This window comes from Vibrio sp. L3-7 (assembly GCF_963898195.1).
GTDB lineage: Bacteria > Pseudomonadota > Gammaproteobacteria > Enterobacterales > Vibrionaceae > Vibrio > Vibrio echinoideorum.
The window spans coordinates 1-57671 of record NZ_CAWQUW010000013.1 but is presented as its reverse complement, the minus strand read 5'-3'; the positions used below and the strand labels follow the sequence as shown (position 1 = coordinate 57671).

57 protein-coding genes and 1 pseudogene are annotated in these 57671 nt (G+C 42.5%); 42 read left to right on the top strand and 16 right to left on the bottom strand.

What is annotated here, in order from left to right; genetic code table 11:
- Nucleotides 1–133 precede the first annotated feature (133 nt).
- Both AACW75_RS12000 and AACW75_RS11995 read left to right on the top strand, forming a co-directional pair.
- The gene (locus tag AACW75_RS12000) at nt 134–682 is read left to right on the top strand and encodes a YcbK family protein (RefSeq protein WP_145565762.1); all 549 of its coding nucleotides are present in this window, start codon (nt 134–136) and stop codon (nt 680–682) included.
- 235 nt (nt 683–917) lie between these two features.
- Entirely contained in the window at nt 918–1571 is a 654-nt protein-coding gene (locus AACW75_RS11995; protein ID WP_102456686.1) for an MBL fold metallo-hydrolase, read from the top strand.
- Between the two features lie 153 nt (nt 1572–1724).
- Here the strand turns inward: AACW75_RS11995 and AACW75_RS11990 are convergent, their stop codons facing one another.
- On the bottom strand, nt 1725–2525 hold the full coding sequence (locus AACW75_RS11990) for a DUF2982 domain-containing protein (protein WP_145571215.1): 801 nt from the start codon (nt 2523–2525) through the stop codon (nt 1725–1727).
- 220 nt (nt 2526–2745) lie between these two features.
- Here AACW75_RS11990 and AACW75_RS11985 point away from each other — a divergent pair, with 220 nt between their 5' ends.
- The 9 genes from AACW75_RS11985 to AACW75_RS11945 all read left to right on the top strand — a co-directional run bounded on the left by AACW75_RS11985 (nt 2746) and on the right by AACW75_RS11945 (nt 14794).
- The gene (locus AACW75_RS11985; protein WP_145571213.1) at nt 2746–3138 is read left to right on the top strand and encodes a MarR family transcriptional regulator; all 393 of its coding nucleotides are present in this window, start codon (nt 2746–2748) and stop codon (nt 3136–3138) included.
- A gap of 593 nt (nt 3139–3731) precedes the next feature.
- Nucleotides 3732–4826 carry a TRAP transporter substrate-binding protein gene (locus AACW75_RS11980; RefSeq protein ID WP_102553391.1) on the top strand — a complete coding sequence of 365 codons (1095 nt, stop codon included), beginning with the start codon at nt 3732–3734 and terminating at the stop codon, nt 4824–4826.
- A 244-nt stretch (nt 4827–5070) separates the two neighbouring features.
- Nucleotides 5071–5616 carry a TRAP transporter small permease subunit gene (locus tag AACW75_RS11975; RefSeq protein ID WP_145571211.1) on the top strand — a complete coding sequence of 182 codons (546 nt, stop codon included), beginning with the start codon at nt 5071–5073 and terminating at the stop codon, nt 5614–5616.
- Nucleotides 5617–5625: 9 nt separating this feature from the next.
- On the top strand, nt 5626–6909 hold the full coding sequence (locus AACW75_RS11970; RefSeq protein ID WP_102553389.1) for a TRAP transporter large permease: 1284 nt from the start codon (nt 5626–5628) through the stop codon (nt 6907–6909).
- Between the two features lie 104 nt (nt 6910–7013).
- A complete protein-coding gene (locus AACW75_RS11965; protein WP_102553388.1) occupies nt 7014–8369 on the top strand; it encodes a cache domain-containing protein in 1356 nt (451 codons plus the stop codon).
- Nucleotides 8362–9000 carry a response regulator transcription factor gene (locus AACW75_RS11960; protein ID WP_102553387.1) on the top strand — a complete coding sequence of 213 codons (639 nt, stop codon included), beginning with the start codon at nt 8362–8364 and terminating at the stop codon, nt 8998–9000. The genes AACW75_RS11965 and AACW75_RS11960 overlap by 8 nt, the downstream gene beginning before the upstream one ends.
- A gap of 169 nt (nt 9001–9169) precedes the next feature.
- Nucleotides 9170–10768, top strand: a complete 1599-nt coding sequence (locus tag AACW75_RS11955; RefSeq protein ID WP_102553386.1) for a BCCT family transporter — start codon at nt 9170–9172, stop codon at nt 10766–10768.
- A 272-nt stretch (nt 10769–11040) separates the two neighbouring features.
- Nucleotides 11041–12612 carry a BCCT family transporter gene (locus AACW75_RS11950; protein ID WP_004733395.1) on the top strand — a complete coding sequence of 524 codons (1572 nt, stop codon included), beginning with the start codon at nt 11041–11043 and terminating at the stop codon, nt 12610–12612.
- Between the two features lie 298 nt (nt 12613–12910).
- The gene (locus AACW75_RS11945) at nt 12911–14794 is read left to right on the top strand and encodes a methyl-accepting chemotaxis protein (RefSeq protein WP_102553385.1); all 1884 of its coding nucleotides are present in this window, start codon (nt 12911–12913) and stop codon (nt 14792–14794) included.
- 82 nt (nt 14795–14876) lie between these two features.
- On the opposite strand, the gene AACW75_RS11940 is transcribed toward AACW75_RS11945, so the two are convergent.
- The 8 genes from AACW75_RS11940 to AACW75_RS11905 form a co-directional block, all read right to left on the bottom strand.
- Nucleotides 14877–16283 carry a hypothetical protein gene (locus tag AACW75_RS11940; RefSeq protein WP_145571209.1) on the bottom strand — a complete coding sequence of 469 codons (1407 nt, stop codon included), beginning with the start codon at nt 16281–16283 and terminating at the stop codon, nt 14877–14879.
- Between the two features lie 235 nt (nt 16284–16518).
- A complete protein-coding gene (gene cydC / locus AACW75_RS11935) occupies nt 16519–18240 on the bottom strand; it encodes a heme ABC transporter ATP-binding protein/permease CydC (RefSeq protein ID WP_145571207.1) in 1722 nt (573 codons plus the stop codon).
- Nucleotides 18233–20017: a heme ABC transporter permease/ATP-binding protein CydD gene (gene cydD / locus AACW75_RS11930; RefSeq protein ID WP_004733399.1), complete on the bottom strand. Its 1785-nt coding sequence runs from the start codon at nt 20015–20017 to the stop codon at nt 18233–18235. Before cydD ends, cydC begins: the two co-directional genes overlap by 8 nt.
- A 182-nt stretch (nt 20018–20199) precedes the next feature.
- Nucleotides 20200–21159 (bottom strand): thioredoxin-disulfide reductase, encoded by a 960-nt coding sequence (trxB, locus tag AACW75_RS11925; protein ID WP_145571205.1) that lies wholly within the window; start codon nt 21157–21159, stop codon nt 20200–20202.
- 422 nt (nt 21160–21581) lie between these two features.
- A complete protein-coding gene (locus AACW75_RS11920) occupies nt 21582–21944 on the bottom strand; it encodes a hypothetical protein (RefSeq protein ID WP_132960245.1) in 363 nt (120 codons plus the stop codon).
- Entirely contained in the window at nt 21919–22548 is a 630-nt protein-coding gene (locus AACW75_RS11915; protein WP_054542729.1) for a DUF6036 family nucleotidyltransferase, read from the bottom strand. Before AACW75_RS11915 ends, AACW75_RS11920 begins: the two co-directional genes overlap by 26 nt.
- A gap of 130 nt (nt 22549–22678) precedes the next feature.
- Nucleotides 22679–24112, bottom strand: a complete 1434-nt coding sequence (locus tag AACW75_RS11910; protein ID WP_132960247.1) for an XRE family transcriptional regulator — start codon at nt 24110–24112, stop codon at nt 22679–22681.
- A complete protein-coding gene (locus tag AACW75_RS11905; RefSeq protein WP_048664751.1) occupies nt 24109–24552 on the bottom strand; it encodes a DUF6932 family protein in 444 nt (147 codons plus the stop codon). The genes AACW75_RS11910 and AACW75_RS11905 overlap by 4 nt, the downstream gene beginning before the upstream one ends.
- A 429-nt stretch (nt 24553–24981) precedes the next feature.
- Here AACW75_RS11905 and AACW75_RS11900 point away from each other — a divergent pair, with 429 nt between their 5' ends.
- The 7 genes from AACW75_RS11900 (at nt 24982) to AACW75_RS11870 (ending at nt 33906) form a co-directional block, all read left to right on the top strand.
- Complete coding sequence (locus AACW75_RS11900; protein ID WP_237297809.1) at nt 24982–26325, top strand: DUF4062 domain-containing protein; 1344 nt, start codon at nt 24982–24984, stop codon at nt 26323–26325.
- A gap of 241 nt (nt 26326–26566) precedes the next feature.
- Nucleotides 26567–28171, top strand: coding sequence for a GapS1 family protein (gene gapS1, locus AACW75_RS11895; protein ID WP_237297808.1), 1605 nt, complete (start codon nt 26567–26569; stop codon nt 28169–28171).
- A 463-nt stretch (nt 28172–28634) separates the two neighbouring features.
- Nucleotides 28635–29639, top strand: coding sequence for a nucleotidyltransferase domain-containing protein (locus AACW75_RS11890; RefSeq protein WP_237297807.1), 1005 nt, complete (start codon nt 28635–28637; stop codon nt 29637–29639).
- Complete coding sequence (locus AACW75_RS11885; RefSeq protein WP_237297806.1) at nt 29636–31339, top strand: ThiF family adenylyltransferase; 1704 nt, start codon at nt 29636–29638, stop codon at nt 31337–31339. The genes AACW75_RS11890 and AACW75_RS11885 overlap by 4 nt, the downstream gene beginning before the upstream one ends.
- Complete coding sequence (locus tag AACW75_RS11880) at nt 31332–31832, top strand: Mov34/MPN/PAD-1 family protein (protein ID WP_237297805.1); 501 nt, start codon at nt 31332–31334, stop codon at nt 31830–31832. The genes AACW75_RS11885 and AACW75_RS11880 overlap by 8 nt, the downstream gene beginning before the upstream one ends.
- The gene (locus AACW75_RS11875) at nt 31819–32919 is read left to right on the top strand and encodes an SAVED domain-containing protein (RefSeq protein WP_237297804.1); all 1101 of its coding nucleotides are present in this window, start codon (nt 31819–31821) and stop codon (nt 32917–32919) included. The genes AACW75_RS11880 and AACW75_RS11875 overlap by 14 nt, the downstream gene beginning before the upstream one ends.
- Before the next feature lie 453 nt (nt 32920–33372).
- Entirely contained in the window at nt 33373–33906 is a 534-nt protein-coding gene (locus AACW75_RS11870) for a hypothetical protein (protein WP_237297803.1), read from the top strand.
- Nucleotides 33907–34220: 314 nt separating this feature from the next.
- Here the strand turns inward: AACW75_RS11870 and AACW75_RS11865 are convergent, their stop codons facing one another.
- Both AACW75_RS11865 and AACW75_RS11860 read right to left on the bottom strand, forming a co-directional pair.
- Entirely contained in the window at nt 34221–35114 is an 894-nt protein-coding gene (locus AACW75_RS11865; RefSeq protein WP_102495714.1) for a dihydrodipicolinate synthase family protein, read from the bottom strand.
- Nucleotides 35115–35497: 383 nt separating this feature from the next.
- On the bottom strand, nt 35498–36532 hold the full coding sequence (locus AACW75_RS11860) for a phage integrase (protein ID WP_276574086.1): 1035 nt from the start codon (nt 36530–36532) through the stop codon (nt 35498–35500).
- Between the two features lie 99 nt (nt 36533–36631).
- On the opposite strand from AACW75_RS11860, the gene AACW75_RS11855 reads away from it, so the two are divergent.
- A complete protein-coding gene (locus AACW75_RS11855) occupies nt 36632–36745 on the top strand; it encodes a DUF6575 domain-containing protein (protein WP_307862867.1) in 114 nt (37 codons plus the stop codon).
- Entirely contained in the window at nt 36746–37018 is a 273-nt protein-coding gene (locus AACW75_RS11850; RefSeq protein WP_017083866.1) for a hypothetical protein, read from the top strand.
- Between the two features lie 69 nt (nt 37019–37087).
- On the opposite strand, the gene AACW75_RS11845 is transcribed toward AACW75_RS11850, so the two are convergent.
- On the bottom strand, nt 37088–37744 hold the full coding sequence (locus tag AACW75_RS11845) for a LexA family transcriptional regulator (RefSeq protein ID WP_017083865.1): 657 nt from the start codon (nt 37742–37744) through the stop codon (nt 37088–37090).
- 301 nt (nt 37745–38045) lie between these two features.
- On the opposite strand from AACW75_RS11845, the gene AACW75_RS11840 reads away from it, so the two are divergent.
- From AACW75_RS11840 to AACW75_RS11815, 6 genes are all read left to right on the top strand, one after another.
- Complete coding sequence (locus tag AACW75_RS11840) at nt 38046–38249, top strand: hypothetical protein (protein ID WP_017083864.1); 204 nt, start codon at nt 38046–38048, stop codon at nt 38247–38249.
- Between the two features lie 35 nt (nt 38250–38284).
- Nucleotides 38285–38632, top strand: a complete 348-nt coding sequence (locus tag AACW75_RS11835) for a phage regulatory CII family protein (protein WP_237297801.1) — start codon at nt 38285–38287, stop codon at nt 38630–38632.
- The gene (locus tag AACW75_RS11830) at nt 38629–39177 is read left to right on the top strand and encodes a phage regulatory CII family protein (protein WP_237297800.1); all 549 of its coding nucleotides are present in this window, start codon (nt 38629–38631) and stop codon (nt 39175–39177) included. Before AACW75_RS11835 ends, AACW75_RS11830 begins: the two co-directional genes overlap by 4 nt.
- Before the next feature lie 335 nt (nt 39178–39512).
- Nucleotides 39513–39830 (top strand): hypothetical protein, encoded by a 318-nt coding sequence (locus AACW75_RS11825; protein ID WP_237297799.1) that lies wholly within the window; start codon nt 39513–39515, stop codon nt 39828–39830.
- Nucleotides 39827–40993: a replication initiation protein gene (locus tag AACW75_RS11820; protein ID WP_267135217.1), complete on the top strand. Its 1167-nt coding sequence runs from the start codon at nt 39827–39829 to the stop codon at nt 40991–40993. The genes AACW75_RS11825 and AACW75_RS11820 overlap by 4 nt, the downstream gene beginning before the upstream one ends.
- Before the next feature lie 136 nt (nt 40994–41129).
- On the top strand, nt 41130–41360 hold the full coding sequence (locus AACW75_RS11815; protein WP_237297797.1) for a hypothetical protein: 231 nt from the start codon (nt 41130–41132) through the stop codon (nt 41358–41360).
- Between the two features lie 117 nt (nt 41361–41477).
- Here the strand turns inward: AACW75_RS11815 and AACW75_RS11810 are convergent, their stop codons facing one another.
- Together AACW75_RS11810 and AACW75_RS26560 are read right to left on the bottom strand one after the other, a co-directional pair.
- Nucleotides 41478–42077, bottom strand: a complete 600-nt coding sequence (locus tag AACW75_RS11810; RefSeq protein WP_237297796.1) for a DUF2913 family protein — start codon at nt 42075–42077, stop codon at nt 41478–41480.
- Nucleotides 42002–42265, bottom strand: a complete 264-nt coding sequence (locus AACW75_RS26560; protein WP_207907347.1) for a hypothetical protein — start codon at nt 42263–42265, stop codon at nt 42002–42004. Before AACW75_RS26560 ends, AACW75_RS11810 begins: the two co-directional genes overlap by 76 nt.
- Before the next feature lie 224 nt (nt 42266–42489).
- On the opposite strand from AACW75_RS26560, the gene AACW75_RS11805 reads away from it, so the two are divergent.
- The 4 genes from AACW75_RS11805 to AACW75_RS11790 all read left to right on the top strand — a co-directional run bounded on the left by AACW75_RS11805 (nt 42490) and on the right by AACW75_RS11790 (nt 44909).
- Nucleotides 42490–43263: a ParA family protein gene (locus AACW75_RS11805; RefSeq protein ID WP_237297795.1), complete on the top strand. Its 774-nt coding sequence runs from the start codon at nt 42490–42492 to the stop codon at nt 43261–43263.
- A gap of 16 nt (nt 43264–43279) precedes the next feature.
- Complete coding sequence (locus AACW75_RS11800) at nt 43280–43579, top strand: hypothetical protein (RefSeq protein ID WP_017083856.1); 300 nt, start codon at nt 43280–43282, stop codon at nt 43577–43579.
- A gap of 494 nt (nt 43580–44073) precedes the next feature.
- On the top strand, nt 44074–44583 hold the full coding sequence (locus AACW75_RS11795) for a hypothetical protein (protein ID WP_237297794.1): 510 nt from the start codon (nt 44074–44076) through the stop codon (nt 44581–44583).
- 8 nt (nt 44584–44591) lie between these two features.
- Nucleotides 44592–44909 carry a hypothetical protein gene (locus tag AACW75_RS11790; protein ID WP_237297793.1) on the top strand — a complete coding sequence of 106 codons (318 nt, stop codon included), beginning with the start codon at nt 44592–44594 and terminating at the stop codon, nt 44907–44909.
- A 299-nt stretch (nt 44910–45208) separates the two neighbouring features.
- Here the strand turns inward: AACW75_RS11790 and AACW75_RS11785 are convergent, their stop codons facing one another.
- Nucleotides 45209–45358 (bottom strand): hypothetical protein, encoded by a 150-nt coding sequence (locus AACW75_RS11785; RefSeq protein ID WP_158008844.1) that lies wholly within the window; start codon nt 45356–45358, stop codon nt 45209–45211.
- Between the two features lie 108 nt (nt 45359–45466).
- Here AACW75_RS11785 and AACW75_RS11780 point away from each other — a divergent pair.
- The 12 genes and pseudogenes from AACW75_RS11780 (at nt 45467) to AACW75_RS11725 (ending at nt 54840) form a co-directional block, all read left to right on the top strand.
- Nucleotides 45467–45957, top strand: a pseudogene (locus AACW75_RS11780) (JAB domain-containing protein).
- 425 nt (nt 45958–46382) lie between these two features.
- On the top strand, nt 46383–46586 hold the full coding sequence (locus AACW75_RS11775; protein ID WP_017098997.1) for a hypothetical protein: 204 nt from the start codon (nt 46383–46385) through the stop codon (nt 46584–46586).
- 173 nt (nt 46587–46759) lie between these two features.
- The gene (locus AACW75_RS11770; RefSeq protein WP_017098996.1) at nt 46760–47554 is read left to right on the top strand and encodes a phosphate/phosphite/phosphonate ABC transporter substrate-binding protein; all 795 of its coding nucleotides are present in this window, start codon (nt 46760–46762) and stop codon (nt 47552–47554) included.
- Between the two features lie 4 nt (nt 47555–47558).
- On the top strand, nt 47559–49385 hold the full coding sequence (locus AACW75_RS11765) for an ATP-binding response regulator (protein WP_237297792.1): 1827 nt from the start codon (nt 47559–47561) through the stop codon (nt 49383–49385).
- A gap of 732 nt (nt 49386–50117) precedes the next feature.
- Entirely contained in the window at nt 50118–50549 is a 432-nt protein-coding gene (locus AACW75_RS11760) for a hypothetical protein (protein ID WP_171350120.1), read from the top strand.
- A 52-nt stretch (nt 50550–50601) separates the two neighbouring features.
- The gene (radC, locus tag AACW75_RS11755) at nt 50602–51087 is read left to right on the top strand and encodes a RadC family protein (RefSeq protein ID WP_016799664.1); all 486 of its coding nucleotides are present in this window, start codon (nt 50602–50604) and stop codon (nt 51085–51087) included.
- Nucleotides 51088–51186: 99 nt separating this feature from the next.
- A complete protein-coding gene (locus AACW75_RS11750) occupies nt 51187–51471 on the top strand; it encodes a DUF1640 domain-containing protein (protein ID WP_102257729.1) in 285 nt (94 codons plus the stop codon).
- 718 nt (nt 51472–52189) lie between these two features.
- The gene (locus tag AACW75_RS11745) at nt 52190–52573 is read left to right on the top strand and encodes a hypothetical protein (RefSeq protein ID WP_102495585.1); all 384 of its coding nucleotides are present in this window, start codon (nt 52190–52192) and stop codon (nt 52571–52573) included.
- Nucleotides 52574–52616: 43 nt separating this feature from the next.
- Complete coding sequence (locus AACW75_RS11740) at nt 52617–53003, top strand: DUF7659 family protein (RefSeq protein WP_017101067.1); 387 nt, start codon at nt 52617–52619, stop codon at nt 53001–53003.
- A gap of 75 nt (nt 53004–53078) precedes the next feature.
- A complete protein-coding gene (locus AACW75_RS11735; RefSeq protein ID WP_016766862.1) occupies nt 53079–53414 on the top strand; it encodes a hypothetical protein in 336 nt (111 codons plus the stop codon).
- Between the two features lie 52 nt (nt 53415–53466).
- Nucleotides 53467–53913: a lytic transglycosylase domain-containing protein gene (locus tag AACW75_RS11730; protein WP_102257485.1), complete on the top strand. Its 447-nt coding sequence runs from the start codon at nt 53467–53469 to the stop codon at nt 53911–53913.
- 567 nt (nt 53914–54480) lie between these two features.
- On the top strand, nt 54481–54840 hold the full coding sequence (locus tag AACW75_RS11725; protein WP_017083844.1) for a hypothetical protein: 360 nt from the start codon (nt 54481–54483) through the stop codon (nt 54838–54840).
- 18 nt (nt 54841–54858) lie between these two features.
- Here the strand turns inward: AACW75_RS11725 and traI are convergent.
- Nucleotides 54859–57671, bottom strand: a 2813-nt coding sequence (gene traI, locus AACW75_RS11720) for a conjugative transfer relaxase/helicase TraI (protein ID WP_237297791.1), incomplete at its 5' end; no start/stop codon positions are given.

The window sequence follows — 57671 nt, the reverse complement described above, 5'->3', positions numbered from 1 at the left end:
TATAATGTGTATCAATAACTAACCGTGAAAAGGTTACAAATAGTAACCTATTGAGCGGTTTTCGTACGTTGACGCAGCAATTCTCATTATGTATCGTGCATTTTTCGTTCGATCTAATTGGTTTTTTTGCTGTATGTCTCAAAGTTTATTTTCACGCCGTCAGTTTCTGACTTACGCTGGTGGTACCGCTGTTGTCGCCTCAATCACACCCTCTATCGCTTTTGCTTCATACCCAGATCAGCCAAGAACGATCAGCATGAACAATCTTCACACTGGTGAAAGGTTAGAAACCTGCTATTTCGATGGTACTAACTATGTTGGTGATGAGATGGCTCGACTAAGCAAATTGTGTCGTGACTTCCGTCGCAACGAAATCCACCCAATGGACAAAAACCTGTTTGATCAGATCACTCAGATTCAAAATGTTCTAGGTATTCAAAAAGAAGTTCAGATCATCTCTGGTTACCGCTCTCCTGCGACTAATGAAGCATTGCGATCCAAGTCGAGTGGTGTAGCGAAGAAGAGCTACCACATGTTAGGCAAAGCGATCGATTTTCGTATTGATGGCGTGGATTTGAAAGAACTAAGAGACGTAGCTAAAAGCTTAAACGCCGGTGGTGTTGGTTATTATGCTCGTAGCAACTTTGTCCATATTGATACAGGTCCTGTACGCAGTTGGTAGCGTTAAGCTGAATTTGCGAGCGAATGCTAGGTACTTGTCAAAGTAGACATCCAATGTCATAGTTTGGCCAAATTTCAGTTTGTCCTAATAATTCGGTTTGTACTAATAATCTGATTTGTCACTGATAGCTTGCTTTGTTACCAATAACTTGGCTTGTTATTAATAGCTTGCTTTGTCACCAAGAGCACAGTGATATTCTATGTTGTTAAGCAGATTCGCTCTCTAAGGTTTGTATATGTCTCTTAAGTATCAAGTTGTGCCTGTTACCTCATTCTCTCAAAATTGCTCGATTGTGTGGTGTGATGAAACCATGGAAGGCATCGTTGTCGATCCGGGCGGTGATGTTCAGCAGTTAGCGGCTATCATTGAAGAGTTAGGTGTTAAAGTGGTGAATTTGGTACTGACACACGGCCATTTAGATCATGTTGGTGGCACGGTTCCACTTGCTGAGATCTTGAAGGTTAATATTGTTGGCCCACATAAAGCTGATAACTTTTGGCTTCAAGGCTTAGAGAATCAAAGCCAGATGTTTGGTTTCCCATTGTGTAAAGCTTTTGAACCAAATACTTGGTTAGAAGAGGGTGATAAAGTCACTTTTGGTAACCAAGTTATCGATGTGATTCACACTCCTGGTCATACTCCTGGCCACGTTGTGTTATTCAGTGATCAGGCGCGCATGGCGTTTGTTGGCGACGTTTTATTTAACGGTGCTATTGGTCGTACGGATTTCCCACAAGGTGATTTCAACACACTGATCGCTTCAATCAAGACTAAGCTTTGGCCATTAGGCAGTGACGTAACATTCGTTCCGGGTCATGGCCCTGAATCGACATTTGGACGTGAACGAGCATCAAACCCGTTTGTAGCTGATGAAATGCCTCTGTACTAGGTCTCTGATTTAATAAAAGAACGATTGAAAATGAAGCTTAGCTTTTCCTATGAAAGCTAAGCTTTTTTAATTTTACGCGTATGCGAGCGTGTTTGTTTTAATCTCAACGTTTAGTTTCTTTTGCTCACAAGTTTCAATTTCCAACGTGTTCACTTAATCAGAAAGACGTTCGGCTGCTGCTAAGTAGCGTCGAGCAAGTCCAATAAACTCCTCTCCACTCATATTCAAATCTTGAGTTGATATGAAAATATCGTAACCGTGGAAACCCCTCTGATATTTCATCCTATTCGCTAGCATCGCCTGCAACCCGGAATAGTCTTTAATCACTGCGTTTTTCGCATTCGATTCATGGGATGAATCTGGGCTAGTCTGTGTTTGGCTATCGTTGAAGATAACCTCGTCAGTATTTTGTGACTCTTTATATCTGTTCAGTTCCACACAACCGCTCTCAGTGCAGCGCGCATGGTAATGCGATGAGTCGAGAACCATATCTTCAAAGTTTGACTCTTTACCCGCTTGCTTGGCGCCCAGGTACAAAAGTGCTCGCTGGCTCAGCAATAATTCGCAGGTTATTTTGGGGCAGATAGAGTCAAGGTAGGGCGAGTAATCTTTCATTTTAATGCCCACCCAAGGGAGAGGTTGATGCCACCCCTCTTGCTCGTAGGTACACATGCCAATCTTTTCAATATTGCTCCACTTTAAAACCCAGCCACCTTTATAAAAATGCTGTTGAAAGTGAGTGGGGGTGAGCGTGAACATTACTCTGCTACGCAGCATCAAATAATAGCCAGTGCCCAAAAGCGCGCTAATGCAAAATGCGCCCACGATCAGTAACTTTGGATTGTCACTGTATAGAGCAATGATTAAGCATACGAACCCCAAAATGACAGCGACAATTCGGTATGAACGTGTGAAAGCAGGCAAAGAGAAATTTGTAAGGTGACGAGTGTCCATAGGCAACACCAAGTTTTCATATTTTTGTCTGGATGGATAACCAGTGTATATGACCCTGAATTGATAAGTCGATGTTTAAATAATAGACGTTAGTAGACAATATCGGTATTTTTCGTCGACTTTCGGCGCTTCACTCTACAAATAGCTCCTGTTTTTTGGTATAAATCGCGCTTCAAATTTTCACCACTGCGAAAAGAGCAGTGAACTGGAGAAATATTCAATGAGACTTGCTCATAAGCGTAAGGTGCAGGCTAAACTGCAGAAACGCACTAAAGCGGCTGTAGTTAAAGCAGTGGCAACGCCGAAAAAAGCGAAGCCTGTCGCAGAGAAAGTTGTAGCAGAAAAAACTGTAGCAGCAAAACCAGCGGTAGAGAAGACAGTAGCAGCAACGAAAGAAGTTGCAGTAGCACTGACTCCTAAGCAACAACAAGTTCTAGACATCGTTGTTAGCAATGCTGAAGGCATTAACCCTAAAGGTATCGGCCTAATAGCTGGTCAAGAAGACGCGAAAGCAGCTTCATGGGCAACAGGCGCATTGAAAAAACTTCTTGAAGAAAACCTAGTAGCGAAAGAGCAACTTGCAGGTAACAAGGTTATCTACAAAGCTATCTAATCCTGTGGGATTACATTCGCTTCGTTAAGTTTTTAAGCCTCGATTTTCGAGGCTTTTTTGTATCTGACGGATCATGTTAATCCCAAATCCTAACCCCCTAAACTCATATTCATATTCAAACCTAGCATTCGAACCTAGCCTCAGAAGCCTTATTTCCAATCGGCTGACCCCTTCCGTTATTCCTCTGTCTTTCGCGTGTCCGATGTTTCGAATCAGTAAGCACCAAAGTAGGGCGTCTGATTCTGTGAAACCTTGATTCTCATGGATTTAATGCATTCAGGTGCGTATTTGATCTGTGGTGAGAATAGAGCCTCATCACGAAATGGCAATCAATTGTTAACGGTATTTAATTATTAATACTTAGGTACTTATCAATAAGCATTCTCCTGATGAATAGAGTAAGTCCTTTAAAACCGACATAACTCAATTATCTCCTACGTAGTTCTACGTAATCCTTTGGTCTAATACGCAGTTTGTGTGGGCCTGTCGTGCGTGCTCTCCCTGATATCTTGTCGCGTCATCACGGTGCACTCTTATGTTGAATCATAAAAAATGCTCATAGAAAGAGTGTTAACCCAACAAAGGACGTGAACATGAGTCTCATCTCTAACTCCCTCACACGAGTTTTTAAAAACGTTGCGGTAACTGCAGCGGCTTGTTTAGCTTTGGTCGCTACTGGTGCAACAGCTGCTGATAAGGTTTACCGTTTAAAGCTTGCAGAGACATGGGGACCAAACTTCCCTGTCTTCGGTGACGCAACGAAGAACATGGCTGCGATGGCTGAGAAAATGTCTAATGGTCGACTTCAAATCCGAATCGATTCAGCAAACAAACATAAAGCACCGCTTGGCGTATTTGACATGGTTAAGTCTGGTCAATACGACATGGGTCACTCAGGCTCTTATTACTGGAAAGGTAAAGTTCCAAACACTCTTTACTTCACTTCTATGCCTTTCGGTATGACGCCTGCAGAGCAATACGCGTGGTTCTATCACGGTGGTGGTATGGAGTTGATGGATCAGGTTTACTCTCCACACAACTTGATGTCGTTCCCGGGTGGTAATACTGATATTCAAATGGGTGGTTGGTTTCAAAAAGAGATCAACAGTGTTGAAGACCTACAAGGCTTGAAAATGCGTATCCCAGGCTTTGCTGGTGAGATTCTGGCAGAGCTAGGTGCGAAACCAACAAATATTGCACCGGGTGAGCTATACACTTCTCTAGAGCGTCGCACAATCGATGCGCTTGAGTGGGTAGGCCCGTCACTGGATTTACGAATGGGCTTCCACAAAATCGCACCTTACTACTACACAGGTTGGCATGAGCCGGGTTCAGAGCTTCAATTCCTAGTGAACAAACGTACATGGAACAAGTTGCCTGAAGACCTACAAGAAATCCTGCGTGTTGCAATGCGTACCGCTGCTTACGATATGTACACGCAAGCAACGCACGAAAGTGGCAAGAACTGGGTTTCAATGAAAACAGAATACCCAGACGTACAAGTTAAAGATTTTCCGCCAGAAGTTATGGCTGCATTGAAAGAAGCAAATGATCGCCTGCTCGCTAAGCATGCTGAGAAAGATGCATTGGCGAAAGAGATACAAGCTTCACAAGCAAGCTACCTAGAACAAGTTCGTTCATGGACGGATATTTCACACAGAGCTTATTTAAATAGCCAAGCGAAATAGTCGACTGTTGTTGAACTAAAGATAAATGGACCCAAAGCAAACGTACTGTTGTATCACTTGTGCCTGAGGGCTTAAGTACCTAAACAGATACGCGCGGCGGGTTCATTTTAACCATAATAATTAAGCAGGATAAATCCTGTAAAAGCCCAAGAACCCTTTCTGCGTCGTGCATCTTGTTAGCGCTAATTGTTTAGCTGAACTAGCTCTATGGCGCGATGTCTTTTCAAATTCCATGGAGTCGGGAATGCGAAGTCTAATTTATATTGAACGCCTGTTTAACCGTATCGGTGATGCACTGGGATGGCTTTCCAGTATGTTGTTTATTTTACTTATCGCGAACGTCGTGTACGACGTTGTCATGAGATATGCCTTCAATGATGTCTCAATCGCTTTTCAAGAAATGGAATGGCACCTCTTCTCAGCCGTTTTTCTGTTAGGTGTTCCTTATGCTATCAAAGCTGGTGGGCATGTCCGTGTGGATGTATTTTACGAGCAACTGAGCTTTAAAGCACAAGCCATTATTGACCTAATAGGCACCGTTGTCTTCCTGCTTCCTTTTTGTTTACTGGTGGCTTGGTATGGCATTGATGTTGCCAAAGAGAGCTTTGATTTAGGTGAAACCTCAGGCGATCCTGGTGGTTTACCATATCGTTGGATCATCAAAGCCATGATCCCACTTTCATTTTTCTTGATGGCACTCAGCGGAGTCGGTTTGATCCTCCATTCGCTCAACAAGATTTTTAATCCCCATCTCATTCACGCAAACAATCTTCATACAAAGAAAAAGTAGAGGCTGAACATGATTGGAATAGTAATGTTTTTCGTAGCCTTGTTTGCACTTTTACTTGGCTTCCCGGTTGCGTTCACCTTTGGTGGTATCGCGTTAATCTTTGGTGTTTGGGCTGAGGGCATCGAAATGTTCGCCTTCATGCCATATCGAATTCAATCGATCATGGAAAATACGGTGCTGATGGCCGTTCCCTTGTTCGTTTTCATGGGGCTTGTTCTACAAAAGACCAAGCTTGCTGAGCAATTACTTGAGTCAATGGGGCGACTGTTTGGTGGTGTTCGTGGTGGTATTGCTATCTCGACAGTGCTGGTGGGCTCGCTACTTGCCGCATCAACGGGTGTAGTTGGTGCTTCTGTGGTGGCAATGGGGCTTATCTCTTTGCCTGTTATGCTCAAGTACAACTACGATAAAGGCTTAGCCTGTGGCACCATCTGTGCGTCTGGTACCTTAGGGCAAATCATTCCGCCATCCATCGTCTTGATTTTATTGGGTGATGTATTGGGTGTGCCAGTCGGCGACTTGTTCCAAGCGGCAATTTGGCCGGGTGTGATGCTAGTCGGCGCTTATATCGTGTATATCTTGATATACGCCAAGCTAAACCCTGAAGCCGCACAGCCAATTGAGCGTGATGATTCAATAAGCCGTAAACAAGAGGTGATCAATGCACTTAAAGCGATTGTACCGCCACTGGCATTAATCATTGTCGTTTTGGGTTCCATCTTTGCGGGTGTGGCTACACCAACAGAGTCTGCTGCGCTGGGTGGTGCTGGTGCGATGGTGCTTGCGTTGTTGTATGGTCAGTTTAGTTGGTCGATGGTTTATGACGCGTCTAAAGAAACAGTAAAAGTAACGGCGATGGTATTCGCTATCTTACTTGGGGCTACTGCGTTCTCAATGGCATTTACGTATACCGGTGGTGATTACCTAGTTGAAGAGTGGATGTTGCAATTGCCGGGTGACAAGTGGGGCTTCTTGCTGATAACCATGTTGGTGATTTTGATTTTGGGTTTCTTTATCGACTTCGTAGAGATCTGTTTCATCATCGTGCCAATCATTGCTCCTGTGGCTGAACTGATGGGCATCAACATGACATGGTTTGCTATCCTTGTTGCGATGAACCTACAAACCTCATTCCTGACGCCACCATTTGGTTTTAGCTTGTTCTATCTAAAAGGCGTGGCACCGAAAGGAGTCACCACAAAGGACATCTACCGAGGTGTGATGCCTTTCATTCTGATTCAAATCCTCGTACTTGGATCACTTCTCGCTTTCCCGTCGTTCTATGGAATGTGAGTGAACCCAAGAATGTGAATGATATGTTTCAACGGTTAACTATAAATTGCTAAAATAAAACGGCTTATTGGTGTTCAATAAGCCGTTTTTTGTGAGGAAAAGGAATGCCTCTAAAAGCTAAGCTGATTTTGCTGACGCTACTCCCGTTGCTGCTTGTAACGGCGAGTATTAGTTGGATCTCGTTACATCAAACCAAAACGTTGGGTGCTAAAGAAGTTGAGATCTTCAGAGACAGCCTAATCAAGGCTCGTGAAAACGCCCTCAAAGACACTGTTGACCTCGCATTTGATGCCATCGAACATATCTACAACGACCCTGATATCCAAGAAGCCCAAGCCAAAAGAGAAGTTCGAACCATATTGTCTAAACTTAGATATGGCTCCGATGGCTATTTCTTCGCATACGACCGTTACGGAACCAATTTGGTTCATCCGATCCAGCCAGAGTTGATTGGACAAAATCTACTTCAACTTCAAGATGAAGATGGCGATTTTCTAATCGAAGCGTTGTTGAAAGAAGCGCAAACCGGAGGAGGGTTTCACCAATACCTGTGGCAAAAGCCCTCAACCGGAGAAGTGGTCTCTAAGCTGAGTTACGCCGCTTGGTTAGAGCGTTGGGATTGGATGATTGGCACGGGTTTATACATTGAAGATGTGCACCAAGAAGTCGCCTCGATGCAGGCTGCGATAAACAAGAATATTGAAACCACGTTCTTTTCCATTGTGGTCATCCTGAGCGTGACCGTCGCGGTCATTATCGTGCTGACCTTAGCGATTAACATGCACGAGCATCGAATCGCGGATAACAATTTAAAAGAGCTCGCCCATAAAACTGTGATGTTTCAGGAAGACGAGAAGAAGCATTTAGCGCGAGAGCTACACGATGGAATCAACCAGTTATTAGTATCGAGTCGTTGCCACTTAGAGCTACTTGGTAATAAGTTACAAAGTGAAGACCTCAAAGCGCATTTGAATAAGTCGCAGCATTCCTTGATGCGAGCGATCGAAGAGGTAAGGCACATCTCACATCAACTCCGTCCAAGTTCATTGGATGATATTGGTTTAGAAGCGGCGTTGTCTTCGTTGCTATTGGATTTTCAGGCGCACTCCGGCATTGAAGTGGAGACTTTGTTCAGCACTCAACCCGGAAAGTTGAAATCAGAAGCGGCGACGACCTTGTATCGAGTGGTGCAAGAATCTTTGAACAATATAGAAAAGCACGCCCAAGCGACTAAAGTGACGGTTATCGCGCAGCAAATTGGCAATGTTTTGCAGCTTCTTATTCAAGACAACGGTGTGGGTTTCAATACTTATAAAGCGATGGAAAAACGAGGGATCGGTCTGCGCAATATGAGAGAGCGAGTGGAGTTCATTGGTGGTGATTTTGAATTGATGAGTGAGATTGGCCTCGGAACAGAAATTACAGTGTTACTGACACTAGAGGGATTAATGAATGAGTGAAGTTATTCGAGTTGTGATCGCTGACGATCACCAAGTGGTACTGGATGGCTTTATGGCGAGATTGGAACTCGAGCCAGATATTAGCGTGATAGGTACGGCCAGTAATGGATTAGAAGCGGTAGAAATAGTTAAAACTCTGCGTCCTGATGTGGTGTTGATGGATATCAGCATGCCTATAATGAATGGCATTGACGCCACCCACCTGATTAAAGAAGAAGACCCGGAAGCGAAGGTGTTGATGCTGACCATGCATAATAACCGTGAATACATCATGAAAGTGATGCAGTCGGGTGCAGTCGGCTATATGTTGAAAGAGATTTCCGCGGAAAAGATGGTGCAGGCGATCAAAACGGTGAACCAAGGTTCGACTTATTTCTGTGAGAAAGTAACACAGAATTTGTTCACACAGCCTATTACTCCCACGCAATCTGTAAAGAATCCATTGAGCAGGCGTGAAGAAGCAGTGTTGAAATTGGTGGCGAAAGGGGAGAGCAGTAAAGAGGTCGCAAAGGCGCTGAATATCAGTTATCGAACCGTCGAAACTCATAGACAAAACATTAAGCATAAGCTGGATATTCACTCTACGGCAGAGCTAGCTAAATATGCTGTTAATTCTGGGCTTGTAGAGTGATCTTACGCTAAATTACATTAAATGTGTAATTTAATTACTAAAGTTGTAATTTATGCCTGATTTTTGGCGGTTTTTTTAGTATTTTTGCGACAGGTTGATATCCTTCTTTTCGAAATTTAAGCGCCGAATGCAATGTTGCAAACTGTGCGCTACAAATTAGAGAGGAAACATGGAGCCTGTAAAAGATAGGTATAGTATTGAAAATACCGATTATACAGTAGGACAAGATAACGTTCAGAAATGGGGTTTTGACGTCCATAACCCAGTATTTGGAATCAGTGCAGGAGCGATTATCATCTTCCTGGTTGCACTTTTGATCGCTGATCCTGAAACCGCAAAATCAGCACTTGATGGAATTAAATGGAAAGTCATCGGTAACTTCGATGGTTTCTTCATGTGGGCAGCAAACATCTTTGTTATTTTCTGTTTTGCCCTCATTGTCTCCCCGTATGGCAAGATACGTATAGGTGGCAATGATGCCAAAGCAGAGCACTCCAACCTATCTTGGATGTCGATGTTATTCGCCGCGGGAATGGGTATTGGTTTGATGTTCTGGGGTGTTGCAGAGCCAGTAGCTTACTTCACGGGTTGGTATGAAACGCCACTTGGTGTTGAAGCTTATTCTCCTGAAGCAGCTAAGTTGGCACTTGGCGCAACTATTTATAACTGGGGTTTACACGGTTGGTCTATTTACGCCGTTGTTGCTCTAGCCCTCGCTTTTTTCACTTTCAATAAAGGCTTACCGCTTTCTATTCGATCAATTTTTTACCCGCTACTCGGTGATAGAACTTGGGGTTGGTTTGGACATATCGTTGATATCGTCGCGGTACTGGCTACGCTATTTGGCCTTGCAACATCGCTTGGCCTAGGCGCACAGCAAGCAACCAGTGGTATTAACCATGTGTTTGGTACCGATGGTGGTATTGGCATGCAGCTGATTGTTATCGCAGTGGTCACTTTCTTAGCAACAATGTCAGTTGTTCGCGGTATTAACGGTGGCGTGAAGGTTTTAAGTAACATCAACATGTTGGTTGCTTTGGGCTTGCTTATCTTCGTAACGATCGCTGGTGGCATGGCGGGTATTAAAGCTATTCCAACGGCATTGATGGGTTATATCGAAAACTTTATCCCTTTAAGTAATCCTCATGGTCGTGATGATGAAACTTGGATGCAAGGTTGGACGGTCTTCTACTGGGCATGGTGGATGTCTTGGTCACCATTCGTAGGCATGTTCATCGCTCGCATCTCTAAAGGTCGTACAATTCGCGAATTCATCGTGGCTGTATTGTTCATCCCAACGTCAGTGATCATCATTTGGATGGCGATTTTCGGTGGTATTGCGATTGACCAAGTAGCAAACAAAGTCGGTGAGATCGGTGTGAATGGTCTGCAAGATATTACACTGTCTCTATTCCACACTTATGATGCGCTTCCAATGAGCTCAGTACTTTCTGTCGTATCGATTGGCTTGATTATGGTGTTCTTTATAACGTCTTCAGATTCTGGTTCTTTGGTTATTGATAGCATTACCTCTGGCGGTAAAGTGGATGCGCCAGTTCCACAACGTGTATTTTGGGCGTTAATGGGCGGTGCGATTGCAGCGGTTCTATTGTGGGTTGGTGGTACTGAATCAATCCAAGCACTACAAGCCGGAACAGTATCGATGGCGTTACCATTTGCGTTCATATTATTGCTTATGTGCCTAAGCTTATTGCTAGGTTTGCGAACCGAAAATCAATTGGTTAAGCAGCAAAATGCTTTGAGTTAAAAGTATTATTGAAATAACGGCCGACTTGTTCGGCCTTTTTTTCGTCAGTAATTTGAGTAATTACGTGAATATTGGATGAAAACCCATCGAACCGATTCTGGTTTACTGAAAACAATAAGTTAACCTGCTAAACTTCAGACATCCAAGTATTTGAATTATTGTGACAACAACTTGTACTACTTGGATCACATGTTCGAGTTTGTGATTAGGTCACAGGTAAGTAAGGGATAGTAAGGTCAACAGACCCTATCAATATTCCGTAGAGAGGGATAATGACTAAAGGTATAGATAAATACAGTATCGACAGTACGGATTACACTGTCGGTCAAGATAACGTCCAAAAATGGGGTTTTGATGTTCATAACCCAGTATTTGGTATCAGTGCAGGACTTATTGCTCTGTTCCTGATCGGTATTCTGATTACAGATACCGCTTCAGCAAAGGCAGCACTAGATGGCGTTAAAGGCCAGATCATCAATTCGTTTGATTGGCTTTTCATCTGGTCGGGTAATGTTTTCGTTGTTTTCTGCTTAGGCTTAATTGTTTCTCCGTATGGTAAAATCCGCCTTGGTGGTGTTGATGCGACGGCAGATTACTCATTCTTCTCTTGGCTATCGATGCTGTTTGCCGCAGGTATGGGTATCGGCCTAATGTTCTGGAGTGTGGCGGAACCCGCTGCTTACTTCACGGGTTGGTTTGAAACCCCGTTAGGTGTTGAACCCAACACACCAGAAGCTGCTAAGTTGGCGCTAGGTGCAACCATGTATCACTGGGGTCTACACCCTTGGGCGATTTATGGCGTAGTAGCACTGTCACTTGCGTTTTTCTCTTACAACAAGGGATTGCCTCTTTCTATTCGTTCTATTTTCTACCCAATCTTGGGTGATAGAGCGTGGGGCTGGGCTGGTCACATTGTTGATATTCTGGCGGTTCTTGCAACGCTGTTTGGTTTGGCGACGTCGCTGGGCTTAGGTGCACAACAAGCAGCAAGTGGTATTCAACATGTCTTCGGAATCGAGGCTGGCTTAGGGTTACAAGTTGTTGTTATAACTGTAGTAACGTTATTAGCGGTCGTGTCAGTGCTTCGCGGTATTGATGGCGGCGTTAAAGTTATCAGTAACATCAACATGTTGGTTGCTTTCCTACTGCTTATCTTAGTGGCTCTAATCGGCTATGCGGTGAGTTTAGGTTCTATCCCAACAACCTTTATGGCATACGTTGAAAACATCATTCCTTTGAGTAACCCTCATGGTCGTGAAGATGAAGCGTGGATGCACGGTTGGACGGTATTCTACTGGGCTTGGTGGATTTCATGGTCACCATTCGTAGGTATGTTTATCGCGCGTGTTTCTAAAGGCCGTACGGTTCGTGAGTTCATCACAGCGGTTCTGATTGTTCCAACGACTGTTACTATCATTTGGATGTCAGTATTTGGTGGCATGGCGATTGACCAAATCGTGAATAACGTTGGTATCCTTGGTCAAGATGGTTTGACTGATGTATCACTAGCGATGTTCCAAATGTTTGATGCTCTACCGTTCGGTACGCTGCTATCAATCATTGCGGTTATCTTAGTTCTAGTATTCTTCATTACATCGTCTGACTCAGGCTCTCTAGTAATCGACAGCATCACCGCAGGTGGTAAAGTTGATACGCCAGTGCCTCAGCGTGTGTTCTGGGCGTTCCTTGAAGGTGCAATTGCTGTCGCTCTATTGTGGGTTGGTGGTACTGAAGCAGTACAGGCTCTACAAGCGGGTGCAATCTCTACGGCATTGCCATTCACCATCATCCTATTACTGATGTGTGTTAGCTTGCTAATGGGTATGCGCACCGAGAAGCGATAGACTGATCGTTAATCGACTTTCCATTTGGTTGAAGTCGAATATAAAGTAAAAAGAAAGGCAGAAGAGGAAACTCTCCTGCCTTTTTTGTATCTATTTTACAGTCTAGAGAACAGTATATTTCGATGGAATCACCTTCAAAATAACGTCTTAAATTTGGCGATTAGCCAAGTAATTGACATTCGATAAGCCAATGGTTTGCTTAAAATTATATTACGTTATTAAATTATAAAATCGCTCGAATTTAATACTGATATTGGGTAGTATGCGCGAGATTTCCCACTACTCGTGAAACTTTGACATGAAACTAACACTTAAGCAGAAGTTAATAGGTGCTAGCCTATCTGCTGTTGTCGTTATGGCAACAGCGTTAACTTGGTTATCAGCAAACCAATTATTTGAACAGACTCGTAACGGCGTATACCTGCGAGCTGAAAGCGTATCAGAAGCAGCATCTGAAGGTATTAAAAACTGGATTGATATCCGCACCGATATCGCATCAGCATTTAATGACTTTTCACGAGAGGATGATGTTGTTCCTTTCCTTAAGCAAGCTCGTGTAGCGGGTGGCTTTGACGATATCTTTTTAGGTACTCCAGAAGGCGGAATGTACCGTTCACATCCTGAACGTAATCGCGCAGATTACGATCCTCGTCAACGTCCTTGGTACCAAGAAGCAAACGCAGCGGGTAAGCAAATTATTACTACCGCTTACCAAGATGCGATCACTAAAGCGCTTCTAGTAACGATTGCAGAACCGGTTCGTCATAACGGTAAACTTGTTGGTGTAGTGGGTGCAGACGTACTTATCGATCAATTGGTAAATGATGTAATTAGCCTAGATGTTGGTGACAATGCGTACGCAATGTTAATTGATTCATCTGACGGTACATTCTTAGCACATCCAGATTCATCATTAAGCCTGAAGCCGGTGAGCCAGCTTTCAAACGATATTTCTATGTCTATCATCGAGAACGCAGTGCGTACTGGTAGCATTGAAATCATTAAAGAACGCGGCGCAGAGAAGCTGCTTTACTTTACGAAAGTGCCTAACACAAACTGGATCTTCGCGGTTCAGATGGATAAAGCAACTGAAGAAGCAAATCACTCGACACTACTAACTCAGCTGATCACTACTGCTGTTGTTATTACGTTAATCGTGATCGTATTGGTATCTTGGTTAGTTAGCTTCCTATTCCGCGACCTAAACCGTGTTTCTGCTGCACTTGAAGAAATTGCTTCAGGTGAGGGTGACCTTACTCAACGTCTTGAGCCTAAGAGTGATGACGAAATTGGTAAGCTTGCTGAAAACTTCAACCGCTTTGTGGGCAACATGCACACCATGGTTGTTAAGCTAAGCGAAGTGTCTGCTGCATTGGGTAACCAAGCTCGTCAAACGGCTTCTCAAGCTGAAGAGCGTAGTGCTCGCATACAGATGCAACAAGACGAAATCAATATGGTCGCAACAGCCGTTAACGAAATGGCTGCAGCAACACAAGAAATCGCGGGTAACGCTGACCACACAGCTCAGAACTCATCAGAAGCGGTTGGTGCGTGTGAGCACGGTACTGGTCAAGTGACACAGACTCAAAGCTCAATCCAAAACCTTGCTCAAGAAGTTCAAATTGCAACTAACGTGATTCTAGAACTTGAAGAGCACGGCAATAGCATCAACGCTATCTTGTCTAATATCCAAGGTATCGCTGAACAAACGAACCTACTTGCACTTAACGCCGCTATTGAAGCTGCACGTGCCGGTGAGCAAGGCCGTGGCTTCGCAGTGGTAGCAGATGAAGTTCGAGTTCTGAGCCAACGTACACACGGTTCAACGCAAGAGATTCAACAAACTATCGAATTACTGCAAGGCACTACAGGCAAAGCGGTTAACATCATGAATGATAGCCGTACACTTGCAGAAACCAGTGTTGATGATGCCAATTCAGCTGCAGCGAGCCTAACGCAAATTCATGCTGCTGTTGAACGTATCAGCGACATGGCGACTCAAATTGCTTCTGCTGCAGAAGAGCAAGCGTCAGTAACGTCTGAGATTACTCGTAACACTGAAGGAATCCGTGACGTATCTAACGAGCTAGCAGACGAAGCACACCAAGCTGCAGAGCAAGCCTCTCAACTTTCTGAGCTGTCTCATGAGCTAGAAAGTGAAATCAGCCGCTTCAAGCTGTAAGCGCTAACAGATAATTTGAAAGCCGAATGTGATTATCACATTCGGCTTTTTTGTGCGTGCTAGTTAGAGTTATGAACCCAAATTAGTTGTTCGGGTAACCTGGGAACTTAGCTTTAAGGGCTGCACGAGTAGGGAAGTACTGCTCCATAAATTTAACCATCGCAGGGTCGTTCGTTTGTAGCTCAGTGAACGTCGCAGAACTTAACTCTTGCGCGTTGTAACCCTTAAAGTTGAGATCGTAGTAGGCATACAGAGAATAGGCTAGATACTCTTGATCGTATGACTCTGCGTCTAAATCAGCTTCGACAATCGTCGAGTCTTTTCCGTTCGGAAAGTAAGAACTTGCAAGAATCGCTTTCTCATTCAGCTCATCTAACTCTTTTTGCATCGTCGCCCATTTCGATGAAGATGATTGTACCGCTAGATTCATCACACCGTAGTCATGTACAAAGTGGATGATCTCTTCAAACGCAGCGTCTCGTTGAGTGACTCGATCCGGTTTATTCTCGCCTGTTGTTGTGTCGGTTGTTTCTGTGGCAAATAGATCTTGGAAACGGTAATTCTCATCTAAGAAGTCACCGCCATCTCTGTCAGCCCAGTCTTCATCGTAAAAGAAGCCCATGGTCGCTTTACTGTCGTAAATGGCCTTAGTTACTTCTGTTGGGAAGCTATCCAAGTAGTACTGCATGATGTTCTTAACGTGAGCCACTTTTGCTGCACCGTTATTTTTTGACTGGTCTTCAATCAACAGTGGGATCTTATAACCGTGTGCTTCTACGCATGTGCGTTGCTTGATGCCATTGGCGAGCAAATCACCTGTCGTATTTGTGATAACAGAGCAGTCACTCGTTGGTACACGTGCAAACGTCTCTGACTCACTTTGAGCAAATGATGGAACAAATTGAATACCATTGCTCAAGGCGTTGCCCACACGAACGTATAGGTTCATAGGCCTACTGCTATCTATATCAAACTTTTCGCCAATATTATCGAGAATGAATTGCTTGTTGATGGTTACGGTATCGGCTTGTTTCCATCGAACAACGTTGTTTCTATTATTTTCAACTTCTGCGATCGCTAACTTTGCAGGTGTTGTTGTCGATTTAAAGGCTTCGTAGTAAATATCGAAGTTTTCAACATCGAACGTTTTACCCGCTGAGTTTGTCGCCGTTACAGAGAAGGTGATATCTGCATCGCTTTGGGTCTTGTAATTGCGCTCAGGAACACCGTGAACTTGTGCGAAGCTGCCGCTAGATTTTAGATTATTATCATACTGAGTAATATCAATGTTCAGGTTTTTGTCTGTACCCGCTGCAATCGACTTCACGCTGAAATGCAGTGTGTAATTGCTTCCTAAGCTAACAACGGATTTTGCGCTTGATGCATCGATGACATTCTTTGATGCGTTGGTGTTATTGCTACTGTCGCCACCGCACGCAGTCAGCATCGTAGTCAGAACAAGAGTTGGAATAGTGAGTTTGTATACCATAGGGAACCAAGTTATCTGCAAGCTATAAAGCCCGCATGTTACAAGAAATGGCATTTGTTCTTAGTAAGCTTTTGTAAGTAATGTATTAGTAGTGCTTACAAATTGGTGCTTTGTTATTTTCTGAAGCTATTGGTTGATGGTTGTTCGAGACTAGAATACAGACACAAAAAAGCCCGAGCATGAACTCGGGCTTTGAATGGTTTTCTTTATAGCTTAAGGATAACCTATAAAGGCACTAGATTGCCTGACGAAGTTGGAAGTAACGTCCTTCTTCTTCTAATAGCTTCTCGTGAGAGCCTCGTTCAACAATCTCGCCTTGTTCAATCAGAACGATGGAGTCCATAGATTCCAGACCAATCAAACGGTGAGTGATGAAGATAACCGTCTTGCCTTCGAAGTGTTTCTCGAACAGTGCCATGATGTTTTGTTCTGTTTGCTTATCTAAGCCTTCTGTTGGCTCGTCTAGAAGCAGGATAGGAGCATCATGAAGAATCGCACGTGCGATGCCAATACGGCGCTTCTCACCACCAGAGAGTTGACGACCACCGTCACCTAACCAGCTATCAAGTGCGTTATTCTCAAGCAGCTTTTCTAGGCCAACGTCTTTTAGGATATTCGCTAAGTGATCATCGGTAGCTTCTGGTCTTGCAATCAACAAGTTGTCACGCAAAGTACCATTTAGAATGTCGACACGTTGGCTTACTACACTGATTGATTCACGAAGCTGTGATTCGTTCCACTGCGTCAGTTCAATGCCCGCGATTGAGATATAGCCCTTTTTAGGATCCCAGTAACGAGTCAGAAGCTGAATCAGAGTCGATTTACCAGAACCCGTTTGGCCAACAATCGCAACCTTGTGCGTGGCAGGGATCGTTAGGTCAACAGCCTTCAGAATACTACGCTCAGAATCAGGGTAGTTGAACGTCACGTTTGAGAACGTAATATCAAGCGGTTTGTTGATGTCGAGCTTCTCTTCAGCGAACTGAACTTCAGGCTCTGACAGAATAACTTCGTTCAAGCGACGAGCAGAAGACAGAGTTTGACCTAAATGCTGGAACGCACCTGCAATTGGCATTAATAGCTCGAAGCTTGCCATGGTTGCGAATGCCATTAGCGCGATGAACGGGTCTGGTGCATTACCACCCACACCGTCAGCCGCAAGCCAAAGCATAAGAACCAACGTTAAACCGTTGAACAGCATCAGTGCTGCTGAAGCCATACCGGTTAGGTTAGCATTCACAAACTGATTAGCCATCAGCTTGCGTTGCGTTTCTAGAATGGCATTACGGTAACGTTCTTCCGCACCAAACAGAGTCAGTTCGCTGTAGCCTTCAATCCAATCTAGCGTAGTCACACGAAGATCCGCTTTGTTCTGTGTCAGTTCACCACCGTTACGTTTACCCAATTTGTAGAACAAGATTGGCCAAACCAACAGCATGATCAGAAGGATAGAACCTAAGATTAAACCTAGTGAGCTATCGAACCACATTAAGAACAGAGTCAGGAAGAAGATTCCGAACACACCCACCGTCACAGGGCTTACTAAGCGCAGGTACACGTGGTCCATGGCGTCTACATCAGCAACCAAGCGGTTGAGTAGGTCTGCGTCACGAAGGTTTGAGATACGACCTGGGATCAGCGGAGCCAGCTTCTTGAAGAAGAAGATACGTAAATCAGTTAACAGTTTGAATGTTGCATTGTGGCTGACAACACGTTCACCCCAACGACCCGCAGTACGGCTCATTGCCAAACCACGTACACCACCGCCCGGTAGCATGTAGTTGAAGGTTTCACGCGCAATCGTAAGGCCTGCAACCGCAGAAGCTGAAATGAACCAGCCTGATAGCGTTAGCAAGCCGATAGAAGCCGACAGAGTTGCAAAAGCCAATAGCATGCCTAGCGATAGGCCAAACCAATGCTTTTTATAGAGTTTCAGGTAAGGCAGTAAATCACGCATCTAAATTACCCTTATTATCTTGTTGAGCTAAGTTCGCGTTCAGCATCTCTTCAAACAAACCACCCGCAGTTGAAAGCTGAGAGTAATGACCTTGTTCAACCAGACCACCATCGCGCATAACCAGAATATTATCGACTGATTTAAGAGGAGCGAGTTGGTGCGTCACAAGTAGGGCAGTACGGCTTTCAATATTGCTATTGATGCCTTTCATTACTAACTGTTCGCTACGAGTATCTAGGCTGGCTGTTGGTTCATCTAACAACCAGAACTGACCGTCTTGAATCATTGCGCGAGCCAGAGCCAAACGCTGAGATTGACCAACAGAAAGGCCGCCAGAGCGATCAGAAATCATGTAATCCAAGCCGTGCTCGTTTACAAATTCGCTGGCAAATGATTGCTCAAGTGCATTCTCGACAACTTGGTCAGCAATATCGTGCTTACCGAGAGTGACGTTGTCACGAATGCTGCCGTGCAGTAGCAACGGGTTTTGACCAACCCAGCTAATGGTTTTACGCCAAGAGGCCAAGTCTAGGTCACGTAGTTCAATGCCATTGATTTTCAAGCTTCCTTCATAAGGCATGAAACCAAGAATAGCGTTGATCAAACTTGTTTTACCCGCACCACTTGGGCCAACTAACGCAGTCGATTGGCGAGTGTTAAGTGCGAACGAGATAGGACCGACTAATTGAACACCTTCAGGGCTTAACACTTTTAGGTCGGTAGCTTCAATATTGATGCCTTGAGCTGAATCGAGTTGAGTGTTGCCTGATTTAACCTTAGTGATGTCTGTTTCTAGGAACTCGACAATACTTTCAGCTGCGCCAACCGCTTGTTGTTTCGCGTGGTAGAAAGTACCTAAGTCACGTAGAGGTTGGTAAAACTCTGGCGCTAAGATAAGGATAAACAAACCAGCGAATAGCGTAATGCCTGCACCGTAGTGACCAAAGTTCAGCTCACCGATGTAAGTGAAACCAAAGTAAACCGCGGTCATCGCGATAGAGATCGACGTGAAGAACTCAAGGACAGCAGAAGACAAGAAAGCGATTTTCAACACATCCATGGTACGCGTTCTGAACACTTCAGATGCACCTTTAAGTACCTCTGTTTCAGCGTTGGTGCGGTCAAATAGACGGATAGTCGTCATTGACTGCAAACGGTCGTAAAAGTGACCAGAAAGACGTTGCAGTGCTTTGAAGTTTTTACGGTTTGCATCGGCCGCTTTCATGCCCACAAGTGCCATGAACATCGGTACCAGTGGAGCAGTAATCAAGAAGATCAGTCCTGCTGCCCAGTTTACAGGGAACACCACAACCAAAATAATGAATGGAATCATTACCGATAAAGACATCTGAGGTAGGTAACGAGAGAAGAAGTCTTGCATGTCTTCTACTTGTTCTAGCAACAGGGTTGCCCACGTACCGGCAGGTTTGCCTTTAATGTAAGCTGGGCCTAACTCACGTAACTTATCAAGGATGAGTTGCCTTATATAGACACGGATCTGTTCACCACAGCGATAACCTGCGATTTCACGTCCCCATGTACAGCCAGCACGGCCAACGACCGATAATGCCAAGCCTGCGAAATGACCAACCAGTTCAGATTTATCGACATTTTCGATGATCAGCTGGTGAAGAATAGAGGCGAGAAGAGCTGCTTGAGCAATTAAGAACACGCTTGAAAGTACGCCAAGGCTAATCGCAATCATAAGCCAGCGTTTCGCTAACTTACTCTGTTGCTTAAGCCACTTGTTCAAGCTGCGTTGTTTTTTCTTATCCATTATGAAGGCTTAATGATAATTATTATTTGTTGAGGGCGGCTAGTATACAAAAGAAAGCCCAGTGGATATACCACTGGGCTCTAGGGATTTACAACAAAATGTGATGACGCCTTGCATCTATCAATGTTAGAGCAGGGGTTGCTAGTGTTAAAGCTTCGATATTTAAATCTGCAATCTCAGATTTACTTATCGTTAAGGCCATCTAGGAAGCGTTCAGCATCCAGTGCAGCCATACAACCTGTACCAGCAGAAGTGATTGCTTGGCGGTAGTTGTGGTCCATTACATCACCCGCAGCGAACACGCCTGGGATGCTGGTTTGTGTCGCGTTACCTTCAAGACCCGACTGAACGATGATGTAGTCATCTTTCATATCCACTTGGCCTTTGAAGATTTCCGTGTTCGGTTGGTGACCGATAGCAATGAATGCACCCATTACTTCGATGTCTTCTGTTTTATCAGACTGAGTATCTTTAATACGAACGCCAGTCACGCCCATGTCGTCGCCTAGAACTTCGTCTAGCGTGCGGTCAGTGTGAAGAACAATGTTGCCGTTCTCTACTTTGTCCATTAAACGCTTCACTAGGATCTTTTCAGCGCGGAACGTGTCACGGCGGTGAACTAGATGAACTTCAGATGCGATGTTAGATAGGTAAAGTGCTTCTTCAACAGCCGTGTTACCACCACCGACAACCGCTACTTTCTGGTTGCGGTAGAAGAAACCGTCACACGTTGCACAAGCAGAAACGCCGCGGCCTTTGAATGCTTCTTCAGAACCTAAACCTAAGTACTTAGCCGATGCACCCGTTGAGATAATCAACGCATCACACGTGTACTCGCCTGAATCGCCTTTAAGACGGAAAGGGCGGTTAGATAGGTCGACTTCGTTAATGTGGTCGAACAGGATCTCTGTTTCAAAGCGCTCTGCGTGCTCTTTCATGCGATCCATTAGAGCTGGACCCGTTAAACCTTCAGCATCACCCGGCCAGTTTTCTACTTCAGTTGTGGTTGTAAGCTGACCACCTTGCTGCATACCGGTAACCAGTACTGGGTTTAGGTTTGCACGAGCAGCGTAAACTGCAGCTGTATAGCCAGCAGGGCCAGAACCAAGAATCAATAAATTACAGTGCTTTACGTCGCTCATGAGGACTCCGAAATTGAAATTGTTTTTATTTATAATCGCTTAGGATTGTATGGAAAATATGGAGGCAATAAAAGTGTAAACAAGGGCTGAAGTGTAATTAATCGTTATACGTTAGAACTTAACCGAACTAAACGACTGTCTTGTATTTCAAGGTGTTAGAAGAAATATCAATAGGTTACACGATTAATTTCAGTATATAAAAACATATAGCTTTGCATTTAGGGGGATTTTGTCGCCAATTTGTCGCCACAAAAATTTGTCCCGTAGTGTTTATGCGGATGAATGTTGAAGATATAAAAATTATGCGTCAAAGTTTCATTATAGAGTTTCTATAAAAGTATATTGGCTAGTTTGTTAGGCGAACCAATGTAATAGATACAAAAAAAGCCCCAATTTAAGGGGCTTTTCTTTTGAGTCTGAGTTTATGCGTGTTGGTAGTGCCTAGTTTGGAATTCAAGCAAAGAACTAACTTCGCGTTTAAGATCGCTGGTTAACCCCCATTGTTTAGCTAGTTTTTCACATTTTGATGTTACTGCTTCAGCGAATTGTAATAATTGGTCACGTAGATTACGCAGCTGCTGCTTTACAGAAGTAGGAACACAATTAAACCGCATTAGCTTATCAACTAAGTAACCAGCACGTTTCAAAGCTTCTTTGCTCAAGTGTTCTACAGTCGGTACGAAAGACTCATGCCAAATAGCCAACGCAACTGTTTTAACATCTTCAGGTGATGCATTAGCGAAGTCATTCGATACTAGTCTATTGAATACTCTCTGTGTCTTCATTAGCTTCTAACTCTTTCATGATGGTAATTGCGTGATCTACGTTTAATCGTAGGCTAGCTTCTGTTGCCGAATATAAAATTGCTTCTTCAGCTTGTTCACTGAATTCTTCGAGCGTGAACAACCCTTTCTTATATAAAGAAAGTATATCACTTAAATCATCTGTCGCTAGTCTGGATAATTTTGAGACAGCAATTTGGACTGCACTGATCAAGTAAGTGTGTAATATACCATCAAACTTTCCGATTTGTACTGCATTTTCTCTAAAATCTGGTGTTATGGAAGCGATCCCAGTAGAAAAACTATCATCCCAGTATAAAGAACTTTCATCATTAGTCTCTGTATCTTCAAAGTAAACAGGGTCTAATTCAACCACTAAACTTTGAAGATCCAATAGTTTAGCACCATCAAGAACAGCATCTAGGTCATTACTGCCACGCGCATTTGTGTAAATGTGTATAGCGCAGCCACCATAAATGTAAGCTTTTACAGCACCATCACGCAAAGGTTCAGTTAAGCCTAAGCTTATAGCTTTTTCGGCAATGAGTTGCTCTAAATCATTTAGCAATTCAAAAATGGCTTGCGATAAAGCTGTATCTGTATACATGTCTATTCCTTCCTTATTCAACTATAAGCATGTTAAATGACAGCTAGGTGAAAATAAACAAAAAACGTTTAGTTATTAATGCTCTAACTCCGAACTGACCTAAAGGCTGGCTTTAAAAAGAATTAAAACTTTACCTACATATGGCTTGTTCAAAGAACTCTCTATCAAACTCATCCATATCTTCAATGGATATGTGCTCTTTAAGTTTTGAGTTGCACACTTCTCTAGGATCACAGTTTTTTTGTTGTAAGTTGTGAGCGGTTCCCCACCAAGTCGATTTTCGACCGACCTTTCTTTCCATAATGTCATGTTTGTTTGCAACTTGATTCGCCAAGACACCGCAATCTAAATCATATTGCTCTGCTATCTGTATGACAGCATTTTTGAGCCATGCAAGGTTACCATTCGCGCTTGCAAAACACATATTGACGTAATTTTCTGCTTCCATACCTAATAATACTTGAGAAGCGAACTTGTTAGCTTCTATCTCCTCCTGATCTAGCCTTCTTTCATCACTTGTTTCACTTAACTCAATTAATGAAAATTCACTTAATTCTGGTCGTTGGCTAGCGTGATATAGCTCATGGAGTAAATCAAATGACCAGCGGGAAGTATGGAGTGTCTTTTGTTTGAGTACGACAATATTTCGGTGTGATATTCTCCAGGTTGCGCCATGAAATGCACCTGAATCATTTAAGCCGAGAACGATAACACCTTTATCATAGGCATGAGAAAGTAAAGACTCAAAACTAACATCACCGTACTTACCGATGATTTCATTTCTGATGATTTCAGCATCTTCATTTAATACTTCTTTAGGCTTGTTGAAGTATCTAATAGCTAATTTAGCAACAGTATAAGCATATTGTGTATATGCGCTTGCGTATTGCTCATTAGCCCCTGCGGGCATCTTAAATCTAGCAACTAATGCTCCATCTCGTCCTATAGATAGAGGTTCATCACCAAGAAGTTGTTCTTTGGTCCACCCAAAAATGGTACTGACTTTCTCACAAACTCTTTCAACCCAAGAATCGCGATCAAAGTTATGTATTTCACGCGGAGCTATCCTCTTTTCAATGAAAGATTCTTCTAACCCGGCATCGGATAACTTAGCTAATAAAAGATTTTTAGTTCGGGATGCTTTCGGTAAAAAGACATCTTCAGTTATCTTTAAGTCTAGAGCTCTAATTATAGAAACGATGGTAGAGAAGCTTGCTGATGAATACTCAGTATTTTCGTATCGTTGTATTTGTTGTTCTTTCATACCTAGCTTTTCAGCAAGATCTTTCTGAGTTAAGCCCAAATATATTCTTGAGCGAATAAGGGCCTTTGGTAAATCAGCAATATTATCGACATCGAAAACAGCAAACTCCCCTGATAGGAGTTGTTCGTACTCTTCTATTTCCTTCAAGAGGTCGTCTCGTTGAAAAATAAGAGCATTTTTTTGTGCTTGCATAAGAAGGGGATGAGTGTCGCTTGTACCCTCTTCAAGAGCATGGATAGTAGTATTGAATTCTTGTACTTGATTTTTCGTTAGTGCGAGTTGTCTTGAGTTTTTAATCATTGCTCACCCCCAATATTAATCGCCACAATTCCCTTTTTTTGACCTGTATTTTTATCTTGTTGGAAAAAGTTAAGGAAGGTCTTACCGCTAGCACCTTCTGGTATTTCTGCTGGGAAAACATCACCTCTATACTTAAGTTCAATCTCATTCCTATGTGTGGGAAGCGCTAGTAGTAAACAAGCGTCTAATTTGTTTGGGTCGACGCCTTGAATGCTCCAAGCCATATCATAATCGCCAGGTATTTCCTTTTCGGTAACAAAGCTGCCATCAACATAAATTAAATTGCACCCTGCTGAGCCCAAGTTCTTGATTAACAAACTTAGCCCATCGAGTAACCATGCTCTTTTGGCGTTGTAACCAAAACGGTCAATCAATTCTTGCATTGAGGCGTAGTGAATACCCTCAGGAAGATTTCCTTGCTCGTTAAACTCAGGAATCATAACCCAACTTTATTGTTGTGTGATTATTGTAGTCTATTTACCTTGAAATATGAATAAAGTCAATTGGTTTGTTTGAGCGGGAGGTGAGTAGTAAATCTAAATTAGGGTAGGAACTAGCTCACAGCGTAGGGGCGACAGATTTGCTGAGGGGGCATCAAACACGAAAATGCCCCTTTACGCGTTAGACTTTTACTTATTCACATCCCGTTAACATTAGCTTACCCGACTTAAACTTATCCGGTGAGTTGATAATCAGCCCCCCTTGATTAGGTCACATTTTGCAGCCTAGTCTCCCTTGATGTGGCATAACTAACTGATTATTAGTTGAGTCAATATGAAAAAGGCTGCATTATTTAGGACAAAAGAAGACAAATTGTCGGCGAATAAGTGTTATAGCTCAAAGAGCTAATTTTTAGTTTAGGAGTTTTTGTGGATTCGACAAAATATCAGGTTTTTATTAGTTCTACCTACAAAGACTTAGAGGAAGAACGCGAAAGTATTATTAAAGCGGTATTGGAGATGTATCACATACCTATTGGTATGGAAATGTTTAGTGCTGAGGATGAAGAGCAGTGGGAAATCATTAGAAGAACTATTGACGTTAGTGATTACTATGTACTCATTCTCGGCTTACGATACGGTTCAAAAACGTCTGATGGAATTAGTTTCACTCAAAAAGAATATGAGTATGCTTTGGAAAAGAAAATTCCAGTTTTAGCATTTGTCATGAGTGATGATGTATCCCTACCTAAAAGTAGGCGAGATGATGATCTAAGTGATATTAATGCATTTCGCTCTACAGTCCTTGATAACTCCAAAATGGCTCAGTTCTGGGAAACAAAAGATGAATTGATTAAGAGTGTTTCGATTTCACTGATGAAGCAAATCATGCAGAAACCCGGAGTTGGCTGGGTTAGAGGCGATAAACTGGGTGTTGAAGAAGATTTATCAAAAGAGTTAACGAGCTTAAGCAAAGAAAATCGAGCTTTACGAGAAAAAATTGTTGAACTTGAGTCTAAAATATCTCCGAAGATTCCTAAAATTGAAGTAAATGTAGCATCTCCGTCAGTAAGTCGAGATTATCACGACCTTGAGCCTAAAGTATTACCAAGAAAACTAAACTCGGTTGATATACCTCGCCACTTGACTAAGTATTTAGATGATGCTGTAGTTGATAAATTTAACAACTCATTACCATCAGAATCACAGCTGATGGAGTACAATATTGCAAATAATCGCTATCATAAGCTACAGAATTACTCTGCTCCGTTGGTTATTGAGGTGTCTAATATTGGTACGTGTAAAGCTCAAAATGTCTATGTAGAAATTGTTTTTCCTGACACTGTAGCTGTATATGACCAAAGTGAGTCTTTTGTTGAACCTGAGAATCCAATTCCCGAAAACCCACTAGTCGAAGCAGAGGTTCAATATGAAAAAGATAAGCTTGCTTCATTAGCTTCCTTACATGCTGCGATGCTAGGCGTGGATAATTTCAACAATATTCTAGGAAATTACTCGCTAGCACCTAACGTGGGCAGCTTGTCGCATCTAAATGCAATAAATCGTTCTTGGTGGACAAGACTTGATGGGAACAAGGTAACTATCAAAATAGAGAGTTTGTTACATACTAGAACCATGACATTTGATGACGAATATCTTATTGCGCCTTTAGCACTCGCAAGTGGAGAGCTTAAAGTAAATGTTATATGTGAAGAATATGCTCAAGAAGATATCAAAGTAATGGATCTTCACATTAAACAACAAGAGCTATAACAAACGACTATGGCGTCAATAGCTAATTTCTAGCTGTGTTTTCATTCCACATGACGCCGTCACGAAGCATTTAAGGCTTCAAGATACTTTTGCTAATCTTGTATAAACAATTTAGAGCTATAGGTCTAAATTGTTTATGTCCCATCGCTTGATAGTGGGGCTTAGAATTGAAGAGTGTCTATCAAGTTGGAGGCTCTTAAAAGCTGAGAATACAGTCTATTCATATCACGGGGATAATTTGATGTCATTTAGCACAGATACTCAGAAGATAAGAAACTCTATAAAACGCTACACAAAAGAGTCAGTCGTGCAACATTTATTGACTCGGCTACATACCGTTTATCCTGGTGAGCCTAAAGCAATAGGTCGACCTTGGACTGTCTGCTTAATGCTTGAGTGGGCATTAGAGCTAGAACCCAACCAAGGTGCTATTCCTGCGACTGAAAAAGATGTTTGGAATATATTGAATAAAATTTGGGCGTTACAAGGAAAAGCTACCAACTTTGCTGATGAGGATAATGTTTGGTTGTCTCTAAGAGCGTTTTTTTTAACACAACTTAGATTTCAAAGTAACCAGATAGTGCACAACTATTTCTTGGTCAGGTTGTTCTCGATCATGTGTAATGAAGGTGCAAGTCGCTCTTTTCGAGATAGCTTCAAAGTTCAGACAGATATTGAGTTGGAAGACTTTTTTGTTTTGTCGGTGTTTTTCTTTTCTATATTTTACAGGTCTAAAAAGCCTGTCATTAAGTACGAAGAGTTCTTGCCCAAGCTCTCACCTGCATATCCAGTGGCTGTAATAAAACAATACCTCAGTTTAGTTGGAGCAAACTTTGAACAGTTGCAACAATTGATGAAAATCCGAAGAGGAGAAACTAGAGGTGATGGAGGTGTAAGGGTGGAAGAGTACTTTTCTGAACCACTATTGCTTGAGAAACCAATACTTATTCTACCTGAGGGTATATCAACCGCTCATCCATACGTTGCAAGTATCGGGTTGAGCGAGTTTGTGCTCAGAACGCTTAAAACTGCTGATTCGAGAGGTTTTCGAGACAAGTTTACTAAAGAGTTTGAAGACTATTTAGCATATGTTTTTGATGCATATGGATTTGAGACGACAAGAGAAGAGCAACTGAAGGCCGTTTATAGAAATAACAAAATTCAAGGTAAGGTTGTCGACTTCTTACATCAACGAAACGGAACTTCGATATTTATTGATGCAAAGGGCGTAGAACCAAACCAAAAAATACTTGTGACTGACCAGAGCGACATTATTAAGGACAAGTTAAGGGATACTCATCTGAAAGGTATAAAACAAGCAGGTGAGTGTGCAGATAAGTTAAGTGGTGTTGGTTTTGATGATCTTGCTGACTTTGATAACAGATATGCCCTCATAGTGACTCACCAAGACTTCTACCTTGGTAACGGTGCTAAACTAGCCTCTTATTTAGGGGATGAGTATAGACAAAGAATAGATGAATCTGTTGCTGGTAGGATACCTTTGAAAAACGTCCACTTCTGTTGTATTGCTGATCTTGAGGGAATACTTGCGCTTTGTAATGAGACTGAAACCGAAATAAGTGAGTTTTTGGACTTTTGTGCCGACGAAGAAGAAGCTCCAGAAACCGCAAAATTTGAAATGCGTCAGCACATTCAAACATATGCAGAGAAGCTAGCATCAGAGAAAAACTCTCCCATTGGCAGCGATAGACTTGTAGAAAACTTTGAATACTTAACTTCTGAGCTTGCTGATAAAATGTCAAAGTCTCGGCAGTATTGGAACGAAGGCTTAGTGAAAGCTCCAGAGTTTTTACAGCAGCTTAGAATAGTCAAAGAGCTAGTATAGTTATTTTTTTGAGTTAGCATCAATTAGTGATTAGGCATCAGCTAACCATCCGTTTCTAGATGATGCGCTATCCAGTTCCACTACAAGTTATACACTGAACGTTCATTTTTACTAACGGTGACAGGTCTTGCGTTTTGCTACTGGATAATAGACTTAGTTTTACTAATCCTCTATCGGCAAAGGAAAGGTCAAAGTCTCGCTCTCTTCTGTCCAGAAACTTCACAGGCTGAATTTTTACTCGTGGTACTTTCTAACTCAAAAGTGCCCCTTTGTTACTTAGAGTCATGGTTCTATGGACAAGCCGACTAAATACTTTAGCTTAGATTTTCTAATGTAAGAATAGGTTGTTTTCTGTTATTTCACCCCCATCTCAAATGAAGAAGATGAGTGGTATGAACAGTACCTTTTTCGTAACTCATCAAAACACTTCGAAAAGCAATTTTTTATTTGTGGGGATTGTAAAATGACTAAATTACAGAGCGAATTTATCACGTTCCATGACAATATCAAGCTTGGTACTTATGACGAAAATGAGACTTTACGTGAAAAGCGAGACACATTAGTTGACGAGCTTCGTGACTCTTTAAAGGATGAAAAAGTTCCCGGTACCAACAAGCCTTTGACCTTCACAAAAATAGATCAGGGTTCGTATGCAATGAATACTGGTGTAAAGCCTAAAAGTGATGACTATGATATTGATGTCGGCTTAATTTTTGACATAACCAATGATGAGTATGATTCAAATCAATTGAAAAAATTGGTAAGGGATAAACTCAATAAAAGGAATAACCGTACCGTTGAGTTTAACCGTCCATGTATTACCGTTAAGTATGCTAGTGGCTATCATGTTGACCTTCCAGTCTACTCAAAAAACAATGATGACCTGCATATAGCCTGGGGGAACGAGCACTCAACTAAAAACCGGTGTTGGTATAAAGCTGAGCCCAAGAAGCTCAATCAGTGGGTTCGAGATGTTTCTTCCAACTCAGATGAGCGGGAGCAATTCCGACGATGTGTGAAAGCACTAAAAAAATGGAAACAGAAGCACTTTTCTTCAAATGGAAATGCTGCTCCACCATCGATAGGTCTAACCATTCAGGCCAGAAGATCCTTCGTGTACAGCGCTGACTCTGACTTAGAAGCTTTAATTACGATTGTCAGAGCGATCAAAAACAGCTTTGTGCAGGCTTGGGATCCAGATTCTGCCTCGTTAAAATATACAACAGTGGTCACATTACCAGTAGCGCCAAATAAAGATGTTTACTACAAAATGTCCTTGAAGCAACTAGACAATTATTATTATAAAGCTGACGCGCTACTTGAGTCACTTGAAGAGGCGATGGATGAAAGCTCAGACCACGAAACTAGCAAGATTTTGCGTAAAGTTTTTGGTGAAGATTTTCCACTAGTTGAAGACAGCAAAGCAACAGAGACAGTGCCTTATGTGGTAACAGGAAACAATGCATGACAGCTGTTGAGTTAGAAGAAGCCATTCAACAACTAAGCTCACCTTCTATAGTTCGTTGGCACAAAGAAGATGATTGCCAATACAACTTCGAACTAAAAGGTAAGAGGCACAATTGGAATGTAGCATTGCACTTTCCAAAAAAATTTCCGTACCAGTTACCAGCAGCTGAATTATTGGATAAAAGCTTTATTGGTACAATCCCTCACGTCAATAAAGACGGTGTAATGTGCATAGAAGAAAGCGATTCCGTGCTTATCGATTACGAGAGGCCAACAGCAATAATTGATAACTATCTAAGTGACGTTTTACGTTTGCTTGAACGGGTAAAACTGAGGATTTATCAAGACGAGTTGTTTGATGAATATGAAGGTTACTTTGAATGCAGACCAAAAATTAATTCTTTCTATCATGCCGAGGGTAATCTTGAACAGGTATCATTGAGAATCATCTACAAAGAAAATAAACGTGTGGGAAAACACGCGATACCAGTCCTGCTTTATGACAAAAATAGCCCTCTACCTTCAGAGTTTAGTAATATTGGTGAGAACCACGACTTGCAAGTGATAAACATAATTCACTTGCCGATACTCGAACCTACATTGCCACCGGCTAACGGTGAAGATATTTCACCGAACTATCTGACTAGTTTGCAGCGAAACATATCCAGTAAAAACTCTGTGAAGCTTAACAAATTGTTGGCAAAGGAGCGCTCGAAGAATCAATTCTTTATTCTGCTCTCATTCCCACGCTCTTCTGGGGAAAGGAGCCAATTATTGCTTCAATTTACAGCTAAGCAGACACTTGAGCATCCACTGCTCAGCAGTGATCAACGTTGGAGTATCAAACCACACTCCATACAAAGGCACAACGAAGCCTATTTACTAGAAAGAGGTGGTGCCAATAGTAGTCTAACAACTAAAAAAGTGGCGGTAGTAGGTTGCGGTTCAGTTGGAAGCGAGGTTGTGTCACTGCTGGCTAAAACGGGTATAGGAAAAATAATTTTGGTGGATGATGATGCTCTTGAAGCGGATAACATCTATCGACACAGATTGGGTGGACGCTATTTGAATTTTAAGCCAAACCCCAAAAGTGGCGTTATCAGTAAAGTTTATAAAGTTTCAGCTTTGGTAGACGAACTTAGAAATAATCTGCCCCACATAAAGCTCACTGCTAAACCGATAAAATTTGAAAAAGCAGTCTATGACAAGGAATTTTTATCCGCCGACTTAGTGATTGTTGCAGTTGGTTCTCCAACAACGAATTTACTCATCAACAAGCAACTTAAATCTCTTGGGTTACATAACGTGATTTTCTGCTGGAACGAAGCCGCAGGGTATGGAGGTCATTCAGTAGCACTTAATTTAATGCAAAGCTGCTTCGAGTGTCTATATACAAACCCTGTAGGATTTACTTCAGAGGGCGAACTAAACCTCCTGAAAACGGGTCAACAAATATCCCAAAACTTAACAGGGTGTGCTGGCGTTTTTACTCCATTCTCAAATTTGGACTCTACAAACACCGCACTACTAGCAGCGCAACAAAGTCTTGAGTTTTTATTGAATAACAAGCACTCCGTAGCTTTGACTTGGAAAGGAAATGGTAATCATGTACTCGAAACTTCAATTCGTTACAACGCAATAGCATTAAAAGATCAAGTTGATTTGGTAAAAAAGAAAAATTGTAGGGTGTGCAATGAATAATGAGTGGAAATTAGAAATTTCTGAATATGGTACTTTACGAGTATGCCAAACGTTACTTGATAGCTTAAGTACTTTTTGCCAACTGGTACCAAGCCAGCCAGAGTCTGGTGGCGTGTTAGTCGGAAAGCACCTCAATAGCGGTGGAGCAATACTTATAGATGATTTCACACCTCCTCAACCTTCTGATAGGCAGGCTAGATGCTCGTACTATCGCTCAGAAGCTCATAACAATAAGGTTCTTGATAAGTGGAAGGAGTCCAATGGGCACTCAACATTTGTAGGGCTTTGGCATACACATCCAGAGGCCAAGCCTGACTTCTCTACGCTAGATAGAAAAGACTGGATAAATGCTTTGAAAAACTCTAGATACGAGGGAACTAGATTGTTTTTCATTATCATTGGGCAGACTCATATACGATGCTGGGTTGGTCAGCAAATTAAGACTACAAGTAAAATTGAACTACTAGGGGAGTACAAGATTGGAAGCAAGTAATTTTGAAAAAATAAAGTGGTGCTTGAGAGTCATATTAGAAATTAAAAAGAAATCTAACCCACTTACGCACTATGGCGTAAAGCTCATTATCGCTGCACTTACATCATTAATAGGCTCTCCACTATCAGCGATTGCCTTTAATGCATATTTTCCAGAGGGTTATTTAATTCATAACCTAGAGATTACGAGCGACGGAATATCAATTTCCTTACTAATCCTTGCTGCTATAACATGTATAACTGGCATATTATTGATTTTTTTAGAACTGAACTCTCTTAGAAAACGAGCAAGGAAAACAGCGAGAGTCTTGATTACTGGTTTGCCTGGCACAGCAAGCTGTTTTCCTGATGAAATATTACCAACTTCAGAAAGATTAGATGCACGAGAACCTGTTGAACTTAGTGTTCCAGAATCGGAAGATTTAGACCACGCCAATCAAATCAAAATGTATAACGCTGAACTGACAACTGATTTGTTCAAAAGATTTATTTTGCACCAAAACTGCGAAAAAGTTTATATCGGCGGCTTGGCTAGAATCCCGTTTCTTGTTGCCTATGGAGCATTTTTAAGATCTGTGAGTGCCAAAGTAATCTATTTCGATAAGTTTCACCGTGGAGGTGATTGGAAACTGCTCAATGAAGAAGATAAAAATATTGGTTTTGAACATTTTCAACTTATTGAAAAGGAAAATGCTAATGGCGATATAGGTATAGCTATTGGTTTCACTACCCCAGTGTTAAGAGAACAGCTTCCATTTTCGCTTAGAGAACACACGACCATTCTATCTCCTCAAGTAGGCTCAGATAGAAACTTAGTTCAGAATCAAGAAAACTTGGAGCGCATTTCTAAAGATGTCCAGACTCTTATCGATAAGCTTTCAGTAAACCAAAATTGTAAACGAGTACATTTATTTTTATCAGTACAGTCTACGTTAGCAATTAAAGTTGGTAGTAGGTTCCAGGAAGGTATTCATAAAAACTGGGTAATTCATAATTACAATCCAGCTAAAGGAGCGTACGAATGGGCCTTAGAGTTGGATAAAAAAGGTATTAAAGAATTTACAGAGCATAGTAATTGTCAACAATAACCACCTTCAAATATTAGTTAGGGCTTGAAGTGCCTTTATCAAGCCTTGATTCAAGTAGCAGGGATTTACTATTCCGGATACGTGAGGTTAAAAAACACCGAACATATCTATAATTAGCTGTTAAATGCTCATTGTGATTATTAACCAATTTAGACATCACCGATGAGTTGTTCCTGTAACCCTAATATGGAATATCTTAGACAAGGTTTAGTGCATTTTTGTACTTTTGTGGTTTGAAACGTTGGCAAACCCTACCAAGAAGACTGTAGTCAATTGGACGAAACACAGCTTATCTCAACAAGTCAGCCACTGAAACGGACAGCTTGCAAAGTGGTTGGATTCTTCATACAAACGTCTAAGAGCGAAGCGTAAACGCGTGCCATTTACGCTTCGCTATAATTGTGGCATACATTCACTCACGCATTAACGTGGCGTAACACTACAGAGTCTGGAATGGAAGAATTTAAAAGTTTAGAAGAATTAACGCGGATGGATAAAAAACATCAACTGATGGGCTCCGTTTGCGGCTCCGTGCCCAGCCTGAAAGGAATGCATAAGTACCTTTCTAATGAAATTCTGAACGATGAAGTTCCTGACGAAATCAAAGGACAGTTTAATGTGGCTAAAAACATGGCACTCTATTCCTACTTTTTCTATGCATTAGCCCCCGAAGTTCACCTAAAAACATATACAATCATAGAGCACGCAATCAGGCTTCGAGTTGCCCCTAAAAAGAGAATGATGTTCAAAGCTCTATTGAACCACGCAGTATCTCAACGATGGATTAAAGACTCAGGTTTTCGTCATATAGAAGACCCAAGCTCTGACAATGCATGGTGCAAGTCAATGGTTACAGTCATGGCTGATCTCAGAAACTCAAAGGCACATGGTTCTTCAATGCTAGTCGGTGATTGTTTGCATCACATATCGTCATGTGCTGATTTTGTGAACCAACTGTTTCCAGCACATCAAGCGGTTAAAAGTTAAAAAAACAGGCTCAGTCTCTCCTTGCACCCTACCTGATCTCATTCGGCCATTCACCAACTCTGAAAAATCCAAACACAGAAATGTCCATTTCTTCCACCTCAGGCACTGCGATAAGCGGTGCCTGATTGCGTTTTGGGATACTAAGAATTATCCGGTGGGTAGATTCGCTCCAAAGAGCCAAACTCACTTTTGTCCAGAAACTTCATAGACTGAATTTTTACCCGTGGCACTTTCTAACTCGAAAGTGCTCCAAAGCGTGCCAGTTTGATTTTGGACCGAAAAATCTCGCCAGAAATTTCCCTCTACATATAGTGTTAAGCGAGTTCTAATTCTGAGATAAGTTCTTGCAGAATGAGCTTGGACTCATTATTTAATCCTGTCAAAGGGGCTGGTAAACATGGGGATTCAGCATAGCCTAATAGTTCTGCCGCACTGACCATCACCCTCATGCCACCGAGATTATCTGAGAACAATTGCCACAGTCTGTCATATCTTAGAGAGAGTTCTTTCGCTTGCTCAGGGGAACAAATTTTGGCTTGCTTAAATAAGTGTAGAGCGGTGAGTGGAAAAAAACCTGCTAGGACGGAATACCAAACGTCACATCCTGCTTGAATACCATTAGAAGCGAATACATCACCACTAACTCCAATCGTTACATTACCTGGCAGTAGTTTTCTGAGAGCTTGAACTCGGCATACACCCTGATCTTCAAATTGCGCACCAGGGAACTTTATTGACTTCACCATTTTTAGCTTTGCAATCTCAGCATGGAGTTCGTGACTAAAGGTAAAGTGGGTAGCAGCTGGGTTGTCGTATACACAAATAGGTACCGAAACGCTCTCCGACACACGTCGATAGAGTTCATAGACTTCTTCATCGAATAACCGTTGATAAGAAATAGGCGCGAGTAAAAGGCCTTTTACTCCGAGCTGCTCTGCTTGCTCAGCATTAGCGAGCACATCCCTTAACCGTAGCGACCCGATGCCAGCCAAGACAGGAATATCTCCTGCGACTTCAACTGCAGTAGCAATCGCGTTATGTTTTTCTGATGCGTTTAAATACGGATATAAGCCTGTTGACCCTAATGCACATATAGAATCAACCCCTGCGTTAATTAAACGGCCAAGAACCTGACTATAAGCGCTTACGTCGATTCGTTCATCTGACATCGGGGTGATCGGGAAAGCACTGATTCCTTTAAATATCATAGATAAATTCCTTTCATTATGTGTTTACTGAGTGCTATACGACAATAATAACCCTAACGCAAAGGTATTAAACAGGATTGTAAAGATCCATACAAATTAGATAGTGATCTGCACAGTTAATACTGGGCACCAAATTAAGTGACTTTCCATACCTGTAGTTATTCATGAACTTTTTCATTTAGCAAAGGTACTGATTTATTTTTGTCCAGAGCCTTCATAGGCTGAATTTTTACCCGTTGTGATCACCAAGTCTTTCAGATCTTAATATTTTTGATAAATGCTCTGAGAAATCTAGTAATTTATTGGTAAATAATAATAGGGTGAGACAGTGGTCAGAATCAGCTCGCCGAAACTTAGCAGTGTGCTTTTAGGAAACAAAACTTTTAATTTGCCACTCTTGGAAAGACGAGTGGGTTTAGGAGGACTGCTTCACTCAAATGGTCTGGCGAAAAATGAGCATAATTCATCGTATGCTCAATTTTTTGGTGTCCCAGAATTCGTTGCAGGACCAAAATGTTGCCGCCATTCATCATGAAATGAGATGCAAAAGTATGACGCAGTACATGGGTTGCTTGACCGTCTGGTAGGTTAGGAAGAGCTTTTGTTAACCAATTGTAGATCGACGGGTAACTGTAGTGGAATAGGCGGCCATTGGTTGGTTTGTAGATCTCTTCGTATAGTTCTTTTGAAATGGGCACAGTTCTATTCCGCTTTCCTTTAGTCTTGGTGAACGTGATCATATATGGACTGATTTGAGAGCCTTTCAACTCCGCTGCTTCCATAATTCGTGCACCGGTAGATAAACATATCTTAAAAATCTGTATCAGTTGCTCAGCATCTCTTGCGTCTTTGACAAACTGAAATAGGTGTTCAATCTCCTTTTGGGTTAAGTAAACCAATTCACTTTCGTCTTTTCTGAGTTTTTTTAGGCCTTTCATTGGATTAGGGTATTTCAATTCACCAATTTCGATGAGCTGAGAAAACATACTTTGTAAGCATTGTTGGTCGTAGTTGTGCGATGAGGCTTTGAGCTCTTTCCCATGATTAGCACTCTTATAGGAAATGTTGATTCGAGTGGCTCGATAATGGAAGAAATCAGCTTGGCTAAAGTGAGCAGCGACAGGATCGAGCAGCGCCTTGCAAATAGTATGGAGTCGCTTTCGAGTATGCTCGCCGGATTTAAGGTACTTGCCATGCAACGCATACCACAGTTCAATGAGCTCACTTAAAGTACGCTTATCTGTTTTTCCTCCTAACCATGGTTTATCGATGATTTCATTGAGGATGAAGCGCTCATATCCCATAGCTTCACCTTTCGTAGCGAAGCGTTTACGAATCCGTTTACCCGTACGACCATTAGGGTAGGCTTCCATAATCCATGGCTTTTTGTTGCCGTCTTTTAGGTTCCTAACTGTCATAACGTAAATACCGCCAATAAACTGTATATAAAAACAGTATTTCATAGTAAGGTTCATTTCAATGTTTGATTGGTCAAATTGGAAACATGAGGACGAGCGATGAACTTACTCCCCACTGGTACGCAGCTAGGTCAACTAGAATTACTGGAAGTGTATGAGGACTTCTTAGGGCCAAAATGCTTCTCGGTTAAGAATGAAAATACGCAAAGATAGATGGTTTATTGGAGTGGGGACTATGATGAAGGTCAGTGCATTAAGTGGGCTTATATTCCAGTGACTAAACCTTTATTAGCTCGTTTGCTTAACAATGAAGTCAGCTTTCATGATGCATTTCATCATTCAGAAGAGCTCTATATTGCTTCTATTTACTCTGATGGGGTAGGGAAGCCTGCCAAGGCAGAGCTAGTGAGGCGTGAGAGTAAGCATTTGGTGAACCTGCCACCGATCGATTTTAAAGTTGACCTTGAAGAAACGTACATGATGTAGCGCTCGTCTTTCAATGGCGGTGTATGTATGAAACGAAAAAAACCACGAGCTAAGCTCGTGGTTTTGTGTTTAGAAAATCTTCTTGAACACAGGCGCTATTGCCTTGCCAATTATCTTGAAATTTCGTCCGGTCTTATGGTCGATTTCAAAAGCTTCATAATCTTGGTTATCAGAAACGATTAAATAAACCCCTTTCGCTATATTCCATTTCAAACGCTTTACGTAGACCGCATCATCAATTCGAATGACATACACACCGTTTGATACAGGGTGCTGTAGCTCGCGTGTATCTACCAATAAGCGATCTTTGTCGCTCAAGGTGGGTTCCATTGAGTCACCATCCACATAAATAATGGAGGCGGATTTTTCACATAAATCAAACTCGCTCAATAAGCTAGTTGGAACCATCAGAGTGTCCAGTTGGAACTCGCCCTGAACCAGGGTCCCCGCTCCAGCTGCCGTATGCACATCATAGACAGGCAACTCACTCCAAGCTTTAAACTCTGACATCGGCACTATTTTAGAAACATTGCTTATAAGCGCAGGGTTGACCGACCCATCGGCAATTTGTTGGGCTTTTAAAAAAATCCGTTCTGGGATCTTTCCACGAATACGCCACGTTTGGACTGTGTTCCTAGCGACCCCTAAAACGTTTGCTAACTCAGTGTTTGTTGAAGTACCTGTCAACTTTTTGAGTTGTTCTAATTGTTGATCTACGTCTGACATTGAACGAAGCCTTGTTGATTTACTGCAAATAGAAGTAAATAACAGTTGACGAAATGCTAATTGCGATCAAAAATCAACAGTGAATTAAAATTAAGTCAAATGTTAGCTATTATTTGCGGTTATATGTATTTATATAGTCGTAAATACAAGAATCGCACACGTTTGATTTCAAAACAATTTCAAAGACAGTTTTTGAATGCATTTGTGAGCAGGTGCATGAGGAGGGGTGGGTGAGCAGAAAAAAGGTTCCAGTCAAGTCTGAGCACCCACTCAAGCAACGACAACTATTGAGGAAGTCAACATGAGTCAACCACTTGTTATCGCTATTGAAGCGCCATATGTAACGACAGAAAAGTACGCAGAACTGTCAGGTATGAAAGTCGGAACCATCGAGAAGAAGCTAAAAGAAGGAAAGATCCCTCGAATGGCTAAAGACGGGGCGGGTGAGCTTAACCTAGTCAATCTGGCCCTGTTAACTAAACGAGCTCTAGAAGCTAAGTTTTAGTTTACGTTCTATTCGCGACCCAATGAGTATCTGATATGAATGTTAACGTATCAATGTACATTTTTCGGGAGTCTAAACAAAAGGCGTTTGAAGATGCTTGCAATGCGTTTCGACTGACCGAAAACATGGCTGAAATTGCCAAGAACATTGGTGTGTCCCCCACCATTTTGAGAAATAAGTTAAACCCAGAGCACCTCATGGAAATGGCTTTTGATGAAGAATTGGAGCAGTTTCGAGATCATGCGGATAACTCCCGTTGGAAAGGTTTTTGTGAATTAGCTTTCAAAGTCAAACGTGTCGGCGGAATTAACTGGTTAGGAACAATGTTCTTGGTTGGGGCTTCGTTTTTGTCCCACTTTTCTTCAATTGAGTATTCGTTATGAATGACATTGACTCGATAAGCGAATTTTATCGCACAAAGCAGTTGGCTTTTGATGAAGCGTGCTGTGTCTTTAGAGCCGCAGAGAATATGAGCAACTTGGCTGCGAGAATAGGGATGAACCCAACTATTCTACGCAATAAGCTCAATCCTGCTCAGCCTCATGTTCTGAGTTGTGTAGACGCGATTACTCTCGCAAAAGTGAGCGGTAATCACACCATCGTAAACAGCTTGCTTCTTGGATTGGGCGTGGTCACCGCTCATATAACACCGGAGAGCACGGACGACACCTTTGCCCAAAGCGTATTAGAGAACTCGATCCATTCAGGTGAATTGTCTCGAATGGCGTTGGAGTATGCAGGAAATCCTCGCCTTACTCGCGCTCAAAAACATAAGATTATTCATACCGCACACGCCAGTATCAGCGTTCAGGTAAAACTCATCAGGAGCCTAGAAAAACTGAATCAAGGTGTTTGTCTGCATAAAGCCATAGAGGATGTGGCGGCCGCTGATAGTTTATCTGCTTCACAGATCAATTCGGAGCAATGATGTCTGTTACTCCGTGTCACCAGTCATGCCCTGAAAGTTCTGGTCATGAATTGACTGAGGAAGATAAGCGTAGAGGCCTTAGGTATATCAGGCACATTCGACGCGAGTTATGCGCTCGTCAACTTTCTTCCTTATGGGTTGAGCAGGCGAGGTTAATGAACCAATTAGGGCGTTCGAATTATGGGTTTGAACAAGTACGACTGCGAATTCGTTTATTCGGCCTCGAAAAGCGAATGCAAAGAATCAGACAACGTTGGCTTTAACGCGTTTTCCTCTTCCAGAGTAGCGTTATTGGTTTCTCCGAATGGGAGCGTTTTTTAGCCGAGGTCAACTTTATGAATCATCATGTGTTTGCGGTCGTACAGGGTAAGGTCATTCAAACCAGTATTGAAACCGTCTCCAATTTAGTCTTAAAAGGTAAAGAAGAGTGGCGTGATGCAGTCAGTTGTCATTCGAAAAGGTGTTCGATAAAAATTAACACCCGTGGCGGCTACGAAAGCTCAAAAGGAATGGCTTTGACCGGCTCTCGAATCTTATCAGAGAGAGTCAAGAGGACTGATTCAGTAACGGCGCTCAACGCTCAAGACAATCTCTTTTGCCTTGTTTTTTCTGTAGGTGAGTATGGGCAAGGTGCACCAAGGGTGATGCGATGACGGCTCATTCTGAATACGCTGCGTCTTCATCCATGTCGTGTTTGAGTCGGCTACTTGAGGAAGCGCCTTATTTGTCGAGGTGCAGTGACAATAAAACCGCGATGCTCATCAGACCTCGAAACTATGCGGTCAGATGGCCGTATATGCAGGTTAATCGTAAAGAGATGCAGGCGTGGATGGTGTTTGACATCGATCATGACCATCGCTCTGTCCCCAACCCCTATATTTGGCAAGATGAAGGCTTGCCACCCCCTAATCTAATCGTTCGAAACCGCACCAGTAATAAAGCCCACCTTTTTTACGCTATTGTGCCGGTTTGCACCAGCGATCAGGCTCGCTCTAAACCCATTCAGTACCTTAAAGCCATTTATCACGCCTTAGCATTGAGACTTGAGGCGGACTTGAGCTATTCGGGGCCTGTTGCCAAAACGCCCTTTCACCCGTGGTGGCAGACGACCGAACTTCACCGCAGTGTCTATGAACTCAATGAGTTAGCGGATTCTCTTGAGCTGGAGACAACGCGGCCATGGCTTCGTCAAGATATTGATGTCTCTTATTCTCGAAACTGTACTTTATTCGAACACACTCGTCGATACGCATATGACATCGTCGAAGAAGAAAGAGAAAAGGGCAGTTATCCGAACTTTAAACGCCGTGTGGAGAGTTTCGCTCATTACAAAAATACCGACACCGCGGATAAGCCGCCTCTGAAGTGCAGTGAGGTGTTGGCGGTGGTGAAAAGTGTTTCTCGTTGGACCTGGGATAAATATTGTGCTCGCTCAGACTGCCAGCGAGGTGTGATGGGGTTGGATAGTGGATTAAGTTTACAGGAAAGGCAGCGTAGAGCGGCCAGAAGAACCCATAACCTTCGTCGGACGAAGACCACTCGTCGAATTATCCGCGCATGTCAGTTTCTGTTACGCAAAAATCAGGAGCTCACGATTGGTTTGGTGGCGCGTAATGCGAACCTGTGTCGCCAGACCGTCAGTCGTTATGTCTATCTGTTTGAATGGATCAAGTCTGCTTTATCCGAAAGTAGGCGAAATGAGCCAGAGTATCGTGGTAATTATGCTGTTCATCAGATATCTGCCCCTATAACGTTATACTGGGCGGAGTATGAAGTAGGGAAAAAGAAGGCGGTGCTTGAGTCAGCTTTTCCTTGAGTTGAATAATAATGAGTAACTATCGCGGCAAAATGTGAACCCTTGGTAAATTCAATGTAATTGATGTCTCAATTCGTGTAAATATGGATTCACATACCTTTATTTACGGTATGTTTACACAGCAAATTAAGTGGGTATGTCTTTTAAAGATACCGAGATACTGTCAACTGGAATTGAATTTATTGTTGAAGCCGTAGCGGTGAAGCCGAATGGCCAAGATCATTCAGCGTTAGGCTTATATCTGAACAGCTTGCTGCTCGAAGATCAAAAGATTGGCCTTGATTGTGATGAAAAAAGGATGGTAGTACCGCTTGGTAAATCACGTACAACACATCTTGATTTGGGCTGGAAGTGCCCAACGTTTTAGATTTGGTTGTGTTAGTTGGTGCTTCATATAGCAGTGGGACAATGGCTAAGGTAACAGGATAGACAAATGATGGAAAAGTACAGGTAAGTACTGACAAGAGTATTGGGCCAGTTACTGCTAAACAGCGTGTGATAAGCAGTCTGGTTCGCTAATTGGGTGAAGTTGATAGTGATAGTTATTTAATTCTTCACTTGCTTGGCACAACTCAAATGTGAAATAAGGTTGGGTTGTTAAGCATTCAGTGAACCTGTCTAATTCATTCGTATGTATAAACAGCGAAATAGGTGCAATCTGACGGTTTTCATTATCGAAGCAGTTATCAATATGTGCTCTGTCGATATAAACAACGTCCATTTCCTGTTTAGGGGTCTCTTCAATAAGTTTTGTTTCTAATCCGCTCTTCTCAAAGCGTTCTAACAAGGCATAAAGTTTATCAACGTCGTTTTGACTTTCTATCGCTGAATATTGAGATAGAACGCTTTCTAAGTGTTTTTCGATTGAGCCAAACTTATTCTTCATCAAACAAACCGTTTTAAGCTTTTTCTTGATAAGGCTATATCGAGCTTGTTTGATTTTTGGCTTCAAGAAGTCAATGATGATCTTGTTTCGTTGCTCTTCTTTAACAAAGTGACTGGCAACGTTTACTTTGAAGTAAAGGTGAAGAAGAGTGTTTTCGAAGGTCGACTTAAGAAGTTGGTGGTATGAAGGTTCTGACATTGTTCACATGGACTATTTATTGGTGAGGGTATCTTATCATGAAAATAGCAAGGCTCTAAGGCTGAAAGCAAAATGACGTAACTTGCTAGTTGTTCGTTGTTATGCTTAAACCGTGTACCCATCGTAGTCACAATATTTTCAATTTCAGAACTCGACTTTGATTCTAGTATTGGGATTAATTTAACCAAGAAGTTTTGGTTGCTGAGGAGCCTAATAATTTGAATTCCGCGGATAGTGCTTTCGCTGCTGGTGTCACTTTCTTTAGGATTTTTACTGTCTCGATATCATCGATTGGTAACGGAGGGATAACTTTAGGCGTTGATAGAATAAGTGTATTACATATGTAATACATTGACAGGGCGCCTTTTGTTTTTTATTGTGTACTACACATGTAATACATGAGGTGTTTGTTATGAAGACTAAAATCATCAGCGCTGCGAACCAAAAAGGTGGCGTTGGAAAAACCACGACTCTTGTCAATTTAGGGGCTGAGCTTGCACGAAAACGAAAAGTGTTAGTGATTGACCTCGATCCTCAGGGTAACTGCTCTAAAACGTTAATAGGACAGCGGGATTTTAAGTTTGAAGAGACGGTAGCTGCTTTATTTGATAAACCTAAAGTTGTGTCCATTGTCGATTTAATTCAACCTGCAAAGCTTAATGGGAACTCCATTGAAAACCTCTATGTTGTTCCCGCTGATGTTCAGTTGTCACGTGTCATCGAAACATCACTGACAAAGATTAATCGTGAACGAATTTTAGAAAAGCAATTGGCGAAGTTAGGTGGTGCCTATGATTTCATTCTTCTTGATACGCCACCAAACTTATCCCTAACGACTCTTAACGCAATCCAGGCCTCAGACCTTATTTTGATCCCTGTTGATTCAGGTGCATTTTCATTAGACGGCATTAGCCCTTTACTCGAAGCTGTCTCTGAAATTAAGGAGGACGAAGGCAATTATCTGATTCTGAGGAACGAGGTCGACTCAAGAAACACTCTTATTAATGAGTTCATTGATGAGGAATTGGAGGTAGTACAAGATAAATTGCTACCAGTATCTGTCCGTCGTTCTGAGCATGTCGGACAAGCTAATGCCGTTTCCTCTCCTGTGCGCTTTTATAAATCGGGCTCTCTTGTTAATAACGATTACCGAAAACTCGCTGCGTTTCTTTTAAATTTAATGTAATACATAGGTAATACACATGACTAAGTTAAAGAAACGAGGAGCTATAACCGCTATCTCCACTCACAAGAACGAAGGCTCAAGCAAGTCGACTGGAATTACGACTGTCAAAAAGAAAGTGACGACATCTTATAAGGTGCCTCCTCTGACTCTTAGAATGTCACTGACTGATAAAGAACGGATAACTGATTGGGTAGCAAATCTGCAAGAGCAGACCGAGAGAAATGTGTCTGCAGCGAAACTGTACCGAGCCTTGGCTTTATATCGAGATAAGATCGATGATGAAGATCTCATTGAGCTGATCAACAAAATGAATTAAATATGTATTACCTATGTACTACATATCTTATATAAAGGCTCGTTATATACTTTAAGCGATGTCATAGGGCCTACCTCGGACTTAACTTCAAACACTGATGAACATGAAACTTGAAGAATCTTGTAACCTGTTCTGAGCCTCATTTCCTTGTAAAGACAAACACTTTAAATGTGTCTTATCACGATTCTTATCGTTGCCTTAGGCGTCACCCTGCGGGCTAGGCCTGTCTGCCCTAAGAGTCTTAGCGCCTTGTCGTTCCCTCCTCGTTGATCTCTCTGTCTTTGAATAAGTTCGAATAAGGGCTTGTTTTCTTATGCGCCGATTTCTTTCACTCGCCTCATTTTCGGGCATGCAGGCTGTTAACCGTTTCTCCCCACAACCTCCTTTACAAGGGAGGCTTCGCCGCTGCGCGCCCTTGCAAAGCAGAACGATGTTGAGATAGCGGACCGCCAAGCGGCTCCGAAAAGTGATACTCAAACAGAAAGGAAACTCTCATGGCGCAACAAAACTCAACCCCAACTCTCTCTAATTCAAATTCATCGACCAGCGTTTCGCCGCTGGGGCACGAAAGCTCACCAAAAAATGATATCTCTAGTCCTTTGGCGGTCTTGAAGTTACGCTATCAAGTCAAAAAGTGTCGTGATGAGGTGAAAAGAAAGTCTGATTTTGTTTCCAAAATCCAGCGTTTGAAAATGTTCAGTCGTCGTCAGTCGCCAGAGCAACTAGCTGATATCGCAGTGTTAAAAGACCAAGGGTTCGTTGACGCTATCAAGCAGCAGTTTCCACAATTGGTGTCGCGTCGTTTTGCTTTCCATGAAATCCGTGACTTTTTCATCGAATTAAATGGTGCTGGCTTTGGGGAATGGTTTCTTCACGAGCGAGCGGATCACATCATTCTGTACACCACTTACGGGTCTGTGTTTCCAGCGTTGCGCTTTGTGACAACGGGGGAAGGAACGTTTAAGTGCTCAGGATTTTGTTTCGATGTGCGTTTTGGCGCTTAGGGGGTCACATGACAGTTCGTTCTACGGTATCCGCTGACATATCCATGCACGTGATTTGGGTGAATTCAACCGACTTTTACTCCACCGTAAAGACCGTCAAGGTTCATGAGATTTTGGTGAGTGAGTTTGGGTATACCGACTCTTTAATACTAGAGGAAGGCAACCGAGGGAAGGGGGTGAGTATCAGTGTGTGTGATAACACTACCACCATTAAGCAGATGCGAGAAGACTACGCTTACGCGAAGAAAACGGAAAGGACGATAGAAACAACCTCCGAGCATCGTGCATCGGCAAAGGCTTTACTCTCTTGTCTGTATGACGACTGAAGTCTGCTTATTGTGTACGTCATCAGACACTCATAAGAGAAGGTCATTAGTGTGTCTGGATTTTGTTTCGATATTCTAGCCGTTAGCGGCATTCAAACGGGTTATGTTTTTCGACGAGCAACGCCTTGTTCGGTCTTGTCTTAAGTGACCAAGGTTATCGAGTGTGCGTGTTGAGGCCCTTTTATGACAAATATGATCGCGTCGTCGGAGGGGGAGTCCTTGGTTGAGGGGGATGCGAACATTCGGTGTGTTATCACCCAGTCAAGTAAACCGGGAAAAGCGCTCGTCACGAGCAGGCATTAATATCGAGTGGCGTAAGTCGAGTAACCAGTAGGGCGCCTTCTTGGTGGGGAAGGGACCTTTCTAACTGGGCGACGTGCTTTGGGTTGAGGTACTGGCTTAGGCTGTCCTTTTGGCTTGTTGTCGCGACTTCCTTTAAACCGTCCCATTTGAGAACCCTCGCGCTAGGGAGGCTTCGCCGCTGCGCGCCCTTGCGCTACAGAACCTGCAACTGGGTACGGACAGTCAGACGCTCACCAAGACCGAAAGGAAATACCATCTCAGCACTTGTTCAATACTCAAATGTTTCGTTATTCAACTCAGAAGAAAAGGGCATCCTTGATCAGGCCGCAAGCATTCTCAGATCCAAACTGTTTATCTCAGAACCAACGCCATTAACCTCGCCTGAATTGGTGAAATCGTTCTGCCAAACGTCCTTGGCCGCTTGTGAGTCTGAAGTGTTTGGGATTATCTTCCTTGATAATCAACATCGAGTGTGCGCACCAAAGAGATGTTCTACGGTACCGTTAATGCCGCCTCGGTCTATCCGCGTGAAGTCGTGAAAGCGTCACTGGCCATGAATGCGAGTGTGGTTATTCTCTATCATAACCACCCAAGTAGCGACGCCACCCCAAGTCAAGCTGACCGACGCATTACCCTCAACTGACGGATGCGTTGGCATTGGTTGATATTTGAGTGCTGGCTGGACCACTTTGTGGTTTCGTTTGAGCGTGTGGTGTCTTTTTCTGAGTTAGGCTGGATTTTTTAAAAAAAGCTGCTGATGGCCGCTGATTGAAACAGGGTAGGGGACTATCCTTTAATAAACCTTTGGAAAAAAAGTGAGTCAATGATTTTGCTAAATTAGCAATTAATGGATTGTTTAGGGTCTTGTAAACCTAAGCATGCATCATAAAGCCCCTCCATTGCACTGTGGGCCTTATAAAATGAATCGCCACCTCTCATATCATTAACTGGTAGTTAATCGAATGGAGCTTCGTTTAACAAAGTGCTAAGTCACATGATACCAGAGCCTTTATATTTTCAATGTCACAATTTTGGTTCCCATTTAAAAATAAAATATGCTTTTTTACAATTTAGTCTACTGTTAAAAATAGAAGGGATTCTTCTAACAACGTCATCAATCGGCAATCAGAACATTAAGATTCTGTTGCCTCGGCTAGGAAGGGACAAACTATGGTTTTACAATCATGTAGCATCACTTTAATGAATCAAAAAATTATGATTAGCCAATCGGTCGAAATTTCTCTCGACCTTCTAGACGCTGAAATTAACAATGGAATTTCTAAAGTTAAAATCAATGCTAGCGATGGTTATAATATTCACTCTTATAATTTTGACTCGGTTGAGGAGTCCATTGAAAGCCTCATGAACCTCTAGGGCGCCCCTCATCAAACTAAGTATCTATATTTCAAATAGATGTTTCTCTAAGAATTTATCGAGATATAGGTACTTAGCCAGAACTAAATTAAGTTTTGATATAGGTCATGGCTAGCTTGGTTTAGGCATTCATAGTCCTGGCATATTTTTTCATTTAACAAGAATTGAACCCTATGGCTCCTATACGAATTATATTAATAAGCCTCCTTATTATCTCTAAACCTAGCCTCGCGGATAAGCCATTGAGTTTTGGAATTGTCCCGCAGCAATCAGCCGAAAGATTAGCCAAACAGTGGCTCCCAATTCTTCAATATATCTCGAAAGAAATTGGACAGGAGGTAAGGTTTGCCACCAAATCATCAATTCCTCTGTTTGAAAAAGAACTGTCAAAGAGTTTATATGATATAAGTTATATGAACCCTTATCACTATACCGTATTTAGCGAATCCAACGGTTATATCGCAATAACCAAAGCCGAAGACAAAAAAATAAAGGGGATTATCGTTGTAAAAAAAGATAGCGGTATATCAACGATACAAGAGTTAGCTGGCAAAAAGTTGGCGTTCCCTTCCCCTGACGCTTTTGCTGCAAGTCTCTTAACTCAAGGCTTCTTGGGGCAGAACAATATCAATATTGACCCCGTTTATGTACGTTCGCATGATTCGGTCTATCATAATATCGCTCAAGGAAATTTTGTGGCAGGTGGTGGTATCTATCGAACCTTAAACGCTATGCAAGGTGAAGTTTCCGATAATCTGATTGTTTTATGGGAGAGTCAAGGCTACACCCCTCATGCTATTGCCGTCAGTCCTCATGTCCCTCAAGATGTTGTAGAACGCATTCAACAAGCAATCATAACTCTTGATGACACTCACCCTGAACTTTTGTCTCCTCTAAAAATTAAAGGGTTTGAACAAGCAAAAGACAGCGATTGGGATGACGTTAGACAACTCTTCATCGAAGAGTAGCATTATGAAATTTCAAACAAAAACCTTCCTAGGTATAGCTTTTATAGAAATTTTCTTTCTTGCTCTTCTGGTGATTTTCGCTACAAATTTCATAGCAGACTCGAATATGTCTCTATTTGAAAACAAAATAGCAACCACTCTAAATTTGCTCAAACTCAGTAGTCTCGATGCATTGCTTACTTACGATATAGCGCGGTTGGAAAGCATTGCACAAAATGTAATAAAAGACCCCGACCTTGTTTTTTTAACAATGAGTATATCAGGCTCCGAGGTTGTTTGTATTGGAAGTCGAGACGCATACTATACAGGCTCAAAACTTATAGAAGGGATGATTCTCGAAGGAGTCGATGTTGATGTAGGTGGCACTGTAATTGGTCGAATAGAAGCTATTTTTGATAAACGATCTATCTTAAGTCACATACAGAGCTCGAGTAGATACTTAGCGGTGATAGCGAGCATCGAAGTCGCTTTTGTCGCTCTCGTTTCTTTACTCTTTAGTTGGTTGCTTGTGAAAGAACTGCGTAAAGTAACCGAAGCCATTGAAGATATCGAAGTATCTGGACCTGGTTTTACCCTTAGCTACGACAAGAATGATGAAATAGGTCAGGTTATTGCCGCTTTCAACCGTATGTCCTTAGAGGTGCAAAAACAATACATACAACTTTCATTAGCTAAGGAGCAAGCTCAATCAGCCAATAGCGCTAAAGATGACTTTTTAGCGATGGTGAGTCATGAAATGAGAACCCCATTAAATGGGATTCTAGGAATGGCTCAGCTTCTGGAAACAGAAGTTGATGAGGAAAAGAAAGAGCAAGTAAGCATTATTGTTAGTTCTGGAGAGCACTTACTTCTCATCATTAATGACATTCTCGACATATCAAAAATCGAAAAAGGTAAGCTTGAGTTGAGTATTGAACCATTCTCGTTAGAAGTTCTAGTTCGAGATGTCAAAAATACCTTTGACAACACTTGTAAGCAAAAAAATCTTGATTATGTCGTTACCACTGATCATGTCAAGGGTGTCTACCTTGCCGGAGACAACGCAAGATTAGAGCAAATAATATTCAATTTACTTGGCAATGCAATAAAGTTTACAAAAAAAGGAAAGGTATCATGTCACTTTCAATGGCTACAAAATGAATCAAGATTAACAGTCACCATTACTGACACTGGGATTGGTATTCCTACTGATAAGCTTGATACGATTTTCAAGCCGTTCTCACAAGCCGATAGCTCTACCACTCGCCATTTCGGAGGCACAGGTTTAGGACTTGCAATTGTCAACCAGCTCCTTGAACTAATGAATGGAAAGCTAGAATTGGTTAGCGAAGTTAACGTTGGTAGCCAGTTTACTATCACACTGCAAATGCCTTCAGTTATCACTAGCTCACATAGTGTCAACAAGATCCCTTCCTTTCAAACTCAATGCTTCAAGGGGCAACGCGCTCTTATCATTGATGATAACAACGTTAATCTTATTGTTGGGGCACTTGTCTGTAAGAAATTTGGCTTCGATGTTGAGACAACTACCCAATCAGAAGAGGCTTTAAATCTTATAAAATCAAACGACTACCTTTTTATACTCATTGATCATCATATGCCAAATATATCGGGTCCCGACTTAATAAAAATAATCAACCAAGTCGATGAAGAACCCATTTTATTTGGCTATACCGCAGATCTGTCAATACAATCGATTAGATCTTTTGAACAAGCTGGTACTCAAGGGGTTCTACCTAAACCTCTTACCGATGAAGCGTTTCAACAGGTCGTTCTAACTTACTTGATGAACAGTCCAAACCAAGACGAATTACAGAATCAAGCTCTATAGATCTACATTTACGAAGTGAGTTATCGAGTCAGCGTTTACTTCTGCTAACTGAAGAGCAATTTGCACCAATAGCATTATTGCGTACATATTGAATTTTAAAAGCTAATCGAGTTACCACATCACAAGAGAAAATTCGTATGAAATTCTTAAGTTATTGTATTAGGTTTAGTTGGTGGCTCATCGTCCCAAGATGGAAATAAAGAGCCAGTTAAAAAGGATAGAACTGATATTGGCGGTATGAGAGGGTGGGCGTTTAACGTTTAACGTTTAACAAATTAACCCTTGCCTTGGGCATTACCCTTCGGGCAAGGTTTTTCGCTGGGCGGCATCCCGCTTGTATCTTTCATCTATGGCCTAAGAGTGGCATCACACTGGAGAGTCACTGCGTGCCACCCCATAATATGCCTCTCTACAGTCCCTATCCAAAAGGATATCGCTACAATCCGAAACGCCAGCGCCTCGTCATTCTTCCTCGTTGCCGTTCGTCGTGCCTCCTCACTCCTTTCACTGACATCCATTAAGTTCGAGTAAGGGCTTGTTGCCTTATGTGCCGATTTCCCTTTCGACTTGCATCATTTGATGGGGCTCGCAGGCTGTTTACCGTGACTGCTCAGAGCCCCAATAACAAGGGTATATAAACGCTTCGCGCCCTTGTCATTGAGAACCATGAGCGCTTGCCGGACAGCCAAGCGGCTCCATAAAAGTGATACTCAAACAAAAAGGGAACTCCTCATGGCACAACGATATTCAAGCCCAACTCTCTCTAAACCGATGTTCAGCGACCAGCGTTTCGCCGCTGGGCACGAAAGCTCACCAAAAAATGATATCTCCTGTCAGGTCGTTGAACCTGCAGTTCGTTCGACCGTTTCAGTAACGGTTTCAAAAGGACTGATCTGGGTGAATTCCACTGACTTTAATTCGAGCGTTCGAGCGGTAAAAGTGCACGAAATTTTACTTAATGAGTTTGGTTATACCGACTCTTTAATCTTAGAGGAAAGTCTGAAAGGAAAAGGGGTGAGTATTGGCGTATGTGACCGAGTGACGACGGTAAAACAGATGCGAGAAGATTACGCCTACGCGAAAAAAGAAGAGAGAAACGTTGAAACGACCGCTAAGCATCAAGCGATAGCGAAAGACCTTCTGACTAGCTTGTATGGCCAATAACACGGACTGAACTCCGCCCATCACGACTTTAAATATTAAAAGGGGATCTATTATGTCTGTACTTGCTAACTACTCTAATCACAGTCTTTTCTCTGTAGAAGAAAAAGATATCTTGAACCATGCCGCGAGCATTTTAAAATCTAAGTTGTTTGTGTCAGAGCAGACGCCACTCAATTCCCCTGAATTGGTGAAGTCATTTTGTCAGACTTCACTCGCTTCCAATGAAAGCGAAGTGTTTGGGGTGATCTTTCTTGATAGTCAGCATCGAGTTTTACGCACTAAAGAGATGTTTAACGGCACCATTGACGCCGCCTCCGTTTACCCGCGTGAAGTGGTCAAAGAGTCACTGGCCACAAACGCAAGTGCAGTCATTTTTTATCATAACCATCCCAGCGGTGATGCCACACCCAGTCAAGCCGATCGACGTATTACTCGACGACTGACCGATGCGTTAGCCTTGGTTGATATTCGAGTACTCGATCACTTTGTGGTGTCTTTTGAAGATGTGGTGTCGTTTGCGGAGCGTGGTTGGATATAACCATTAGTGAAAAATGTCTCTCATTCACGCCTATTCTGGCGTGAATGACTTCGGTAACGTAATGCAGTAAACTAAAGACAATTAAATAAGGTTTCTATTATGTCTGAATCAAGCAAAGTTACATTAAGCGTTGAAGAGCTGATCAACCTAACCGCTCATGCTGCCACTCAAGAGCAGTTAAATGATACGCGGAAAGAACTCGATCAGAAGATCGAAGCGGTTCGTAATGAGCTGAAATCTGATATTCAAGGGGTACGGAATGAGGTCCTGGGGGTTCGTAATGAAGTGAGTTCCCTTAAAAACCTCATTATTGCTACTGCCTTTGCGATGATTGCGACGGTAGCCGGTGCCGCGTTTTGGGTTGGCAGTCATATCACCGCTTAATGTACAAATATGTTTTCTGAAATGCCTCTTATCCTAGAGGCATTTTTTTTACCTCGTGATTGCTGTGTACGCTTGGGTTTCTGCGCTAAAAGAGGTTGAGCCAAAGGCTCGACCGCAAGCGGTCGTCAAAACGGCTCTCAGTACCACAGTACGCCCATTTGCTCTATGTTTAATTATATTGCTTTGTCATGGTGTCGTTTTGTTGATTCTTGCCTTATAGGGCTTGATAGGCGGCTTTTTTATTATGACGGTTTAAGGCTGATTTTAAGTGCTGCGTTGTGGTAACGGCTTGAGTTGGGCGTTACCCTTCGGGCAAGGCTTTTCGCTTGTATCTTTCATCTATGGCCTAAGAGTGGCATCACCCTGGTGAGTCACTGCGTGCCGCCCCAGGCTGTGCCTCTCTACAGCCCCTATCTAAAAGGATATCGCTGCAATCCTGAACGCCTGCGCTACTGCGTAGCTGCGCCTCGTCGTGCCTCCTCGTTACCTTTCACTGATTTCAATTAAGTTCGAGTAAGGGCTTGCTGTCTTATGTGCCGATTTCCCTTTCGACTCGCATCATTTGATGGGGCTCGCAGGCTGTTAACCCTCCTCAATCAGAACCTTCTCTGCAAGGGTAAATGAACGCTTCGCGCCCCTGCAGAGAAGAACCATGTTTGAGGTAGGGACAGCCAAGCGGCTCCATAAAAGTGATACTCAAACAGAAAGGAAACTCCTCATGGCACAACGACAATCAACCCCAACTCTCTCTAAATCGAATTTCAGCGACCAGCGTTTCGCCGCTGGCCACGAAAGCTCACCAAAAAATGATATCTCTTTGGGCGTGCACCCAGTAGGGCTAAGTCGTGATGTTGTCCTATCAGGATCAATATCTGTGGAAAATATTGTCGTGATTGCCGCTCATGTAAAAGCAAGAGCCAGGCATTCCAGTGTTTGGCTAGAACTGACGGTTTTGTTCCCAGAAACAGAACTCAATAAGCCGTACTGGGGGCAAGGCATCGCGAGAGGTCATGTGATTACTGAAACAAATAAGGTAGGGCTGAATAGTCGTGCTGTAGTCATAGGATGGGTGACAAACAACCATCAATACATCGAAACATAAAAGAGTGGATCATCCCCTTAATTATAAAATGGAGACTTAAAAGATGAAATATCTCTCACACTATATTCAAGACAAACAAACTCAGGCTTTTAATGAGGCAGGGGCGTTCTTTGCTTTTTCTAATCAACAGTTCGATGATGAAAAAAAAGAGGGCGTGAAATACGCGTCGCTAGGTATGGGGTTAATTTGCCCAGTTGATAATGCCAAGCAATTAATGACTCGTTTAGATTCTATCGCTCAAGAAGGGATCGCCGAAGATATCAAAGAGAACGGAAAAAAAGCGATCATTCGTCGTGAGTTATTTAATCATGAGTGTTTCTACACCAATGATATTTGTGACTGTGTGGAAAAGCTCGAAGGGTATGGCATCACTTACGATGAAATTCATGAAGTGTTTAATCATATTCGTAAAACGGAAGACGTTTATTAAGCGTGAAAATAAAGCGCCTTGATATTTGCTGTCTCAAATATCAAGGCATGTTCAATTACATCGGAGTTAGATTTAATGAACATTCTGAATGCTACACAAGATAGAGAAGAAACGAAAGCAAAATGTTACGTTTGTACGGCCGTTCCGTTTTCGTTGGGTAAAGTGGTCTATACGCAAGGTATTGAGCAGTTATTAGATAATAATGTCGGTGCTAACTTGTCGATTTATTTGCAGCGTCACCAAAGTGGAGATTGGGGAGAGACTTGCATTGAAGATAAAATCACCAATGACGAAGCAACCAAAACAGGCGAGAGAGTGATATCGAATTATACGATTTGTGATCAATCGGTTTGGATAATAACTGAACGTGACCGCAGCGTGACCACAATTTTATTACCTTGTGAATATTGATATCTCAATGGGATGGCATAAAATGAGAGTCCTATTATTAGGGCTCTTTTTTATGATGAAACCATTACTTTATCTTTCGTTGTTATCGCCGTGTTTCAGTTGGGCTTTTTGCTTTGATGAGGCAGGGCGATTTTATAATGTCGATCCACAGCTTTTAAAATCCATCGCCACGGTAGAAAGTAGCCTAAAGCCGAACGCGTACAATGAAAATAAAAACCAATCCGGTCAAGTCATCAGCCGTGATTTTGGATTGATGCAAATTAATTCCCATTGGTTTGATCGACTATCCGAATTTAATGTGAATGAAACAAATATCTATAATCCTTGCTTTAATGTTCATCTTGGCGCATGGGTATTAAGTTCTAACTTTTCTAGTCATGGTTATAACTGGAACAGTGTCGGCGCGTATAATGCGGGTTTTTCCAAACGCACCGAGAACGCCAGAAAAATATACATCCAAAAAGTCCAATCGGTTTATTTTAATCCTAACGTTAAATAAAAGACCTTGCACCATAACGGTGCAAGGTCTTTAGCTTTTCCTCTCGCTTTCTTCCTTCAATTTCCAGATCCCCCGCATCCCTCGTTCGTCAGATTCATTCGCCACCTGGTCGGCTTTTGTCTTTCGCTGTCAGTTTTTCCCGTCGCTTTGATTAAGGAACTCAGATCATTCGTTCTGAGTTGTTGGTTAGTTGAGTTGGTGACCACACACCACGGCGCATTAATTTCAATGCGAATGGTTGTCTGTTAAGGATATAAAGACAATAAAAACAAAAAGTTATATTTAATTACAAAGGGGGAGTAGAGTGTAAAAAATTTTCAAAATCTCAACTAATTAGCCGCTGAAATCGTATTTAAAAATATGTTAAATGTATTTAATATCCATTTAACCCATGCATGGTAAGGTTTACAGGCTATTTGATTTGAAAGTGAGTGTATTTGTATTTGATTTCAATTTAGCCCTTTTCTGGCTTTGTTTGTGAGCGATTGTTAGGTTGTGATAATATGGTATCGTATTTAAATGTACATTAAATCGTATTAACCAAATTTGGTGGGAGAAAATCTAAAAATGGCGAGAAGCACAGTATTACAAGCCACAATCAAGGGGCCGCTAGAGCAAGATTTTCGCAAGTTTAAAAAGAGAGAGGGTTTAACTGATGCTGATGCGATTCGTCAGCTTTTGACATTGGCATTGCGTATTAAACTGAATGACAGTGACGATGAAAGGCCGTCGAACCGTGAGTTGATGGAAGAAACGTATCGTAGAGTTAGGCAGGTACAAGGCGTGCTAAATTTAAATTTGGCGCATAGCTTTGATGGGGAGGGGTATTATAAGAATAAAGCGGATTCGATTGAGCAAAGAAAATCCAACACCGCTTTGGTTGATAAAAGCGTCGATGAATATCTTGAAGGCGAAAAAAAAGGGTAGCCATTGGCTACCCTTTTATTATCGCTCTAACTCTCTGTCGATTTTTCTGTCTTCCCACTGACTCTCTTTCTCTGAGTGATTAAATTCCATCTCTTGTTGAGGTGAATATTCTTTTGGCTCAAAGTGGTCGAGTGATTGGCTGTCGGTTTCTTTTTTCTCATTATAGTTGAGGGTGTCTAATTCGCTCTCTTGATGAGAAGTGTGCGTCTCATTTAATTCAAGGTTATGTGCGCTGTTCTCTCGCTCTAGTTTATCAAGGCATGATTTGATGTCCTCTTTAAGGTTGTCGTCTGACATGAATTGAATGTCTCGTCCATTAAAATTCTCGACGATTTTTTCAATGTTGTTCGGGTTTAAATCGTGATTGCCGTGATTTAATACAATAATGATGTTCTGTCTCAGTTCACCGGTAGAGATGTTTTGGATGTCGTTCTTGTGATTGACGTTGATAATATCAATCTGCCCTTGGGTTTGGTCTCGAATTAAAAACGAGTGTTCAATCGAGGTGCTGATGATGGTGGTGTTTAAATTCTCTCCTTGATGGAATTGGGTTAATTGTTTGGATTTTGTCCCTAGGGTTCTTGGGTTAATGTCTAGGGAGGTGTCTTTATTTCCTTGAGTGTCTAAATAGGTCACTTCAATGGCTTTGGTTTCGCCTTCTTTATTGTGGATGTTGGTTAGCATCGCAGGGTGAAGGGATCTATCTTCGGATGAATAGACCGCCGGGTGGAACTTAACCTGGTTGTTTTCAATGTTATTGACACCGAGCTTGTTTAAGTACGTTTGGGCCAGTGTGTTATCCATCGGTAAGCTTTGATTGATATAATCCTTAGCCCGTTCTTCAAACTGCGCAATATGCCTAGGTGTGGTGCTCAGTAATTTGTCGTGCTTACTGTTTTCCTCCAATTGATATTTGTCCGGTTCGTTTAGCATCTTGTGCGCTTCATTCATCGCGGCTTTATAGTTCATTTCCTTATGACTCATTATAAGGTTAATCAATGCGCCTTTTTCGCCTGTGGTGTAGTCTTTAAAATACCCACGATATTCTCCAGTTAGGGTCACTTTAATCGCCGATTTCCCAAGGCCAAAGGTTAAATAATCACGGTCTGATTTGGATTGATTCGGATTTCCTAATAACTGAACGGCGAGGCTTTCTGTGTATTTGGGTAGCTGCGTCTTGATGTGCTCCTTAAATAGGGCGTAGTCAAAGTCACCGCTTTTATTTTGGAACCGAACGTCCTCGTGAGGGAGGGCATTTCGGTTAAAGTAGGTGGTGTCTTTGGGGGGCGTTTGGTTGAGGGTTTCTATTGCACTGGCTTTATGGCTTTCTTTAGAGAGCCAGCTTTTGACCAGTTGTTTGGTGTTGTCGGTATAGAGGCGAATGTGCTGACTGGCACGGGTGACATCGATACCGGCGCGTCTTAAGTTGGTCAGTGCGCCTTTGCTTTGTATCGCGCTAATGACGTGTTGATAGGTGGACCCTTGCGCCATGTCTGCGGTTCGACTGTAAGCGTAGTCCCAATGCCCGTCTTTAAGCTCGTTGGGGTTAATGGTGAGCGCTTGTCCTGTTTTGGATTGCGCTTTGATGCCTTCCTCATTGGCTTGCGTGATGCGGTATTCGACGTTGGCTTTGATGTCACGACTTTTATCGGTAAAGCGCGTGATGATTTTATCGCCCGTCGAAAGTGGCTTTTCTGACGCAGAGAACAGGGTGGTGAAGCGGTGGTCACGGTTGCGCGGTAAGAATGGCCTAGTCTTACCTGTCGCTGCGTCTTGAAGTGTCACCACGCCATGCTCTGAGTCAACGTGAGTGATTGTCGCGTACTCACCGGGTCTGGTGCTCAATATCAAGCCTTTTTGATACGGCATCATGGTAGTGAGCTCTTCACCCGTGGCGCCGATTGAGCGTAGCCGGGTTGCGACGACGTTCTCTTTGCCTAACTCACTCTGTTTCATCAAACCGACACGGATGTATTCGGTGATGGTGTCACGCTCCTGGTTGGTGTAAGCGATGATAAGCGTGTTTTCTCTGGTTTCTGGGGTGCGCTCTAAATAGTCTTTGGCGACCACATAAGGCAGCTTCTCTGTGGCGGTGAGCTGCGCTCTGCGTCGGTCTTTGTCGTTTTCATTCAGCGTAGAAATGACATGTTGGCTGTTGCCTTGGGTATCAGGGGCTTGCTGCTGGAGTTTATCTAGGGCGCTGAGCGGCTGTTTATCAATGGTGTTTTGCTGTGCATTGTGCAAAGTGTCATTTTGTGGGCGTACCATATCGGTCATGTAAGCGGTATCGATGCGCCCTTGACTTATGGCCAGCTCAAAGGGTTTACCGGCACTGAGCGATAACAACTGCTCTTTATCGCCCAATTTGACTGTTTTGGACAGACTGTCATTGACGAGCTTTGTGAACTCATCGGCTTGCTTATTGCTGACCATGGAGCTTTCATCGAGAAAGAACAAGGTGTGTTGATGATCACTGGCTTCTCGATTGCCTTGTCGGATGTCAGAAAGCAAACTGTCTAGCGTTTGCGCTTTCACGCCTTTGCTTTCTAGCTCTGCTACCGCTGCGTGTGTGGGTGCAAGACCGATGACACTTTGCTCTGGTTGCTGGCTGGCTTCTTTGACTAACTGGATAAGTTCAATATTCGATTCAAGCAGGGTGGACTTACCTGTACCGGCTAACCCTTGGATGGCCACAAAGCTGTCTTTGGTGGTTGAGATAAGGGTGATGGCGTCCTTTTGCCCTTGGGTTAAGCGAGGCTTGGTATCGAAAAAGTCTTGCACCTGCTTAGGCGTTGCAAAAGGTTGATGTTGGCCTTTACCATCATCGATGT

Bases quoted from the DNA above. Each gene is read 5' to 3' on its own strand.
- AACW75_RS12000 (WP_145565762.1), top strand. From the start codon at position 134: ATGTCTCAAAGTTTATTTTCACGCCGTCAGTTTCTGACTTACGCTGGT.
- AACW75_RS11995 (WP_102456686.1), top strand. From the start codon at position 918: ATGTCTCTTAAGTATCAAGTTGTGCCTGTTACCTCATTCTCTCAAAAT.
- AACW75_RS11990 (WP_145571215.1), bottom strand. From the start codon at position 2,525: ATGGACACTCGTCACCTTACAAATTTCTCTTTGCCTGCTTTCACACGT.
- AACW75_RS11985 (WP_145571213.1), top strand. From the start codon at position 2,746: ATGAGACTTGCTCATAAGCGTAAGGTGCAGGCTAAACTGCAGAAACGC.
- AACW75_RS11980 (WP_102553391.1), top strand. From the start codon at position 3,732: ATGAGTCTCATCTCTAACTCCCTCACACGAGTTTTTAAAAACGTTGCG.
- AACW75_RS11975 (WP_145571211.1), top strand. From the start codon at position 5,071: ATGCGAAGTCTAATTTATATTGAACGCCTGTTTAACCGTATCGGTGAT.
- AACW75_RS11970 (WP_102553389.1), top strand. From the start codon at position 5,626: ATGATTGGAATAGTAATGTTTTTCGTAGCCTTGTTTGCACTTTTACTT.
- AACW75_RS11965 (WP_102553388.1), top strand. From the start codon at position 7,014: ATGCCTCTAAAAGCTAAGCTGATTTTGCTGACGCTACTCCCGTTGCTG.
- AACW75_RS11960 (WP_102553387.1), top strand. From the start codon at position 8,362: ATGAGTGAAGTTATTCGAGTTGTGATCGCTGACGATCACCAAGTGGTA.
- AACW75_RS11955 (WP_102553386.1), top strand. From the start codon at position 9,170: ATGGAGCCTGTAAAAGATAGGTATAGTATTGAAAATACCGATTATACA.
- AACW75_RS11950 (WP_004733395.1), top strand. From the start codon at position 11,041: ATGACTAAAGGTATAGATAAATACAGTATCGACAGTACGGATTACACT.
- AACW75_RS11945 (WP_102553385.1), top strand. From the start codon at position 12,911: ATGAAACTAACACTTAAGCAGAAGTTAATAGGTGCTAGCCTATCTGCT.
- AACW75_RS11940 (WP_145571209.1), bottom strand. From the start codon at position 16,283: ATGGTATACAAACTCACTATTCCAACTCTTGTTCTGACTACGATGCTG.
- cydC (WP_145571207.1), bottom strand. From the start codon at position 18,240: ATGCGTGATTTACTGCCTTACCTGAAACTCTATAAAAAGCATTGGTTT.
- cydD (WP_004733399.1), bottom strand. From the start codon at position 20,017: ATGGATAAGAAAAAACAACGCAGCTTGAACAAGTGGCTTAAGCAACAG.
- trxB (WP_145571205.1), bottom strand. From the start codon at position 21,159: ATGAGCGACGTAAAGCACTGTAATTTATTGATTCTTGGTTCTGGCCCT.
- AACW75_RS11920 (WP_132960245.1), bottom strand. From the start codon at position 21,944: ATGAAGACACAGAGAGTATTCAATAGACTAGTATCGAATGACTTCGCT.
- AACW75_RS11915 (WP_054542729.1), bottom strand. From the start codon at position 22,548: ATGTATACAGATACAGCTTTATCGCAAGCCATTTTTGAATTGCTAAAT.
- AACW75_RS11910 (WP_132960247.1), bottom strand. From the start codon at position 24,112: ATGATTAAAAACTCAAGACAACTCGCACTAACGAAAAATCAAGTACAA.
- AACW75_RS11905 (WP_048664751.1), bottom strand. From the start codon at position 24,552: ATGATTCCTGAGTTTAACGAGCAAGGAAATCTTCCTGAGGGTATTCAC.
- gapS1 (WP_237297808.1), top strand. From the start codon at position 26,567: ATGTCATTTAGCACAGATACTCAGAAGATAAGAAACTCTATAAAACGC.
- AACW75_RS11890 (WP_237297807.1), top strand. From the start codon at position 28,635: ATGACTAAATTACAGAGCGAATTTATCACGTTCCATGACAATATCAAG.
- AACW75_RS11885 (WP_237297806.1), top strand. From the start codon at position 29,636: ATGACAGCTGTTGAGTTAGAAGAAGCCATTCAACAACTAAGCTCACCT.
- AACW75_RS11880 (WP_237297805.1), top strand. From the start codon at position 31,332: ATGAATAATGAGTGGAAATTAGAAATTTCTGAATATGGTACTTTACGA.
- AACW75_RS11870 (WP_237297803.1), top strand. From the start codon at position 33,373: ATGGAAGAATTTAAAAGTTTAGAAGAATTAACGCGGATGGATAAAAAA.
- AACW75_RS11865 (WP_102495714.1), bottom strand. From the start codon at position 35,114: ATGATATTTAAAGGAATCAGTGCTTTCCCGATCACCCCGATGTCAGAT.
- AACW75_RS11860 (WP_276574086.1), bottom strand. From the start codon at position 36,532: ATGACAGTTAGGAACCTAAAAGACGGCAACAAAAAGCCATGGATTATG.
- AACW75_RS11855 (WP_307862867.1), top strand. From the start codon at position 36,632: ATGAACTTACTCCCCACTGGTACGCAGCTAGGTCAACTAGAATTACTG.
- AACW75_RS11850 (WP_017083866.1), top strand. From the start codon at position 36,746: ATGGTTTATTGGAGTGGGGACTATGATGAAGGTCAGTGCATTAAGTGG.
- AACW75_RS11845 (WP_017083865.1), bottom strand. From the start codon at position 37,744: ATGTCAGACGTAGATCAACAATTAGAACAACTCAAAAAGTTGACAGGT.
- AACW75_RS11840 (WP_017083864.1), top strand. From the start codon at position 38,046: ATGAGTCAACCACTTGTTATCGCTATTGAAGCGCCATATGTAACGACA.
- AACW75_RS11835 (WP_237297801.1), top strand. From the start codon at position 38,285: ATGAATGTTAACGTATCAATGTACATTTTTCGGGAGTCTAAACAAAAG.
- AACW75_RS11830 (WP_237297800.1), top strand. From the start codon at position 38,629: ATGAATGACATTGACTCGATAAGCGAATTTTATCGCACAAAGCAGTTG.
- AACW75_RS11825 (WP_237297799.1), top strand. From the start codon at position 39,513: ATGAATCATCATGTGTTTGCGGTCGTACAGGGTAAGGTCATTCAAACC.
- AACW75_RS11820 (WP_267135217.1), top strand. From the start codon at position 39,827: ATGACGGCTCATTCTGAATACGCTGCGTCTTCATCCATGTCGTGTTTG.
- AACW75_RS11815 (WP_237297797.1), top strand. From the start codon at position 41,130: ATGTCTTTTAAAGATACCGAGATACTGTCAACTGGAATTGAATTTATT.
- AACW75_RS11810 (WP_237297796.1), bottom strand. From the start codon at position 42,077: ATGTCAGAACCTTCATACCACCAACTTCTTAAGTCGACCTTCGAAAAC.
- AACW75_RS11805 (WP_237297795.1), top strand. From the start codon at position 42,490: ATGAAGACTAAAATCATCAGCGCTGCGAACCAAAAAGGTGGCGTTGGA.
- AACW75_RS11800 (WP_017083856.1), top strand. From the start codon at position 43,280: ATGACTAAGTTAAAGAAACGAGGAGCTATAACCGCTATCTCCACTCAC.
- AACW75_RS11795 (WP_237297794.1), top strand. From the start codon at position 44,074: ATGGCGCAACAAAACTCAACCCCAACTCTCTCTAATTCAAATTCATCG.
- AACW75_RS11790 (WP_237297793.1), top strand. From the start codon at position 44,592: ATGACAGTTCGTTCTACGGTATCCGCTGACATATCCATGCACGTGATT.
- AACW75_RS11785 (WP_158008844.1), bottom strand. From the start codon at position 45,358: ATGGGACGGTTTAAAGGAAGTCGCGACAACAAGCCAAAAGGACAGCCT.
- AACW75_RS11775 (WP_017098997.1), top strand. From the start codon at position 46,383: ATGGTTTTACAATCATGTAGCATCACTTTAATGAATCAAAAAATTATG.
- AACW75_RS11770 (WP_017098996.1), top strand. From the start codon at position 46,760: ATGGCTCCTATACGAATTATATTAATAAGCCTCCTTATTATCTCTAAA.
- AACW75_RS11765 (WP_237297792.1), top strand. From the start codon at position 47,559: ATGAAATTTCAAACAAAAACCTTCCTAGGTATAGCTTTTATAGAAATT.
- AACW75_RS11760 (WP_171350120.1), top strand. From the start codon at position 50,118: ATGGCACAACGATATTCAAGCCCAACTCTCTCTAAACCGATGTTCAGC.
- radC (WP_016799664.1), top strand. From the start codon at position 50,602: ATGTCTGTACTTGCTAACTACTCTAATCACAGTCTTTTCTCTGTAGAA.
- AACW75_RS11750 (WP_102257729.1), top strand. From the start codon at position 51,187: ATGTCTGAATCAAGCAAAGTTACATTAAGCGTTGAAGAGCTGATCAAC.
- AACW75_RS11745 (WP_102495585.1), top strand. From the start codon at position 52,190: ATGGCACAACGACAATCAACCCCAACTCTCTCTAAATCGAATTTCAGC.
- AACW75_RS11740 (WP_017101067.1), top strand. From the start codon at position 52,617: ATGAAATATCTCTCACACTATATTCAAGACAAACAAACTCAGGCTTTT.
- AACW75_RS11735 (WP_016766862.1), top strand. From the start codon at position 53,079: ATGAACATTCTGAATGCTACACAAGATAGAGAAGAAACGAAAGCAAAA.
- AACW75_RS11730 (WP_102257485.1), top strand. From the start codon at position 53,467: ATGATGAAACCATTACTTTATCTTTCGTTGTTATCGCCGTGTTTCAGT.
- AACW75_RS11725 (WP_017083844.1), top strand. From the start codon at position 54,481: ATGGCGAGAAGCACAGTATTACAAGCCACAATCAAGGGGCCGCTAGAG.